43 protein-coding genes (2 of these 43 running past the window's edge) are annotated in these 57,671 nt (G+C 53.1%); 18 read left to right on the top strand and 25 right to left on the bottom strand.

The window, feature by feature from the left end; translation table 11 throughout:
- The 5 genes from J0A68_RS08915 to J0A68_RS08895 form a co-directional block, all read right to left on the bottom strand.
- Nucleotides 1–844 carry the 5' portion of a helix-turn-helix domain-containing protein gene (locus tag J0A68_RS08915; RefSeq protein WP_206577860.1) on the bottom strand. The gene continues 47 nt to the left of window position 1, outside the view, so the window shows 844 of its 891 coding nt (coding positions 1–844); its start codon is at nucleotides 842–844; its stop codon lies off the left edge, out of view.
- 58 nt (nucleotides 845–902) lie between these two features.
- Nucleotides 903–2,024, bottom strand: coding sequence for an FG-GAP repeat domain-containing protein (locus tag J0A68_RS08910; protein ID WP_206577859.1), 1,122 nt, complete (start codon nucleotides 2,022–2,024; stop codon nucleotides 903–905).
- Nucleotides 2,025–2,308: 284 nt separating this feature from the next.
- Nucleotides 2,309–5,461, bottom strand: a complete 3,153-nt coding sequence (locus J0A68_RS08905) for a PVC-type heme-binding CxxCH protein (protein ID WP_206577858.1) — start codon at nucleotides 5,459–5,461, stop codon at nucleotides 2,309–2,311.
- Nucleotides 5,462–5,717: 256 nt separating this feature from the next.
- Nucleotides 5,718–7,220 carry a RagB/SusD family nutrient uptake outer membrane protein gene (locus J0A68_RS08900; RefSeq protein WP_206577857.1) on the bottom strand — a complete coding sequence of 501 codons (1,503 nt, stop codon included), beginning with the start codon at nucleotides 7,218–7,220 and terminating at the stop codon, nucleotides 5,718–5,720.
- Between the two features lie 17 nt (nucleotides 7,221–7,237).
- Nucleotides 7,238–10,333 carry a SusC/RagA family TonB-linked outer membrane protein gene (locus J0A68_RS08895; RefSeq protein WP_206577856.1) on the bottom strand — a complete coding sequence of 1,032 codons (3,096 nt, stop codon included), beginning with the start codon at nucleotides 10,331–10,333 and terminating at the stop codon, nucleotides 7,238–7,240.
- 688 nt (nucleotides 10,334–11,021) lie between these two features.
- On the opposite strand from J0A68_RS08895, the gene J0A68_RS08890 reads away from it, so the two are divergent.
- The 4 genes from J0A68_RS08890 (at nucleotide 11,022) to J0A68_RS08875 (ending at nucleotide 19,300) form a co-directional block, all read left to right on the top strand.
- Nucleotides 11,022–14,060, top strand: coding sequence for a SusC/RagA family TonB-linked outer membrane protein (locus tag J0A68_RS08890; protein WP_438839570.1), 3,039 nt, complete (start codon nucleotides 11,022–11,024; stop codon nucleotides 14,058–14,060).
- A 44-nt stretch (nucleotides 14,061–14,104) separates the two neighbouring features.
- Nucleotides 14,105–15,610: a RagB/SusD family nutrient uptake outer membrane protein gene (locus tag J0A68_RS08885; protein WP_438839568.1), complete on the top strand. Its 1,506-nt coding sequence runs from the start codon at nucleotides 14,105–14,107 to the stop codon at nucleotides 15,608–15,610.
- Between the two features lie 214 nt (nucleotides 15,611–15,824).
- Entirely contained in the window at nucleotides 15,825–18,512 is a 2,688-nt protein-coding gene (locus tag J0A68_RS08880; RefSeq protein ID WP_206577853.1) for a c-type cytochrome, read from the top strand.
- The gene (locus tag J0A68_RS08875) at nucleotides 18,509–19,300 is read left to right on the top strand and encodes a 3-keto-disaccharide hydrolase (protein ID WP_236021429.1); all 792 of its coding nucleotides are present in this window, start codon (nucleotides 18,509–18,511) and stop codon (nucleotides 19,298–19,300) included. The genes J0A68_RS08880 and J0A68_RS08875 overlap by 4 nt, the downstream gene beginning before the upstream one ends.
- A 105-nt stretch (nucleotides 19,301–19,405) precedes the next feature.
- Here the strand turns inward: J0A68_RS08875 and J0A68_RS08870 are convergent, their stop codons facing one another.
- From J0A68_RS08870 to J0A68_RS08825, 10 genes are all read right to left on the bottom strand, one after another.
- A complete protein-coding gene (locus J0A68_RS08870) occupies nucleotides 19,406–20,548 on the bottom strand; it encodes an AEC family transporter (protein ID WP_206577852.1) in 1,143 nt (380 codons plus the stop codon).
- Between the two features lie 15 nt (nucleotides 20,549–20,563).
- Nucleotides 20,564–21,733 carry a pyridoxal phosphate-dependent aminotransferase gene (locus J0A68_RS08865; RefSeq protein WP_206577851.1) on the bottom strand — a complete coding sequence of 390 codons (1,170 nt, stop codon included), beginning with the start codon at nucleotides 21,731–21,733 and terminating at the stop codon, nucleotides 20,564–20,566.
- A 33-nt stretch (nucleotides 21,734–21,766) separates the two neighbouring features.
- Nucleotides 21,767–22,210, bottom strand: a complete 444-nt coding sequence (locus tag J0A68_RS08860; RefSeq protein ID WP_236021428.1) for a hypothetical protein — start codon at nucleotides 22,208–22,210, stop codon at nucleotides 21,767–21,769.
- 30 nt (nucleotides 22,211–22,240) lie between these two features.
- Complete coding sequence (locus tag J0A68_RS08855) at nucleotides 22,241–23,707, bottom strand: SusD/RagB family nutrient-binding outer membrane lipoprotein (protein WP_206577850.1); 1,467 nt, start codon at nucleotides 23,705–23,707, stop codon at nucleotides 22,241–22,243.
- Between the two features lie 25 nt (nucleotides 23,708–23,732).
- The gene (locus J0A68_RS08850; protein ID WP_206577849.1) at nucleotides 23,733–27,200 is read right to left on the bottom strand and encodes a SusC/RagA family TonB-linked outer membrane protein; all 3,468 of its coding nucleotides are present in this window, start codon (nucleotides 27,198–27,200) and stop codon (nucleotides 23,733–23,735) included.
- Between the two features lie 164 nt (nucleotides 27,201–27,364).
- Nucleotides 27,365–28,249 (bottom strand): FecR family protein, encoded by an 885-nt coding sequence (locus J0A68_RS08845; protein WP_206577848.1) that lies wholly within the window; start codon nucleotides 28,247–28,249, stop codon nucleotides 27,365–27,367.
- A gap of 162 nt (nucleotides 28,250–28,411) precedes the next feature.
- Nucleotides 28,412–29,011, bottom strand: coding sequence for an RNA polymerase sigma-70 factor (locus J0A68_RS08840; protein ID WP_206577847.1), 600 nt, complete (start codon nucleotides 29,009–29,011; stop codon nucleotides 28,412–28,414).
- A 156-nt stretch (nucleotides 29,012–29,167) separates the two neighbouring features.
- Nucleotides 29,168–29,437 (bottom strand): hypothetical protein, encoded by a 270-nt coding sequence (locus tag J0A68_RS08835; protein ID WP_206577846.1) that lies wholly within the window; start codon nucleotides 29,435–29,437, stop codon nucleotides 29,168–29,170.
- A gap of 12 nt (nucleotides 29,438–29,449) precedes the next feature.
- Complete coding sequence (locus tag J0A68_RS08830) at nucleotides 29,450–30,418, bottom strand: hypothetical protein (protein WP_206577845.1); 969 nt, start codon at nucleotides 30,416–30,418, stop codon at nucleotides 29,450–29,452.
- Between the two features lie 48 nt (nucleotides 30,419–30,466).
- Complete coding sequence (locus tag J0A68_RS08825) at nucleotides 30,467–31,819, bottom strand: sulfatase-like hydrolase/transferase (protein ID WP_206577844.1); 1,353 nt, start codon at nucleotides 31,817–31,819, stop codon at nucleotides 30,467–30,469.
- 577 nt (nucleotides 31,820–32,396) lie between these two features.
- On the opposite strand from J0A68_RS08825, the gene J0A68_RS08820 reads away from it, so the two are divergent.
- The 7 genes from J0A68_RS08820 (at nucleotide 32,397) to J0A68_RS08790 (ending at nucleotide 40,841) form a co-directional block, all read left to right on the top strand.
- Nucleotides 32,397–33,452 (top strand): aldose 1-epimerase family protein, encoded by a 1,056-nt coding sequence (locus tag J0A68_RS08820; protein WP_206577843.1) that lies wholly within the window; start codon nucleotides 32,397–32,399, stop codon nucleotides 33,450–33,452.
- A gap of 247 nt (nucleotides 33,453–33,699) precedes the next feature.
- Nucleotides 33,700–34,908 (top strand): cupin domain-containing protein, encoded by a 1,209-nt coding sequence (locus J0A68_RS08815; protein ID WP_206577842.1) that lies wholly within the window; start codon nucleotides 33,700–33,702, stop codon nucleotides 34,906–34,908.
- Nucleotides 34,909–35,064: 156 nt separating this feature from the next.
- On the top strand, nucleotides 35,065–36,084 hold the full coding sequence (locus J0A68_RS08810; protein ID WP_206577841.1) for a sugar phosphate isomerase/epimerase family protein: 1,020 nt from the start codon (nucleotides 35,065–35,067) through the stop codon (nucleotides 36,082–36,084).
- Between the two features lie 72 nt (nucleotides 36,085–36,156).
- Nucleotides 36,157–37,323, top strand: coding sequence for a Gfo/Idh/MocA family protein (locus tag J0A68_RS08805; RefSeq protein WP_206577840.1), 1,167 nt, complete (start codon nucleotides 36,157–36,159; stop codon nucleotides 37,321–37,323).
- A gap of 135 nt (nucleotides 37,324–37,458) precedes the next feature.
- On the top strand, nucleotides 37,459–38,904 hold the full coding sequence (locus J0A68_RS08800; RefSeq protein ID WP_206577839.1) for a DUF6973 domain-containing protein: 1,446 nt from the start codon (nucleotides 37,459–37,461) through the stop codon (nucleotides 38,902–38,904).
- Nucleotides 38,905–38,915: 11 nt separating this feature from the next.
- Nucleotides 38,916–39,233: a hypothetical protein gene (locus tag J0A68_RS08795; RefSeq protein ID WP_206577838.1), complete on the top strand. Its 318-nt coding sequence runs from the start codon at nucleotides 38,916–38,918 to the stop codon at nucleotides 39,231–39,233.
- A gap of 363 nt (nucleotides 39,234–39,596) precedes the next feature.
- Nucleotides 39,597–40,841, top strand: coding sequence for an ATP-binding protein (locus J0A68_RS08790; RefSeq protein ID WP_317195098.1), 1,245 nt, complete (start codon nucleotides 39,597–39,599; stop codon nucleotides 40,839–40,841).
- Between the two features lie 7 nt (nucleotides 40,842–40,848).
- Here the strand turns inward: J0A68_RS08790 and trhA are convergent, their stop codons facing one another.
- From trhA to J0A68_RS08765, 5 genes are all read right to left on the bottom strand, one after another.
- Nucleotides 40,849–41,481, bottom strand: coding sequence for a PAQR family membrane homeostasis protein TrhA (gene trhA, locus J0A68_RS08785; RefSeq protein WP_206577836.1), 633 nt, complete (start codon nucleotides 41,479–41,481; stop codon nucleotides 40,849–40,851).
- Between the two features lie 82 nt (nucleotides 41,482–41,563).
- Nucleotides 41,564–42,103 (bottom strand): lipocalin family protein, encoded by a 540-nt coding sequence (locus J0A68_RS08780; protein WP_206577835.1) that lies wholly within the window; start codon nucleotides 42,101–42,103, stop codon nucleotides 41,564–41,566.
- A 210-nt stretch (nucleotides 42,104–42,313) separates the two neighbouring features.
- A complete protein-coding gene (locus tag J0A68_RS08775; RefSeq protein ID WP_206577834.1) occupies nucleotides 42,314–44,797 on the bottom strand; it encodes a PAS domain-containing sensor histidine kinase in 2,484 nt (827 codons plus the stop codon).
- Between the two features lies 1 nt (nucleotide 44,798).
- The gene (locus J0A68_RS08770; RefSeq protein ID WP_206577833.1) at nucleotides 44,799–45,245 is read right to left on the bottom strand and encodes a response regulator; all 447 of its coding nucleotides are present in this window, start codon (nucleotides 45,243–45,245) and stop codon (nucleotides 44,799–44,801) included.
- A gap of 128 nt (nucleotides 45,246–45,373) precedes the next feature.
- Nucleotides 45,374–45,838, bottom strand: coding sequence for a DUF305 domain-containing protein (locus J0A68_RS08765; RefSeq protein ID WP_206577832.1), 465 nt, complete (start codon nucleotides 45,836–45,838; stop codon nucleotides 45,374–45,376).
- 242 nt (nucleotides 45,839–46,080) lie between these two features.
- Between J0A68_RS08765 and J0A68_RS08760 the strand changes: the two genes are divergently transcribed.
- Nucleotides 46,081–46,329 carry a Rho termination factor N-terminal domain-containing protein gene (locus J0A68_RS08760; RefSeq protein ID WP_206577831.1) on the top strand — a complete coding sequence of 83 codons (249 nt, stop codon included), beginning with the start codon at nucleotides 46,081–46,083 and terminating at the stop codon, nucleotides 46,327–46,329.
- A gap of 45 nt (nucleotides 46,330–46,374) precedes the next feature.
- Entirely contained in the window at nucleotides 46,375–47,223 is an 849-nt protein-coding gene (locus tag J0A68_RS08755) for an SDR family oxidoreductase (protein ID WP_206577830.1), read from the top strand.
- Nucleotides 47,224–47,307: 84 nt separating this feature from the next.
- On the opposite strand, the gene surE is transcribed toward J0A68_RS08755, so the two are convergent.
- Nucleotides 47,308–48,045, bottom strand: coding sequence for a 5'/3'-nucleotidase SurE (surE, locus tag J0A68_RS08750; RefSeq protein WP_206577829.1), 738 nt, complete (start codon nucleotides 48,043–48,045; stop codon nucleotides 47,308–47,310).
- A 63-nt stretch (nucleotides 48,046–48,108) separates the two neighbouring features.
- Here surE and J0A68_RS08745 point away from each other — a divergent pair, with 63 nt between their 5' ends.
- The 5 genes from J0A68_RS08745 to J0A68_RS08725 all read left to right on the top strand — a co-directional run bounded on the left by J0A68_RS08745 (nucleotide 48,109) and on the right by J0A68_RS08725 (nucleotide 53,480).
- The gene (locus J0A68_RS08745; protein ID WP_206577828.1) at nucleotides 48,109–49,017 is read left to right on the top strand and encodes a diacylglycerol/lipid kinase family protein; all 909 of its coding nucleotides are present in this window, start codon (nucleotides 48,109–48,111) and stop codon (nucleotides 49,015–49,017) included.
- A gap of 1 nt (nucleotide 49,018) precedes the next feature.
- Nucleotides 49,019–50,269, top strand: coding sequence for an AI-2E family transporter (locus J0A68_RS08740; protein WP_206577827.1), 1,251 nt, complete (start codon nucleotides 49,019–49,021; stop codon nucleotides 50,267–50,269).
- A gap of 608 nt (nucleotides 50,270–50,877) precedes the next feature.
- Nucleotides 50,878–51,234: a hypothetical protein gene (locus J0A68_RS08735; RefSeq protein ID WP_206577826.1), complete on the top strand. Its 357-nt coding sequence runs from the start codon at nucleotides 50,878–50,880 to the stop codon at nucleotides 51,232–51,234.
- Nucleotides 51,235–51,298: 64 nt separating this feature from the next.
- Nucleotides 51,299–51,835 (top strand): pyridoxamine 5'-phosphate oxidase family protein, encoded by a 537-nt coding sequence (locus J0A68_RS08730; RefSeq protein ID WP_206577825.1) that lies wholly within the window; start codon nucleotides 51,299–51,301, stop codon nucleotides 51,833–51,835.
- Between the two features lie 253 nt (nucleotides 51,836–52,088).
- A complete protein-coding gene (locus tag J0A68_RS08725; RefSeq protein ID WP_206577824.1) occupies nucleotides 52,089–53,480 on the top strand; it encodes a sulfatase-like hydrolase/transferase in 1,392 nt (463 codons plus the stop codon).
- Between the two features lie 259 nt (nucleotides 53,481–53,739).
- Here J0A68_RS08725 and J0A68_RS08720 read toward each other — a convergent pair whose 3' ends face one another.
- The 4 genes from J0A68_RS08720 to J0A68_RS08705 form a co-directional block, all read right to left on the bottom strand.
- Nucleotides 53,740–55,149: a TlpA family protein disulfide reductase gene (locus J0A68_RS08720; protein WP_206577823.1), complete on the bottom strand. Its 1,410-nt coding sequence runs from the start codon at nucleotides 55,147–55,149 to the stop codon at nucleotides 53,740–53,742.
- A 158-nt stretch (nucleotides 55,150–55,307) separates the two neighbouring features.
- Nucleotides 55,308–56,408, bottom strand: a complete 1,101-nt coding sequence (locus tag J0A68_RS08715) for an acyltransferase family protein (protein ID WP_206577822.1) — start codon at nucleotides 56,406–56,408, stop codon at nucleotides 55,308–55,310.
- A gap of 301 nt (nucleotides 56,409–56,709) precedes the next feature.
- Nucleotides 56,710–57,183 (bottom strand): hypothetical protein, encoded by a 474-nt coding sequence (locus tag J0A68_RS08710; protein WP_206577821.1) that lies wholly within the window; start codon nucleotides 57,181–57,183, stop codon nucleotides 56,710–56,712.
- Between the two features lie 209 nt (nucleotides 57,184–57,392).
- Nucleotides 57,393–57,671, bottom strand: the 3' portion of a protein-coding gene (locus J0A68_RS08705) for a DUF2911 domain-containing protein (protein WP_206577820.1). It continues 318 nt past the right edge of the window; the window shows 279 of its 597 coding nt (coding positions 319–597); the start codon falls outside the window, past its right edge; it ends in the stop codon at nucleotides 57,393–57,395.

Here is a 57,671-nt window from a genome sequence, read left to right as displayed (position 1 = left end):
TGCCGGTGTGTTTTTTGAAAAAATTGTTGAAATAGGTCGGGTACTCGAAGCCGAGCGCAAAGGCGATCTCGGAGATGTTCCAGTCCGTGTGCTGGAGCAGGGCCTTGGCTTCTGCCAGCGTCCGCTCGGCGATGTGCGCGGAGGTGGGTTTTCCGGTGGTTTCCTTGATGGCCCGATTGAGGGAGTTGACATGGACGGAGAGGGAAGACGCATAGTCTTGGGGCGTGCGCAGCTGCGGCGGAGCGCTGGGTGTCTCGATGGGGAACTGCCGCTCCAGGAGCTCCATGAAAACGGTCGTCAGTCGTGAAGCCCCGCTCTTGTGATGGATGAAGTTTTCAGAGGGCTTCATTTTCAGTGCCTCATGAAAGATCAGGTGGATGTAGTTGCGGATCAGGTCGTCCTTGAAAGCATAGTCGGAGTTTTGCTCGGCGATCATTTTTTCGAAAATATCATTCAGGTGTACGCGCTGCTGCTCGCTGATCTGCAGGATGGGTGTGCCGTCCAGCCTAAAAAGGGGAGACTGCAAGAGGCTCTCCGTGCGTTCGCCTCGGTGGAGGAAATCCTCGGAAAAAAGGCAGGTGTAGCCGAGGTATTCGGTAGAGAGCGTCTCCCAAGAGTAGGGGATGTGGGGATTGCCAAAGAAGAGGATGGTGCCTTCCTGTGCGTAGCTTTTGTCCGAATAGTTGATGATGCTCTTGCCGGTGGTGAGACAGATTTTGTAGAAATCCTTGCGGCTGTACACGCGGGTTTCCGCCCCGTCGCTTTCGATCTGGAAGGCGTTGAAGCCTTTCAGCTTGAGTTGGCTGTTGAAGTCGGAGAGGGTTCGTTCGGTCTTTTGAAGCATTTGCGAAGTTAAGAAAATCAATCTGGAAAATCGGAGTGTCCGGTTCAGATTGATTTTCCTACCTCTGCCAAAACACCGCCAGGCCGTCTTTGCCCGCCACGGCGATATCGACCTTTCCGTCTCCGTTGAGGTCAGTGACGGCGAAGTTTATCCCTGTGCCTTTGCCTACTCCCAGGGGCCCGTAGGCGATGATGTTTTTCACGAAAGCCTTTCCATCCCACTTGAAGTAGTAGAGGCCGATCTCATCCAGTTCTCCGGGATCTTTGCCGTTGTGGGCTCGGAATCGCTTGCCGGTCACGAGCTCGTTTTTGCCATCGCCGTCCAGATCCACCCATTCCATCGCGTGATATTGTGCGTGATAGGGATCGATGGGATGCTTCGCAAAGCTGATCTGCCCTTCGCCGTCGCGCTTTTGCTCCATCCAAAAGAGGCCATAGTTGTGGCCCATGCCAAAGATGAGGTCATTCAGCCCGTCGCCGGTCAGGTCGGTGACGATCACCGGGACGCTGATGTCGCCCAGATTGAAGCTGGGATGGAAATTCCACTGTCCTGTCCGTAGGTCTGCAGGAGCCTCGTACCAGCCGAAGGAGGAAATCAAGTCCCCAAAACCATCCCCGTTGATATCCCCAAACCCCAGTCCGTGGCCTTGGGTCTCGAATACCTCGTACTTCTCAAACTGGTTTGGACCGATCCACTTGTAGAAGGCCAAAGGCTTACGGGGCGTGTTGGGCACGATCTCCAGGGTGCCATCCCCATCGATATCCCAGGCTCGGGTGGACTCGATATTGCCGGTCTCGGCGATCAGGTGCTCTTTCCATTCCCCGTTGTTTCCAGGGTTTTCTTTCCAGACCAGCTTTCCTTCAAACCATCCTCCGGTGACAAAATCCATCTTGCCGTCCCCGTTGACATCCATGGGGATAGTCGAGAAGTCCTCGTAATACTCCCCGTAGCGCTTCACCTGGCCGATGAGTGCCCGATCACGAAACTCCGGCCCCTTGTACCAATAGCTCCCCGAGACCAGATCGATATGCCCGTCTTTGTCTACGTCAAAAGCCCCTACCGACTCGTTGCTTTCGAAGGCGATGAGCTGCTTTTCGAAGCGGAGGTTTTGGGTCTGGGAAAAGACCGGAAGGGAAAGTATGGAAAGCGAAAAAGCGAGCGATAGAAGAGGGTGTTTCATCGAATTTATGCGTTGCGATTGTTGATTTACGAAAGGACGGACTAGGGCAGTCCCACCTTCCAAGATCGTACCCGATTTTCAAATTCAAGGAAGTATGGAGCGCAGAACATCAAATTCAGGGTCAGTCGCCGAATATTTGCGAGTTTTGAGAAACGAGCTACGGCCTTCAAAAGCGCCCTAGCCCGCTCTGATCGTTCGGTGCTGCAACCTTACAACCTTACAACTTTACCACTTTCCAACTCAGCCGACATCCGACACCGGACATCGGTCATCCTGGCATCCCATCACTTTTCCAGCGGGTGCACCTTCAGCAGTTCGTCAGGGCTGTAGAAACCTTCTTTTGCTTTCACTTCCTCGCGGACTTTCTGTACCAGGTCGGGAGAAATGGCGGAGGCCTGATTGCCAAAGGAGTTTCTCACATAGGTCAGGACGGCGGCTACCTCGGAGTCGTTGAGCATGCCTTCGAAAGGCGTCATCGGTACCTGGCCTGGGTAATCTCTTCCTGCTACGTTGATAGGGCCCAAAAGGCCTTTGAGCACGACTTTGATCAGTCTCTCCGGACTTCCTGTCACCCAAGGCGTGCCCCGCAGCGGAGGAAAGCCGGAGGCATTGAGTCCGCCGCCGTCAGGCTGATGGCAGGTGGAGCAGAAGCCCTCTCTGGCGTAGATTTCTTTCCCCAGGATAAACAGCTCCCGATCCGAGCCGCTGAGGGAGGACTTGATGTCTTCCTCTTTTTTCGCAGCGACCGAGAGGCCGTTGAGGTGGGCGACGGCGGTTTCGAGGGTTTTAGGAATCCAGGTGTTGTCTTGGTCTTGGTTTTCCACCTCGGAGAGGATGGGCAGGCCTTCCGCTCTAGGCAGCCAAGACGCGGCAGCGATTACTTCCATTCGTACCCGACCGTTTGGGTCTTTGGCAGCGGCCATCAGGAGGTCTTTTTGGTCTTTGACCTGATGGCCCGTGTAGCGGAGGACACGAACGGAAGCCGCCCGCACGCGGTAGTCCTCGGACTGAAGCAGGGAGCGGAGCAGGTCTTGGTTGACCTGGTTGGCCCCCCAAGTCACCCAAAGTGCTTCCAGGCGATGGTGTTCGTAGCGGGGATCGTTTTTGTCCAGATCGGCAACCCATTTCTCTACCGCAGCGGTCACCTCCTTGGCATCACGGCCGCGCAGCTCACGACGGGTGCGGTAGCGGGTGCGGTATTCTGGCTGTTTTAGGTTTTCCAGCAATTCGGCAATGGTCGCTCCGTCGATTTTCGCAGGAGTGAGCAGCGGTCGGGAAGGGTAGGTGAGTCGGTAGATCCGGCCATGCACGTGGTCGCGAAGCGGATCGCGAGCATTGTGCTGCATGTGTCCGATCAGGATATTGTGCCAGTCCACGATGTACATGGAGCCGTCAGGCGCGATCTCCATGTCCACCGGGCGGAAATTGCGGTCGGTGGAGGTGATCAGATCCTGTCTCCATTTGGTCACAAAGCCTACAGTGTCCTCAAAGACCTGGTGCTGCTTGGTGCCGAGGAAGCCGATGGTGTTGTTGATGATGAGGTCGCCCTGGACGTCGTCTGGGAAGTGTCGGCTGGAGATGAATTCCAGACCGGAGGTCGGCCGTACCATGTGGTCTTTTTCGATCAGGTTTGGTCCCTTGTAGTTGGCGTTGCCATAGCGGGGAAGCACCGAGCCGGGGAGCATCCAGTTGACATTGGGGCCAGAGGTCTCGGCATAGAAGTTTTGTCCCCAGTCGTCAAAGGCGATACCCCAAGGGTTTGGAATGCTCACCTGGTTGACCCGCTCTAGCTTGTGGCGCTTGGGTTCGTAGCGGTAGAAGCCACCATTCGTCGCACGCACTGGCCCGTAGGAGGTTTCGATATTGGAGTGCAAAAAGACCCCCTCGGCCATGTAGATGGCACCGGATTCGTCGGTGGTGAAAGCTGAGATGGCGTGGTGGGTGTCGTGGTCGTCAAAGCCGCTGAGCAGGACTTCCTTTCGGTCGGCTTTGTCGTCGCCGTTTTCATCCACCAGCAGGACGAGGTTGTTGCCTTGGGAGACATAGACTCCCTCAGGAGCGATCTCGAAGCCCACGGGGATGTGGAGGTTGTCCGCGAAAGTCGTCTGCTTGTCGGCCTTGCCGTCTCCGTCGGTATCTTCGAGGATGATCAGCTTGTCCTGAGGTCGGGGATCGCCTGGCTTGTAGTGGGGGTAGCTCGGCATGGTCGCCACCCAGAGCCGACCCTTGTTGTCAAAGGAGAGCTGCACCGGATTGGCGAGGTCCTTGAATTCCGCCTCGGAGGCGAAAAGCTCGATTTTGTAGCCTTCCGGTACCTTGATGGTGCTGAGCGCATCGTCCCCGTACTTGTACTCCAAGCTGCCGTTTTTGTCGGGGTTGAAGTTGGTTTCGACCTCGGGCAGGGTTCTGGTTTTGGCATCAGCTGCCGCAAGGTCTTTGGTTCGGCCTTGGTTGGCTTCCCAGATTGCGGTGTCACGGATGGCGGTCATCTGGCGGATTTTTTCCAGCTCAAAGGGGTAGTTGTCCGGGCCGAAAGGATCGTAGCGACGCCCGAAGACGTGGACGCCGTTGGGGATTTTGTAGTCGTTGGTCCAGAGCCAGTTTTTCTCCATCACCGCCTCGTGGATCTGGTCACGGTTGGCGCTGGCCTTGGCCTTTTCCTTCCCAAAGAGCTCGTCGGCGAGGAAAACCGCAAATTTTTCATAGCCCTGCTCGTTGAGCTGGGAGCCGTCTATGGTCAGGGGCTCAGAGGAGCTGGCGTACCAGTCTTGGCTGGCGTCAAAGGCATCCACGAAGACCAGTCCATGCTTGGTCGCGACCTCCCTCATGGCCTCGGTGTAGAGCTGGAGGTTTTCGTTTTCGACAGTACCATCGGGCAGGTCTATGAGCTCGCTGAGGTCCTCAAAGGCGATGGGCGAGACCAGGGCCAGCTGAGGGGCGGACTTGCCGTTGTATTTTTGTGCTTTGGAGTGGATCACCCAAGCCTCCAGCTCTGCACGGAAGTTTTCCAGTTTGTCTTTCCCCTGAAAGGATTCATTGAAGCCAAAAAAGCCCACGACGATGTCGGCTTGAAGGCGGGTGAGCCATTGGTCGGGTTTTTCGAGGTGGCCAATGCTTCCGGACGGAGTCGCATACTCGTCCTGAAAGTCCTCCGCGCCGGGAAAGGCCCAGGGGTCGTTGGTGCCAGACCGGGGACGGAAGCCAGGCGTGTCGCCTGGATCGCCGAGGTTGCGGATGAAGAGCGTGCTGTCCGGGTAGCGGAGGTGCATCTCGGTCTCAAAGAGTCCGTACTCCTGCATGCGCGAGGCCAGGTTGTTGCCGACGAGGGTGATGTGGGAGTTTTTTCGGAGTTCGAGGGTTTGTTTTTGGGTGCAGCCGTAAAAAAATGAGAGGCAAACAAAAAGGAGGGGAACTAGCGATAGACGGTTGTATTTCATGGATTGGATTGCATTTCGGGTTAATAATAGGCAGAAAGCCCTGGATTTTCAACCTGATTATATGGGTGGTGTCGAGATTCTTGCTGCGGTGTTTGGGCAAATGAATAGCGTGTACTTTGCTTGATGGGGGTGACGCTCAGTCGGTTTTCGGGCTGGGTTTATCGGGTTTTGGGAATGAAAGGAGGGGAGGGATCTGCTCAGCGGCTTGCTCCTCCCCTCCCGGTTCATCCAGAAGTGCGATGTCAGCTATCTTTTCCTAGTAGCCGGGGTTCTGAACCAATTTGGGGTTGTTTCTGACTTCCGCGGTGGGGATGGGGAACAGCAGCTCCCGCTCAGTCACCGTGGGGCCATAGACAAACTTGTGGCCCACGTAGTCCTCAAACTGGCGGGTGGTGACGTTGAAGCCCTTTCTGATCCGGACCATGTCAAACCAGGTCTTGTTTTCGAAGGAAAGCTCGAAGAACTTTTCCCTCCAGATGGCTTCACGAAGCTGGTCTTTTCCCAGGTTTTGCAGGGGAGCTAGCTGGGCTCTGGAGCGGATCTGGTTGACTGCGGCGTAAGCCTCGGCATTTGGTCCGTTTGCCTCGTTGGACGCTTCTGCAAAAATCAGCAGCACCTCGGCGTAGCGCAGGATGGGCCAGTTCATCGAGCTGCTGGTGGTGCTGGTTTGGGCGACTTCGTCAAAATGCTTGAAGATGTAGTAGTCTCCCAGCTCGAGGGTTTTGGTGCGGTCATTTCGCAGGGTATAGCTCGTGTAGTAAAACTCCTTTTCAGCGGCTCTTTTGTCACCCGGTTCGTAGGATTTCACAAAGGCTTCCTGGGCGAAAATCCCGCCTGTTTCCGCGCTGTAGTTGGAGATGCCCCGGTTGTAGGGGATGATGGATACCTGCCAGCTGGAGGGGAGGGTATAGGCGACATACTGGGCCATGAAGATATTCTCCCCCAGGTTTTTCATGCTCGGAGTGTGCAGAGCGGCGTAGGAGTCAAACAGTGAGAAGGTTTTGGAGTCCATTACTTCCTTGGCTTTGGCTGCGGCCAGGGCGTAGTAGTCGTTTCCTTTTTGCAGCGGGTAGCCTGCCATGGTGAGGTACACCGAGGAGAGCAGGGATTTGACAGCGCCCATGGATACCCTCCCGGTAGCGTCTCTCCAGGCCAATCCGGACTTTTCGGCCTCTTGGAGATCGGCCACGATCTGGTCATAGACCGCGGCGGGATCCGCCTGCTCGGGGTAGAGGTTTTCGGAAGACAGGTCGATGGGGTCGGTGATGAGCGGAATGTTTCCAAAAATCCTGACCAGGTTGTAGTAGTAGTAGGCTCTCAGGAAGCGTGCTTCGCCCAGCAGTTTGTTTTTGGCGGTCTCGTCCATGTTCATATCCGGGATTTCGGCCAGGGCCACGTTTGCGTTGGCGATGCCCAGATAGAAGCTCGTCCAATAGGTCTGGCCGTAGCCATTGTCCGAGGTGTTGTCCAGGTTCATGACAAAGAGGCTGTTTTGGGCCTGGCCCAGCTCGGTGTCTGCCAAGCCGGTGGCAAACTCGGTCATCATCCAGGGACCACCGCCAAAGCCGCTGGACATGATGGGCTGCAAACTCTGATAGATCGAGTTCACTGCGCTGGTCGCGTGTTCCGGTTTGGTGAAATAGTTGTCCAGCGTGAAGTTGGACTGGTCTGACTCATCCAGAAAGCCCGAGCAGGAGGTGATCCCGATCAGGGAGGATAGCAAGACGAATTTGGCTATATGGGATTTGGTACGTTTCATAATTGTCGGATTTTTTATTAGAGGCTGACGCTGACACCCAGCATGAACACACGTGGTTTGGGATAGGCATAGAGGTCTACGCCCTGGTCAAACGCCGCTCCGGAGGTGGATACCTCAGGATCGTAGCCGGAGTAGTCTGTGGACAGGAAGAAGTTTTGGACGGAGAAGAAGGTTCTCATCGTTCTCAGCTTCAGTTTTTCCAGTGTTTGCGGGGTAAAGTTGTAGGAGAGCATGATGTTTCTCCCTCTGACAAAAGACCCGTCTTCCACTCTTCTGGAGTCGTTGTTGGTGTTGTAGCCAGCGGTGAGCGGACGGATTTGGGCGTAGTAGGTGTCCTGGTTTTCCGGAGTCCAGCCCTGCAGTACGGTCTTGAAGCTGTTGGCGATGCCTGTCCGGTCTTCGGCAGAGTGCTTGCTTCGGAAGAGCACGTCGTTGCCGTAGGTGAACTGGATGTCCACGAGCAGTTCGAAGTTTTTCAGCCGGAAGGTGTTGGCAAACGTGCCAAATCCGTCGGGAATGCCTTTGCCGATGATCACCCGGTCGGAGTCGTTGATGACACCATCTTCGTTGACGTCCTTGTACTTGATGTCGCCGGGGCGCTTGTTGTAGGACGCAGCGACGGTTTCCTCCTCGGTGTTCCAGGTGCCTTCGTGGACAAAGCCGAAGAAAGAACCCACGGGCTCACCCTCCCTCACGATGGTGGATCCGAGGAAGATATCCGATCCGCCGGTCAGTGCTTTGACCTTGTTTTTGTTGATCGACAGGTTGAAGTTGGTACTCCAAGAAAAGTCCGTCTTTTCGACGTTGACCGTGTTCAGTCCGAATTCGACCCCTTTGTTTTCCATGCTGCCCACGTTTTTGCTCACGACGGTATAGCCACTGCTGGAGGGAACCGGCGCACTCAGGAGCATGTCGTCGGTGATTTTGCGGTAGAGGTCCAGTTCAAACATCAATCGGTTTTGAAGAAATCCGATTTCGGCTCCGAAGTCCACCTGGGAGGTGACTTCCCATTTCAGGTCGGGATTGGCAAGACGGCTCACGCCAATGCCTATCTGGCGCTGGTCGTTGAAGATCACGGTGTAGTTGCCCATCCCGGCTAGGGCTTGGTAGGCCGTCACTTCGGAGTTTCCGGTTTGGCCGACGCTGGCGCGTAGTTTCAGGTTGGAGATGACATTGCTGGAGCTGAGGAAGTTTTCGTCAGAGGCTCTCCAGGCAAAGGCGGCGGAGGGGAAAAAGGCATAGCGGTTGGACTCGCCAAATTTGGAGGAGCCGTCCACACGACCGGTGAAGGTGAAGAGGTACTTGTCACGCAGGGTGTAGTTGATCCTTGAAAAGTAGGAGTTCAGTCCATAGGCCACCGTGCCCGAGTTAGGCTGGACGGCTACGGCGCCGGCTCCGAGGTTGTTGAAGGCAAAATAGTCATCCTGGAAGTTCTGTGCCCTGGCTGTAGAGTTGAACCGATCGACATGCTGCCAAGCGATACCGGCCATGGCATTGATCGCGTGGTTTTGGTTAAACTCCTTGATGTAAGTAAGGTAGTTTTCAAACTGCCAAGAGTTGAGCCGGTCGTTGAAGATAGAGGCGTCGCCACCCTGGTTTTTGGAGATGTAGTTCAGATCTCTGCCGCCGTAGTAGTCCACTCGCTGGTTTACGATGTTGACGGATAGGTTTGACCTGAACTCCAGCCCTTTGGCCAAGTAGAGGTTGGCGTAGACGTTGCCAAGTACGGTTTGGGTGTTTACCAAGTAGATTCTGTCCTCCGATACGTGGATGGGGTTGTTGCCCCCTTCCATGCCGGGGTAGTCGGCATTTCCAGCCCAGCTTCCATCGGGGTATTTCACGGGAATGATAGGGAGCGCTTCCAGCACTTGGCGCATGGCGATGATCCCCCCGTTGCCGAGCGGGTCTACCTGGCTTTCCTTTTGGTCGTTGTAGCTGAGTACCCCGCCTACTTTGATCCAGTCTTTGATCTTGCTGTCAAATACAAACCTCGAGGAATAGCGCTTCATCCAGGAATTGGCCATGAGTCCGTCCTCATCCCTGTAGCCGAGGAACACGCCGAAGTTGTCATCGACATTGCCCGAGGTGAAGTTCAGCTGATGGCTTTGGGTAAAGGCCGGTTTGAAGGATTCGTCCTGCCAGTCGGTGTCGTAGAGCGGCTTGCCGTTGGCATCGAAGAGTCTGGGATCGGTGCGCTTTAGCGCGGGATCTTTGTAGATGCCGTTTCTCCATCCATTCGGATCGTACTTTTGTGCGTTTTGGTAGGCGAGATCCTCGGTGGCGAGAAACTCCTCCGAGTTCAATAGCGGTATTTTTTTGGGGAGGACGCCGATGCTGTAGTTTCCTTCATAGGCGATCATTCCGCCGGATTGGCTGCCTCGCTTGGTAGACACGAGGATCACGCCGTTTGCGCCCCGGGCACCGTAGATGGCCGTGGCGGAGGCATCTTTGAGAATCTCCACAGAGGCGATGTCGTTGGGATTGATGTAGTCTATAGGGGTGCTGCCGTTGGCAAGGCCAGTAGCATGCATGATGACCCCGTCGATCACGTATAGGGGATCGTTTGCGATGCTGACCGAGGTATTGCCACGGATACGGATATTGGCGCGGCCTCCCGGACGTCCGGAGTTGATCGAGACGTTTACCCCCTGCACTTTGCCCGAAAGGGCGTTGGACAGGTTGGCGGACGGTCGGTCCTTGAGGCTTTCCTCGCTGACTGAGCCCACGGCCCCGGTGAGATCGGATTTCTTTTGGGTACCATAGCCGACGACCACAATCTCGTCGAGTTCAGCCTCGTCTACCGCCAGGCTTATGGTTATTGGGCCTGATGCGCTGGTGATGAGGTGCTCGGTGGTGGTGTATCCAATGAAGCTGACGACAAGTGTTTCGTTTGGGCTGGCCTCTATGCTGAAGGATCCGTCGTTTTCTGTGACTGTCCCGCGCTGGGTACCTTTGACGATCACCAAGGCTCCGGGAATCGGAGTCTGCGATCCGGCCTCTTCCACGGTTCCTTTGACCGTGGGGCTTTGCCCATAGGCAATTCCCCCTATGGAGAATAAGGCTAAAAGAATACTAGTCACTAGTCTTCTTTTATAGTGATGATATTTTGACATGTAAATTAGGTTTATTGTATCAATAAGTTAGGTGTCGTCAAACAGCGAATGTATCCTGTGGTATCCTGTGGAAATAGTTGATGTTTTGCAGGATGCGGCAGGATAGGAAAAAATGCTTTTTTGCATTGTTTACCTAGTTGATATAGATGTCATAAATAAAAGAAGGGGTGTTTGAATATTTCCTATGAGACGTTGGTTTATTTCTATGTGTCTCTGAGGTAAAAAAAATCTACTTTTTTAAAAAATTTATTAAACAAGGCTCTTTGGTTTCCTTGGTGTCGATTGGTTCTCAGTGAGGTTTCTGGATTTTTTGTCCCGCGATGTTCTATCGTTTGACTTTTTTTCAGGGGGGCTCACTTGGCCTTTTTGTCCGTCTGTTTGGGTTTGCCTTATGGCGCTTTATCCTTGATCTCGGGATTAGATAGCTTGTTGTTGGTCCTTGAACGGCTGCTGGACACTTATATATAAAGAGAAAAGACTGCTCTTCTATTTTATTGTCTTGTTACTCGGTTTTGCACCGGGTAAAATGGATTTAATATTTTTTTCGTTTAAAACAATTCAGCATAGCGCAGGATGGGAACCTAAGCGGGGTGCGCTACTTTTTGCTATCTATTAACAAAAACCCGTCTTTATGAATAACGACTATCTATCTATGATAAAAATCCGGTTTATCGGATTTTTATTGCTCATGCTATGTATGGGCGTATCGAGTTTTGGGCAGTCCCAGTCCGTCCGGGGTGTAGTGTCATCCGAAGGAGAGCCAGTGCCGGGGGCATTGGTTTTGGTCAAAGGGACCCAAAGAGGCACCGTCACCGACATCGACGGTAACTACAGCATCGACGCCGCTCCCGGCGAGATCCTTGTAGTGAGTTTCGTGGGCTACACCACCAAAGAAGTAGCCGTGGTAGGAGGACAGACGGAGATCAACGTCACGCTGGACCTTTCCACCTCCGACCTCTCCGAGGTCGTGGTCGTGGGCTACGGTAGCCAGATCAAGAAGGAAGTGACCGGGGCAATCCAGTCGGTTTCGGGCAAGGATCTTCAGGATATGCCCGTTTCCTCAGTAGCCCAGAAGCTCCAAGGCCGTCTTGCCGGAGTGCAGATCAACCAGACTACCGGTAAGCCGGGACAGGGGATGAACGTCCGCATCAGAGGGCAACTTTCCGTTTCAGGTGGTAGCCAGCCACTCTATGTGGTGGACGGATTTCCGATCTCAGGCGATGTGAACTCCATCAACCCTGACGAGATCCAGGACATCACCGTACTCAAGGATGCCGCTTCCACTTCGCTCTACGGTTCGAGGGCTGCGAATGGGGTGGTCATGATCACGACCAAAAAAGGCGTCAAAGGACAAACCAACGTCAATCTGAACGTATTCACCGGTTTCCAGCAGGTACCGGAGCAGGGCCGTCTGGAAATGATGAACGCCGAGGAGTTTGCCCAGTTTAAGAAAGAGTACTATACCGATGCCGGACAGCCAGTGCCGGAAGCATTCCAAAATCCGGCAGAATACCGCGACAAAAACAACGACTGGTACGATGCGATGCTGCAGACTGCGCCCATCACCAGCTACAACCTGACCGTGACTTCCAACAAGGAGCGTGTCAATACCGCGGTGATCGCGGGGATTTTTGACCAAAAAGGCGTCGTGGTCAACTCTGATTACAAGCGGTATTCGATGAGAATGAATACCGACTATGCGATTTCCGACAAGGTCAATATCGGTATCAATCTGGCTCCCAACTATGTGGTGGACAATACTCCCCGCACTGACGGTACCCGCGGCACTGGTATACTTTTCAACGCGCTTCATACTTGGCCAGTCATGCCGATCTACGATGAGTCGGGGGAACTGACCTACTTCAACCGATTCCCTGCCAACACAGGTAATATCTTTGCCTATCCCAACTGGGTGAGATCCGCAGAGGAAATCACCAACGAAACCAAGGTCTTCAACATCCTGGGTAATACCTATGCGGAATGGAAGCCGATCAAAGGCTTGTCTTTTAAAACTACCTTCAATACAGAGATCAGAAACTCCAACTACTTTTGGTTTAATCCATCCACGGCTACTGCCAACATCAATGTGGCGATTCCTACGGTGGCCGTGTCTATCAGAGACCAAGAGCAGGAGCTGACTTGGCTGAACGAGAATACAGTGACCTACGGCAAAACAGTGGGTGATCACAGTTTCCAGCTTTTGGCGGGTTTTTCTAACCAACAATTCAGACGCGACCGTACCAGAATCCAGGCCGATACCTACGCGGATGACCGACTCCCGACCATCCAGGGTGCGCTGAATATCAACCGCGGCGGAACGTTTAGCGGAGTGGACGAGTGGACTTTGACTTCCATCTTTTCCAGAGCTACTTACAACTACAAGGGTAAATATCTCTTGACTGGCTCTATCCGGAGTGATGGATCGTCCCGATTCGGCTCGGACAACAGATGGGGTGTCTTCCCCTCCGTGTCAGCCGGATGGGTGCTTTCTGACGAGGAGTTTTTGAAGACCAATTCCTCCATCTCCTTTGCCAAACTGAGAGGTAGCTACGGTATCACCGGTAACAACAACATCGGTAACTACACCCAATATGCGCTGGTAAACAATACCATCAACGTGGCCTTTGGCAATAACGTGGCTCCCGGTGCCGCGGTGACTTCCCTCAACAACAGCAATCTGGGATGGGAGACCACCGCACAGTTTGACCTGGGATTGGATCTGGGACTGTGGGATGACAGACTTTCTTTCGTCTATGACTTCTACACCAAAAACACCACCAACCTGCTTTACGCCGTACAGATCCCTCAGGAATCCGGCTTCACCAACTTCAACGACAACATCGGTGAAATCAAGTTTTGGGGCCATGAGTTTGCGGTGAACGCGATCGCAGTCAACACCAGCAACTTCCGCTGGAATGTGAACGCCAACATTTCCTTCAACAGAAACGAAGTGATTTCCTTGGCCGACGGAATTGACCGTGTGTACGGAACCTACCACATCACGCAGGTGGGACAGCCTTTTGGGCAGTTTTATGGCATGGTGAAGGAAGGCAACTACATGAATGCCGAAGACCTGGCCAACTCCCCAATCATCCCAGGCCGATCTACCGTGGGTAGCATCAAGCTGAAGGATGTCAACGGGGACGGCGTGATCACCTATGGTGGGGACAACGACGACCGTGCGATCATCGGCAATCCCTTCCCGGATTTCGTCTATGGCTTTGTCAACAACTTTACCTTCAAAAACTGGGATGCCAGCATCACTGCTTCCGGATCCCAGGGCAACCAGCTCTACATGAGACACCTGTATAGCACTGCAAACCTGGATGGGGTGTTCAACATGGTGAGAAAGGCCATTGATCGCTTCAGATCACCGGAAGATCCGGGAGAAGGGATCTTCGGTACTACTGTCGGTGGCGGTAACGTGACCGGTGTCGAGCGTGACTGGAACAACAGCAATTTCGTGTGGGATGCTTCTTATTTCACCATCAGAAACATCACCGTGGGCTATACTTTCAGAAACCTGCCTAAGACCATCCAGTCCGCGCGTCTGTATGCTTCGGGACAAAACATGTGGGTGTTCACCAAGTATTGGGGTGGATCAAACCCTGAAGTGAGTATGCAAAACGACGGTAATGGCGACGGTGGTAACCTGAGCCCAGGGGTCGATCTGTCAGCCTATCCCGTTCCGCGTACGATCACATTCGGAGCCAACATCACTTTTTAAGCGGCTAAGCCAGACAGTATAATTCACCTTCAAACGAAATGAAAATGAAAAAATATATCATAGGATTAATGGCAGCCAGTTTGTTTCTGACGGGCTGTGAGGACTTTCTGACGGTGGTGCCTGAGACCCAGCTGAGCTCGGCCACTTTCTTCAAAACCCAGACGGACTTCGAGCAGGCGGTCAACGCCGCCTACGCCCCGCTCCGGACGATCACCAACGACCGGGCATGGCTCCTCGGGGAAATGCACTCCGACAACACCTACTACGCTCGAAACCCGCTGTTTGGAGCGGTGGATCCCCAGGAAGATCTGGCGGACTTCTCCATCCTGGTATCCAACGGAACGGCGCCAAATACCCATATCCTCAACCAGTGGCGTCAGGACTACCTGATCATTGCCCGCGCCAACCAGGTGCTTGCCCTGATCGATGACGTTGAGTTTGACGCCACGGCGAAGGGAAACATCAAAGGACAGGCGCTGTTTCTGAGAGCCTATGCCTACTTCGAGTTGGCGCGCTACTTTGGAAGTGTGCCGCTGCACCTGACCCCGGTGGCGGTGCGATCCGAGTCGGCTTTGCCCCTGTCTCCAGAGGCGGACGTGTATGCGCAGATCATCAGCGACCTGACTGCGGCCATCCCGATTTTGCTTGACAAATCTGCCCAGCAGCCCGGTCGGGCCACTTCTGGCTCTGCCCGCACCCTTTTGGCCAATGTGTACATCAACCAGAAGAAATGGTCTGAGGCCGAGCAGGTCTTGAGCCCGGTGGTGACTGGAGGCAAGTACATGCTGATGCCGACTTACGACTTGGCTTTTTCTGAAAATGCCACCAACAAAAACAACGTCGAGTCAGTATTCGAAGTGCAGTTTTTGGAGGGTGCCGCCGGACTGCAGGGTAACTTCATGTACCAGTTTATGCCGCGTCCTATCTCCGCGACTGAGCTGCAGCCGATCATGGGTACCAGCAATCCCCAGAATATCGACGGAGAGGGCAACAACATCCCAACCCCGGACATCATCGCGGCCTATGAGCCGGGCGACCTGAGAAAGGATGTGTCCATCGGCAATGTGTTTCTGTCAGGCAGCGCCCGCTCCAACAAGAACTATCCTTACATCAAAAAGTTTCAGAGCAACCACTCCCAGCACAACAACCACGGCATCAACTGGCCGGTATACCGCTATGCCGAGGTGCTGCTCTTCATGGCTGAGGTCCTCAACGAGCAGGGCAAGACCACAGAGGCGGCGACCTATCTCAATCAGGTGCGTTCCCGAGCAGGCTTGGCTGCGACCACCGCAACGGGCCAAGCAGGTCTGAGAGAGGCGATCTTCAAGGAGAGAAGGGTAGAGCTGGCCTTCGAAAACAAGCGCTGGTTTGACATCCAGAGAACAGGCCGGATCGACGAGATCATCATCCCTTACGGTCAGCGTATAGTCGCAAATCCAGTTGCCTATTATTATCCGGAGGGGGCTGTTCCGAGACCAAACGTCTTCACCAACCTGAGCAAATTTTACCCCTATCCTGCTGACGAATCGAATTTGAGTCCTTATTTCTAAGTTGGTTTTCTTCAATTCAAATAGCCCGACATCGGCTCTTCGGAGTAAGAGTGTAGATGTTGGGTTATTTTCTTCCACACCCCGAGATAGCGGGATGGTGGATTAATTGACAGGAAGTAAATAGCTTGCTTGAATGGCTTTTGGCCTTTTTAAATAATTCCCAACTTGAACTCTATGAAAAATCAAATACCCGCAATCAATAATCCCAAAAAATATGCTCAACAAAAGATCCATTAAGAGTCTATTCTTCCTGGCGGGGATGGTGGCGATTTCCTTTGCCTGCTCCAAGAAAGAAGAAAGCGGCCGGCAGCTCACCGGCAACCCCAAGATAGACAAACTCAAGCTCCCCGACGGATTTGTGGCGGAGCTGCTGTACAGCCCGGGAGAGAATGACCAGGGATCTTGGGTGGCGATGACCTTTGACGACAAGGGTCGCATGATCACCTCTGACCAGTACGGTTTTCTATACCGCCTGGAGCTGCCTCCGATCGGGTCTGACTCCACGGTGAAGCCCAAGGTGGAAAAGCTCATCGTCGGAAACGTCGCCGAGCCACAAGTGGGAATGGGCTATGCACAGGGCTTGCTCTATGCGTTCAATTCCCTCTACGTGATGGTGAACCACAATCCCAACGAAACGTTTAGCCAGCCTACCGGACTCTACCGCATCCAGGACCTGGATGGGGACGACCAGTATGAGACCGTCACCCAGATCCGTGAGCTGAAAGGACAGCAGGGCGAGCACGGCCCCCACAGCATGAAAGTAACTCCGGACGGACAGGGCATCTACCTCATCGCGGGTAACCACGTCGATGTGCCGGACATGAATGCCTACCGACTGCCAAGAGTATGGGATGAAGACAATCTTTTTCCCCTGATCAAGGATCCCCGAGGCCACGCCAACAGCCGTATGGCCCCAGGAGGGTGGCTAGCTCGCATCAATCCTGACGGAAGCGAGTGGGAATTGATCGGCGCAGGCTTTCGAAACGCCTTTGACTTTGACTTCAACGAGGTCGGCGACATCTTCGCCTACGATGCGGACATGGAGTGGGACTTTGGTATGCCTTGGTATCGCCCCACCCGCATCAACCACGTGACCAGCGGCTCTGAGTTTGGCTGGAGAACAGGTAACTCCAAGTGGTCTCCGGTCTATCCAGACAACCTGCCTGCTTTGGTCAACCTCGGCCAAGGATCGCCTACGAACGCGATGTTTGCCTTCGACGCGAAATTCCCCAGCAAGTACAAAAAAGCGCTCTACACCTTTGACTGGAGCTTTGGTATCATCTACGCGACGCACTTTACGCCTTCCGGTGCATCTTATGAAGCTACTTCGGAGGAGTTTATCTCCGGGTCACCGCTTCCTTTGACAGACGGAGCTATCGGCCCCGACGGTGCGATGTATTTTGCCACCGGTGGTCGTAGGCTGGAGTCGGATCTCTATCGGGTATATTACACCGGGGACTTGGATACCCACACGCCGCTCAAGGAAAGCGACCTTCCCAAGGAAGCGATCACCAGAAGAGAACTGGAAAAATACCACTACGACGGTGCTCCCGCAGAGGGCATCGACAAAGCTTGGGCTGAGCTGGGCAACGCAGATCGCTACGTGCAGTATGCCGCCCGCATTGTGCTCGAGCATCAGCCTGTGGCAAGCTGGAAAGCCCGCGCCATCGCCGAGACTGATCCTGTCAAAAAGATCCACGCCAACTTGGCCCTCGCACACCATGCCAGCGATGCCGATGCGGCCGCCATGCTCAACAGCCTGATGCAGATCGACTACAAGGCGCTTTCTGCCAAAGACCAGCAGGACCTGCTGCGCACGCTGGAAGTGATCCTGTATCGCTACGACAAGGGTGCAGAGCCGGTCAAGGCGCAATTGGCCAGCTACCTGGATCCCCACTATCCTGCCAACGAGAACATGCTGAATCGTTCCCTGAGCATTCTTTTGGTTCATCTTGATGCGCCGTCAGCGGTGGAAAAAACCCTCGCGCTGCTCAAGGATGCGAAGGACGACGAAAACTACCAGAAGACCTTTACCGCCTCTTCCGACCTCGTATTCAGAAATCCCCAGTACGGAATGGACATTGCCAACATGCTGGCCAATATTCCTCCGGCGCAGGCGACCTTCTACGCGACCGTCCTCGGCGGAGCGGACAAAGGCTGGACTCCAGCACAGCGTGAGGAGTATTTCAAGTGGATAAACAATGCGCTGACTGCCTACAAAGGCGGTAGAAGCTATGTGGGCTTCATCGATCGAGCGAGAAAAATGGCCTTGAGCCATGTCGCCGAGGCGGAATTTGCCAAATACGATGAGATGTCCGGAGGAAAACTCTTGACCTCCAGTGGCAACGATATAGTCAATACAGGCATACAGCCGGAAGGTCCCGGCAGAAGATGGACGGTAGATCAAGCCGACTCCGTGGTGCAAAACCTGGCGGGAAGAGACCTGGCCAAGGGAAAGGCGATGTTTGCGGCGGTGATGTGCCAGTCTTGCCACACGGTCCAAGGTGAGGGTGGTTTCATCGGCCCGGATCTGACCCAGTTGGGTACCAGATTTTCTCCTAGGGACATCTTGGTGGCTACCATCGATCCCAGCGCGACCGTCTCAGACCAGTATCAAGCGACTGTGCTCGAGCTGAAAGCGGGAGGCTCCATCGTCGGCAAGCTGAATGACGAGGACGGCCAGAACTATTACATTTCCCAAAATCCATTTGCGCCGGACGTCATCCGCACTGTGCCGAAAACGGATGTGGTGCTGAAGAAAAGCGCGGAAGTATCCATCATGATGCCGGGATTGATCAACAGGCTGAATCCTGAAGAACTGAAGGATCTCATGGCCTACCTGATCTCAGGTGGCAATGCTGACCATGCCGTGTACAAAAACCAAACCGCAGGACAAGAATGATCTGGGCTGTAAAAACCAAAACCTTGCTCGCCGTGGCCGCTCTGGCTACGGTGGCAATGGTCAACGAGACCTGCCAAAATCCCGACTCAAAGAACGGGAAGGCGGCAGATGGACAAGCTGAGTTTGTGTCGATCTTCGATGGCAAAAGCCTGGAAGGCTGGGACTACAATCCCGACTACTGGTCTGCAAAGGATGGTGTGATCCACGGAGAGACCACTGCCGAAAATCCCCTCAAAGCCAATACCTTCATCATATGGAAGGGCGGGGAGTTGGGAGACTTTGAGCTGAAAATGGACTACTGGATCTCCGGGACTGGCAACTCTGGCGTGCAGTACCGAAGTGACCTTTTCACCGAAGTGCCTTATGCCCTGAGAGGCTATCAGGCGGATATCGACGGGGGAAACCGCTACACCGGCCAAAACTACGAGGAAAGAAAGCGGACCACCTTGGCCTATCGGGGCCAAAAGACCCGCATCACTTCACAGCCCGACTCCATTACCGAGCTGAGGGGCTTTGTGGAGCGCAACGCCTGGAAAGGCCTGAACCTAGTCGAAGACCTCGGCGACCGCGCCGAACTGGGCAAGCTGATCAAAAGCGGGGATTGGAACTCCATCCATATCGTGGCCAAGGGTAATGTGCTGAAGCACTATGTCAACGGGACGCTCATGAGCGAGGTCACCGATGACGATGCCAAAAACAGGATGATGAAAGGCCTGATGGGAATGCAGATGCACGTCGGCCCGCCGATGAAGGTCATGTTCAAAAACGTGGAGCTGAAAAAGATGTAGGCTACACTGCCAGCCAATGCAAAGAGGCCGTTTCCAAGGGAGACGGCCTCTTTTTTGTTCTGGACTTTCCAGCCCAGCTAACCTATAAAATAATGTGTTGACTAACTACTTTTCCATTTTTTTGAACTCCAGATCCCGGTAGCTGCCCTCTTCTTCCGAGATCATGGTTTTTCGGTTTGCTGCCAAAAGCTTCACAGCCGTGGGCGCCAGCGAAAGGCCTACCAAAGATGCGCCGAGGATCAGAACGTTGGTCGGCACGACCCAAAGATTTCCCGAAGTGAATACGCCCAGGATCATCAGCGTGCTCAGCGGCATGGATACCGCCAGCACATTGATGCCGAGGTCCAGGTCAAAGGTTGCCTTCGAGCTGCCGGAGTTGATCTCCATCTTCCGGATCGCGGACATGTGGGCGAAGGGCCAAAAACTCACGGCACTCTGAGGAAACACCACCACGAGCAGGGCAGAGGCGAAGGGCAGTCCCGGTATCAGCCAGAGAAACAGGCCGCTCAGCAGAAAAGTAAAGCCCGCCCGGAAGACCAAAAGCGCAAAGATGGTTTTGATCTGACTCCATTTGAACATCACCGCTATCCCGATGAAGAGCAGTACCAGTGGTGTCATCACGTCCTTTAGCATCAGGATGGAAGCGGAGAGAAAGCCGGGAAGGTCGTCCATGTGAAGCCCAAAGCTGAGCAGGATGATGGCCGCCAAGATGACCACATTGATGGGTTCGCTGAGCATGGCCAGCAGGAGCTCCTTGATCTTCTGGCGATTGGATCGGGCCGGGAGCTGCTGGGTCTTGTAGTACCAGGACATGGCGAGCATATAGGCCAAGATGAGCACGAAAATCTTGTTTCCTATGTCTGCCAAGGCAGACCAGGCGAGCAGGTCGTCTCCGAGGTACTGGGCGACAAAGGGGAAGCAGGTCAGCCCCGGTGCCAGCGAAGGCACCAAGAGGGCTAGGGTACGCATCTCCGCGGAATCCTTTTTTATCCCAAAAGCCGGCATGGAAAACCGGGTGAGGTACATCATCACCAGGTTGAATCCCAAAGCCAAAACCGGAAGAAAGAGCAGATCCGGATTGATTTCGATTTTCATCAGGGCGACAAAAATCATTGCCGGTAAGGCAAGGGTCAGAATCAGGGTTTTCAGGCCCTTTTTCTGGTCTTCCGACTGGAATTTTTGCTGGAGTAGGACTCCGATTCCAATCAGAAGAATAAGCGAAAGGGTTTTTTCCAAAGCTATACTCATGGGGAAAACAGGATGTTAGGCGGTGATTTTTTTGAATGTTTCGACGAATTGGTGCATTTCGTCCATGGTGCCCATACTCACGCGGCACCAAGGCTTGTCGTCGATCTTGAAGACCCGGATGCCCACGCCTCCATCGTACATGCCCTTCATGAAGGGCTGGCCCTCCATGTCGATGGGGAAAATCATGAAGGAGGTGCTGGACGGGATGATGTAGTAGCCCAAGGAGCCGATCTCGGAGGCGGTGTACTCCCGGCACTCGGTGTTGAGCTTTCTGCAGTTGGCGAGGAATTCCTGCTCGTTCATGCTCGCAATGGCGCCCTTTAGGGAGGTGACGCAAAGCCCCATGGTGCTGCGGACTAGGGAGGTGATGGTCTCGATCCGCTCGGGCTGGGCTACGATGTAGCCGATTCTGAGGCCTGCCATTCCGTGGATTTTGGAAAACGTGCGGGCGACGATGACGTCCTTGCCCTCGGCTACCAGACCGACCATGGTGTTGGCTTCGGGATTGTCCAAAAACTCCAGGTAGGCCTCGTCCACAAAGACCGGCACTTTCTCGGAAGTCTTGGCACAAAACGCCTTGAGTTTCGCTGCATCGGTGATAGAGCCGGTAGGGTTGTTGGGGTTGCAGACATATACCAGCTTGGTCTCGGAGTCCACTTCCTTGGCCATGGCATCCAGGTCATGCTGGTAGTCCGCGGTCAGCGGGGTGGGTTTCCAGGAAGCTCCCATGGACTGGGCGGTGTTCATGATGGACATGTAGGCCGGGTCGGCCGACACGATGTTTCCCCCGTTGCGGAACTGCACAAAGGCGGTTTTTTCCAGCAGATCGGAGGAGCCAGGTCCCATCATAATGTGGTCTGGGGTGACGCCTTCCTTCTCGGCGATCATTTTGATCAGGGTGGCGGCGTCCCCGTGTCCGTAGCGGTTGCCCATGGACACGGAGTTGGAGATGGCCTGGACGACTTTTGGAGAGGGGCCGTAAGGGTTTTCGTTGGCGTTCAGCTTGGCGATGATCCTCGCCTCATCGTATCTGAAAGCCGGCAGGTATTCCTTCAGTCGGCTCTCAGGCTGGTAGGCGTGGAGGTTTTCTTTCCCTGCGAAAGCGAGGGAGGGAGCAAGGGCCATCGATCCCATGGCCATCAGGCCCGATTTAAGCCAGTTTCTTCTGCTAATTGATTGTTTCATGATGATTGAAATTTGAGTGGTGTATGGATGTGATTATTGGACTCGGATGGTGTGGTATTTTCTGAATGCGATGGACTTGTGCGTCCCGGCAAACTCCAGCCTGACCTGCGTGCCGCTTTTCGGGGCTTCGACGCCGAGGTCGGCCCAGCTGATGAGCAGGTTTGCGCTGCCCTCGGCATTGGTGGTGAGGGAGGCGACTTTGCGGGTGCTGGCCACATAGACGTCCAGCGCCAGATTGGCCACGGGAATGGAGTCGATTCCCAGGTTGTGGTCCAGGATGTTGGTTTTGTCCAACTCAAAAGTCTTCGAGTTGACGGAAACCGAAGAAGTGGCGGAGAAAGTCGTGCCTTCCAGCAGGATGAGTACCGGAGCGGCGACATTGGGGGTGACCAGGTCGTCGGTCTCCACGCATGCCTGCGTGAGCAGCATCAGGGCTAATGCCAGGAACAGGGATGTTTTTTTTAAGGATGTTTTCATGGTGTTTCTAGATGAGCGTTGGAGATTGGATTATTCTACCCACCACAGTGGGGTTCTCATGTTGTCAGGTCCGCCGAGCTTGCTGACACCTTCGGTCAGGTTGGTCTCGTTGAGGGAATACTCCGAGGTGGGGTACTCGATGCGGGTGGGGAGTATGCCGTCATTGGAAAATACCGCGCTGGGGTGGGGTGGAGGCATGACCGGGTAGCCTGTTCTGCGGTATTCCACCCAGGCTTCGACGCCCTGGCCAAACAGTGCCAGCCACTTTTGGGTCATGATGGCTTCCTTGGTCACGGCACCTACGCGACTCATGTAGTCTGCCGGCATGGTCAAGCCATGCTGCGCAAAGCTGGCGGCAATGGCCTCCTTCAGCAGGGCTGCGGCATCGCCTTGGATGTCTCCGTCAAAGGCGGCCTCAGCCTTGATGAAGAGCAGCTCGGGATAGGTCAGCAGCAGGCTGGGAGCCACGGGGCTCAGGTATTTGGTGCCGATGCGGGAGGCGTTGAAAGTACCAGCTGCCGCATCGGTAAGTCCGTTGGGAAGGCCCACGTAGCTGCCGTCTGCCAATGGCTGTGCATAGACGGTGATGCGCTGGTCGTCCAGCGCCAGTAGCTTGTCTATCAGTGTGGAGCTCACGTTCCAGTCAGAGCGTGTCGAAAACACGTCAAACATCTTGTTGCGGCTTCCGATCACGTCGAAGTGCTGGAGATAGGCTGCTTCCGCTTGGCTGGTGAAAACGGGGTATTTGGCTGGGTCTCCCAGTATTTTCGCCATGATAGCGCGAGACTCGCTGGGCTTTTTTGAAGCCTGTCGGTTTGCGATCCGGAGCGCCAGGGAATTGGCGAATTTTTTCCATCTCAGGATATTTCCGTTGAAGAGAATGTCTCCGCTGATGGCAGGGCCACCGACTACCAAATTGGTGTTTGCTTCCTCTAGGTCAGCGAGCAATCCGGCGTAGATCTCCTCCATAGAGTCGTATTTTGGAGAGTTGACCATGGTCTCCGCGGTGCCCTTCAGCGCCTCGGAGTAGGGGATGGGGCCAAAGACGTCTGTGAGATAGGAGAAGGCGAAAGCTTTCATGACCAAGGCGACGCCCACGTAGTTGCTGTTGGCGTAGTCTGCGTCCGGAGCGGCAAGGCTGTGGATTCTTTCGAAGTTCACCAGAGACTCGGTGTAGATCCTGTTCCAGGTGCCGGAGGCGATCGTCAGCGGGATTTCGTAGCTGTCTCCCTCGGCATTGATGTAGATGTTTCGGGAGAGGTGCTGTATCCAGCACATGGCTGCGTCTATGTTTAGCCGCTCGTATCGGGTGCTATGTCCCCAGTATCGATCCGCGATGGTCTGGATGGCATTAGGCAGAAGCAGCGCAGGTGCGATCTCTACCGGGTTGTTGGGATCGGTATTCAAGTCCTCAAACTCGCCGGTGCAGGACTGGGTCGTCCAGGAAGTCCACAGGATAAGCAGTGCGGAAAGTGGCTTTATGTAAGTTTTTTTCATGGCTTTGTCGTTTAGGGTTGGGCGCTCAAAAAGTGATGTTCAGGTTGAATCCCATGTTTCGGGTGCTGGGCATTTCCCCGTAGGCAAAGCCCTGGGCATTGCCGCCTTTGTTGTCCACCTCAGGGTCCATATGGGGGTGGTTTTTGTAGAGGATGGCCAGGTTTCTGGCGACGAAGGTTAGGTTCATCGCTTGGATGAAGTTGTTTCGGAGGAAATTTTCAGGGAAGCGATAGCCAAAGGTCAGCTCGCGCAGCTTCACGTAGGTGCCGTCAAAGATCCCCGCCTCATGGTAGGTTCTGGGGTTTTGGGAGTTCCAGAAAGTGGTCGCGTTGACGATGACGTCATTGGGGACATAGACCGGCTCGCCCTCGGTGCCGATGTTCATCACGCCCTGTCCGATGATCCCTTCTTCCCGGCCTGCTGCGGTTTCTGCATACTGACCGGTTTTTCTTGCCAAGCCTGTACCCACGTCAAAGATGTCTCCGCCCATCTTCATGTCCACGAGGGTGGAGAGCGTGAAGCCTTTGAAGCTAAAGGAGTTCGATAGGCCACCGATCCAGTCGGGCTGGATGTTGCCCAGAGCGTGCGTACCCTCTTCCAGAATTGGCAGGCCGTTGTTGTAGATCAGCTCGCCTTCTGGGCTGCGGAGGTAGCGGCGGCCATAGAGTGTCCCGTAGGGCTGGCCTACACGCGCCTCGGAGGTCAAGCTGTTTTGGGTGCCCAGAATGTAGTTTTCCAAGCCCTCTGCGAGCTCGACCACCTTGTTTCTGTTTCTGGCAAAGTTCAAAGACAAATCCCAGGTGAAGCCGGAGGGCAGTACCAAAGGCCTGGCGGAGAGCATCAACTCGATCCCTTGGTTGGTGATCTCACCGGCGTTGAGGATCTGGCTGCTGTAGCCGGAGGCCGTGGAGATGGATACCGCCAAGATCTGGTTGACCGTGGACTGGTGGTAGTAGGTCATGTCCAGTCCCAGTCTGCCCTGGAAGAAGCGAACATCCAAGCCCAGTTCTTTTCCGGTGGTAATTTCCGGTTTCAGGTTGCGGTTGGCGATTTCCTTGGACTCGGTGTAGGTGGGAGTAGTCCCCGCCCAGAGTCCCATGGAGGAGTACACCTGGTTTAGCATGTAGGGATCGGCATCGTTGCCGACTTGTGCGAGGCTTGCCCGTATTTTTGCAAAGGAGAGCACGCTGGACGAGACGTCAAACATGTCGGTCAGCACCGCACTCAGCGCCACCGAGGGGTAGAAGAAGGAGTTGTTGTCCGTCGGCAGGGTGCTGGACCAGTCGTTTCTCCCCGTCAGGTCGAGAAACAGCAGGTTTTTGTATCCCAGTTGGGCCGAGCCAAAGACGCTGTTGACCACCTGCTCGCTGGTTTCGCTGGATGGCGTGGTAGGGCTGGCGTAGTTGCCGAGGTTGTAGAGCCCGTCGATGGTGAGTTCACCCACGTTGACCTGCGTTCTCTTGTATTCGTTGGTGCGGTTGATGGCACCGGCCTGAATCTTCATGGAGAACGTCTTCGAGATGTCTTTGTCGAAGGTCAGGATGAGGTCGTTGTTGGTCTCTTGGCTTCTGAGGGCGATTTCCTGGTACGAGCCCAGCCTTCTCACATTGTTTTTGGTGAACTCCACGCCGGTCACGTTTTCACGTAGGTCTGACCAGAAGTCGGTTCCACTGCGGAGCATCACGCTGAAGTGCTCGTTGATCTCGTAGCTTAGCGCGATGTTGCCCACCAGCCGGTCCTTTTCATTGGCGTTGGTGTAGTTTTCCTGATAGAAGAAGGGGTTGGAAAAGTACTCGTGCTGCCAGTTGGCGTAGGGATAGAAGTCCCCGCTGCGGAACGTAGCCGACTGAGTGGCGTAGTAGTCCCGCCAGTTTTTCAGTTTGGTGTAGTCGGTGTGGCGATGCGCCCAGATGAAGTCTTGGCTGCTGGAGAAATTCCGGTTGTCCGATCCTGCCTTGATGTATTCGGCGTTCACCATCACTTGCAGCGCCGGGGTGAACTTGTAGGAGGTGTTGAGCTTGAAGTTGTTTCTCCAGTAGTCGTTGTTCAGCATGATGCTGGTCTGGTCCATCTTTCCCACCGAGAGTCGGAAGCTTCCCTGCTCATTTCCCCCGGAGAGGGCGATGTTGTAAGATTGGGTGCTGCCGGTCTCCCAAAAGTCCTCCCAGTTGTTGGGCTGGGGAAGGAGGGCGACTTTTTCCGGTGCAGAGTACCAAAGCGGAACCATGCGTCCATCCATGGGCGATCCCCAGCTTTCATCCACCCCTGCCGTACCCCGGATCCCGTCTGCTCCAAAGCCATTTCTGCCGTCCACATACCAGGTGCTATATCCTGCACCACCTCCGTAGATATTCTGGAAGTTGGGTTTCACCAGCGGGTTGTCCCAGGTCATGTTGGTATTGATCTCCAGGCCTATGCCTTTGGTTCCTTCGCCGTTTTTGGTGGTGACCATGATCACGCCGTTGGCTGCGCGGGAGCCGTAGAGCGCGGCAGCGGTAGCGCCCTTCAGTACGTTGATTTCCTTGATGTTGTCAGCGTTTAGTTCGGACAGGCCACTGCCGTATTTTTTGGAAGAGGTCTGCTCCAGGGGCACGCCGTCCACCACGACCAGGGGTTCGTTGTTGCCAGCCACGGAGGAGGAGCCCCGGATCACGATGTGCGATCCGCTGCCCGGGCTGGAGTTGCCGGTGATCTGCACGCCTGCCACCCGTCCGGAGAGGGAGTTGGCCACGTTTGCGGCGCGGGCTTGGGTGAGGGCGTCACCGTTTACGCTTTGGGTTGTGTAGCCCAAAGCTTTTTTGTCCCTGGCCAAGCCAAAGGCGGTGATGACCACCTCACTCAGCGCCAGGTCTGAGGGAGCGAGGATGACACTGTATTCAGACTGGGAGCCTACGGGGATTTCTTGGGTGGAAAAGCCGATAAAGGAAACCACCAGCACCGGGTTGGGGATGTTTTCGTCAAAAGTCAGGGAAAACCTTCCGTCCAGATCCGTGACCACGCCTATTTTCGTGTTTTTGATCAATACGCTCGCGCCGGGGATGGCCATTTCTGTATCGTCAAAGACGATTCCCTCGACGGTCCGTTCAGCTTGCGCCACCACTTTGGGAGTGTCGGAAATGGGGTTGCGCTGGGGGCTGGGGGCCGGTTCGGGATTGTTCTCTTTGACCAGCATGTAAAAATTTCCCGAGCCTTTTTTGTATTGGAGTTGGCTGCCTTTGAGGATTCGGTTCAGGTTTTCTTCTGCCGAAAGCTGGGAGTTGATGGGGGCAGGCGTGGAGCTGCCCGTCACCAAGGTCGATGGATAGGCGATGGATATCGCGTAGATCTCTTCCAGATCTCTGAGTGCGGACTCCAGCGTTTTGGAGTCAAGTGCCACACTGGGGCTGGGCCCCTTGGCGAGTTGTTGAGGGGTTTGACCGTAGACGGATGGTGGGAGCGCAATCGCTCCGGCCATCCCCGCTACCAGCAAACAACGGGTAAATTTTGAGAACATAGATTAAACGGTTAGTGGTTAGAATGATAGATTGAGGAGTTTTGGGTTTATTGTTAATCATCCTTCCAGGCCCTTTCGGGCTTTTTTACTCTATGTCTTTTGCTGGGTCCTTGTGATCCGGACGCTGTTTTTACTGATTTACTGTTGGTCTATTATCTCTTTTATTATCGTTTTGTGGTGATGTCGTTGGTTAGGGTGACTGTTTGGTCTTTTAGCCGAATGGAAGTGTTGAAGAGGATTCCCAGGTTTTCGAGGACTTCTTCTGGACTATCTGAGAGCGGCAGGCTGCCAGACACGGCGGTTTCGCTTGCGGGCAGGTCGAGCGTGGAGAGCCTGAGGTCATAGAGCTCTGCCAATGTCCCCAGGACTTCCGGCAGGCGCTCGTTGTCCATTTTCAGCCTTCGGTCTTTCCATGAGATCAGCTTTTCGGGATGTGTGAGGCGCCTGGACTGGAGTTCGCCTGCATCAGGATTTACCTTGACGGATTCCCCGGGAGTCATGAGGTGCTCGGCGTTCCCGTTTTTTCCCTCGTAGCCCAGCATCACGCTTCCTTCGATCAGCGTGACCTTGTCCACCGCTCCGGTATTTTTCACGCTAAACTGCGTGCCCAGCACGGTGATGCCCAGATTGCTGCCTCCGTTCACCTCAAATGTCCTCCCCTCAGGATCCTTCTCTATGGAGAAAAAAGCCTCTCCTTCCAGCGTCACTTTTCTGTCAAATCCCGACATCCTCCCGATGCTGTAGCTGAGAGTGGAATGGGAGTTGAGCGTGACTGAGGAGCTATCGGGGAGTCGCAGCTCCAGGATCTCGTCAGCTCCGGTCTGATAGAGGACTTCCTTCCTGCCTGTCCCTAGCCAAACCGAAAATGCCGAGATCAGCAAGACGGCGAAGGAGGCGGCTATTTTGGCTTTTCGCCAGGCTGCCATCCGCCGGATGTCCTGCGCATCCCTTACCTCGATTTCCTTTCGGATCGCTTCAAACATCTTGTTTTTCAAAGCGACTTTTTCGCTTTCTTCTAGTCTGTCCAAATAGTCCTGGTCGTTCTGCATGCCGTTCAAGTTTCTCAGGCGCTATCCGGTCTTTTTTGGATAGTTGGGTTGGTTTTCGTTCTATTAGTCATCTGAGATTGTTTTTTCCTCCATGGGAGGGTTGGAAAAAGTGCGATTTTTTTTGAATTGGTGTAAAATGTGCGAATGGTGGGTGTTTTTGCCCTAGTGTAGCCAGATCAAGGTGTCTTGGGCGAGGGCTAGCACTCCTGTCAGCGTCAGCTCACGAAGGCTGACCCGGAGGTCTTTGATCGCACGGATAAGGTGTTTTTCGACCGTGCTGACCGAGATTTCCATGACTTCGGCGATCTCTCGGTAGCTGAGTCCTTTGTTGTAGCGAAGTTTGTATGCTTTTTTTCGCTGGCTGGGGAAGTGTCGGATGATTCCCTTGATGGTGAGTCTGAGGTCTTTGAACTGGATCATCTCTTCCACCGTGAGCCCCAGTTCGCTGTCTTGGCTCTTGAGCGTTTCCAGGTATTTCACGCGTACCGCACGGGACTTGTATTGGTTGATGATCCGAAAGTGCACGCAGGAGTGCAGGTAGGTGGAGAGGGATTGCTGGACATCGATGGCCTTGCGCCGCACCCAAATGTCGATGAACACTTCCTGCACGATGCCTTCCACCACCTCCCGCTGGTTGAGTTTCCTCATGCCAAAGTTGAACAGCATGGGCCAATAGCGGTTGTAGATCTCCTCAAACGCCGAATCGGAGTCGTCCTTGATCCTTTCAAGCAACCTTTTTTCATAGAGCTCTTTCTCGGACATAGGAGTGCAGGGAAAAAGTGTGTATTAATCCATTGGTATTTTTTAAACAGGGTTAGATATTGGTTTCAATTGAGTAAAAAAATGTTTGAATGTCAAATAATGGTTTGCAAAAATTACAAATACTGACAAAATGTTGTAAAAAGTGATAAATATGGTTTATTCAATCGTTTTCCTGAAATCGTGTTTTTTTGTGCCCGATACACTAACCTTTTTTGTGGGAAACGCCGATTCTTTGTGTGGGAAAAAAGGGAAATTACCGCGCTTTTGTGCGAGAAAGCCATTGGAAAGCGAGGTTTGGCCAGTTTTTTCCAGAGGACCAGCGGAATTTCCGGTTCTGGTTTTTTGAAGAAGATGAATTTGATAGGGCTTCTGCCCTATTTCCGAGTGCCCGCAAGCTGGAAATAGGGCCAAAGCCTTTCTGGCCAAGAAGTGGTGGGTTTATTTTTCCGGATACCAGATTTTGGAAACCCCCAGTGTGCCATTGAACTCGAATGGGGCTTGCTCGTAATACTCCAGCGACACAGGAGAGCCCAAGTCGCTTCCGAAATCAAGGCAGTCGTTGGCGGTGAAGGTCAGCGGTGCAGTCATCGGCACCTGTCCTTTGGCTACTTCCTTGCCGTTGACTTTCATGACCACATCCATTGGTGAGCCGTGTTTCTCCGAGGTCAGTCGGGATTCTATTTCTATCGTGACCTTGCCGGTAGGGAGCTTTTCGGAGGATTTGATGTGGGTTCTGGTGATTTCAAAAAGGTTGTACTCGTAAGAGAGGTAGCCATCCTTGACATAGCAGGCCAAGCCGCCGGAGAACCCGCCGAGGGCGTATAGCACGCCGTTGGCATTTTCTGGCACGGTGACTTCCATGCTTACGTTGTTGTCAAATTTGCCAAGCTTGGGAGCGGTGAATTCCGGCATGCGGGTGATCGGCCCGCTGAAAGTCCAGTCGGTATAGGACGTGGCCGGGGCATCTTCTGGATGGTAGACCACCGACCAGAGCCCGCCTCCTATCGGCAGGTTTTTGTTTTTGGCGGATTCCACCAAAAACATCTGCTTCATTTCTTCCAGCTTTTTCGGATTTGAGGAGGATAGGTCATTGGCTTGGCTCCAGTCCTCTTCGAGATTATAGAGTTCCCAGGTGTCGTCCATCGGATTCCAGGTGGCTGCGCCAGGAGGCAGGCCCGGCTTCCAGGGGATCCTCAGGCCAAAAGCGCTGGCAAACCAGCCGTCGTAGTACAGTCCCCGACTGCCCATGATGTCAAAAAATTGGGTTTTTCGGGTTCCTTCGGCTTTTGCGTCTGCAAAGGTGTAGTTCATCGGTACGCCGTTGATCTCATCTTGGGGGAAGCCGTTGACCACCTTAGGATCTTGTATGTCCACAGCATCGTAGATCGTCGGTACGATGTCGATCACGTGGTGGAATTGGGGTCTGGGGGTATTGTCATGTTTGATTTTGGTGGGTCAGGAGATCGCCATGGGCTGACGGGTACCGCCAAAATGTGCCGCGACCAGTTTGGTGGATTTGTATGGGGTAGCTCCAGCCCAGGCCCAGCCGGCGTGATACATGTTGTCTGTCTTTGGGGAGCCGAGCGCGTCTAGGCCTCCGAGCTCGTCCAGTGCGTCGATGTGCTGCTGGATGGTAGTGGGGATGCCGTTTTGGGCCAAGAGCTCACTGATGCTCCCGTTTTGCCCCTCTGCAGAGGAGCCATTGTCACCCCAGATGTAGAAGACCAGGGTGTTGTCCATCCTTCCCTGGTTTTCCAGCTCATCGAGAAGCAGGCCTACATTGTGGTCGGCGTGCTCGGCATAGCCAGCGAACACCTCCATGAGTCGGCTTTGGAACGCCCGCTCGGACTCTGGGATATTCTCCCAGCCGTCCATTGTCTTATCCCGTTCGGTGAGTTGGGCATCTTGGGGAATCCAGCCCAGTTCTTTTTGGCGCTTAAACGCCCGCTCACGATAGGCGTCCCAACCGCTGTCAAACTTGCCCTTGTACTTGTCTGCCCATTCTTTGGTCACGTGATGAGGGCCATGTACGGCTCCAGGAGCCCAATACATGAAAAAAGGCTTGTCCGGGGCAAAAGCCTGCTGCTCCCTCAGCCAGCGGATGGCGTCCTCGGCAATGTCCTCGGTGAGGTGGTAGTAGTCGTGGCCTTGGGTGGTCTCGGGATGCTCTACCACGGTGGTGTTTCGCACGAGGTGCGGCTCATACTGGGAAGCTTCTCCGGCCAGGAAGCCGTAGAAATACTCAAAGCCGTAGCCGGTCGGCCAATAGTCAAAGGGGCCCTTGGACGTGGTCTGCTCGGCTGGGGTGTTGTGCCATTTGCCGAAAGCGCTGGTGTTGTAGCCATAGGCTTTGAGCACTTCGGCCACCGTGGCGGAGGTTTTTGGGATCGTACCGCTAAAGCCGTCCCAGTCATTGGCGAGCTCCGCGATCTGCCCGTTGCCGACCACGGTGTGGTTTCGGCCGGTGAGGATAGAGGCCCGGGTAGGGGAGCACATGGCCGTGGAGTGGAAGCGGTTGTATGAAATGCCCAGGTCTGCAATCCTGCTCAGATTTGGGGTGTTGATCCCTCCTCCATAGGTCGAGGGCGTACCCGGACCTGCATCGTCTATGAGGATGATCAGGATATTGGGCGCATCCTTGGACAGACGCTGAGGGTCGGTCCGCTTCTGATAGGTGGAGGTCTGCATGGTCAGCCCTGCCTGGCTAGCCGAGGGTGTCGGCGGGAAGGGAAGGACGTCTTGGGCCTGTAGAGCCATAGGGAAAATTCCTGACGCGATCAGGAATAGTGCTTTTCTTAAAATCTTCATGGAAAGGGGGCAAAAAAACTGTTGAAAGAACATCCAGAACAGCCGTCTGCTGTATTCGGACTATGTAGATACGCGATTCAAAAACTTACATCAAAAGCTCTTTTAGACGCTTTGGCTGCCGCAAAGATTTGCTCTTGATAATGTGAAGTAAACTTCTTGGCCATTCTTAAGTGGCTTTGGCATTGAAAATAGGATGAACGCAAGTATAAAAAAAGCAGCTTAGTCCTAAAAACATCATTTAGTCGATGCAGTCCCGGTTGAAACTCTATGTTTTGGCGTGGAATTCGGGCTCGGGCAGAATTTTAGTCTGTTTGATGCTGTTAGCTATCCTTGATCTTCGTGTTTAGGTGTCATCGGAGATTTTTAGCTATCCAAACAACCATCCGATTCGATCCATTGGTTTTATAGGGGGTGTATGAACAGCCAGCCAATATTCTTCCGAAATTTTGACCAGCGGCATCATCTCCGAAGGCATTTTCTTTAAATTACCTCCGCGCTTTTCTGGGCCACCCATATACAGCAGGATAGTCTCAGAAGGCCTTTTTTATAGGTTTAGACCTAGTCCACAGCCCCCAAAATGAACCTGTCAGACCACGCTAGCTGGAAATATAAACTGTCCAATTCCCACCAACTCGGTGGCATCGAAACCTCCGTCATCGACAACGGCCCCGGGCGCGGCGTCCGCATCGCTTGGGTCAACACCGGCACGGGACTGCGCTACAAGCTCGTGCTGGACAGGGGCATGGATATCCTGGATGCTTTTCACAGCCAGCACAGCCTCGCCTGGATCTCCCATGCGGGCATGATGGCGCCCCAGCTTTTTGGCAACAAGGGCATCGAGTGGCTGAGGACTTTCGGCGGGGGACTGCTGACTACCTGCGGACTTTCCAATGCCGGGCCTCCCAACGAGGACGAAGGCGGTGCCAAGGGCTTGCACGGCAACTATTCCAATTCCGCCGCCGAGCTCATCTCGATCAAGCAGCCCGATATTTTCACGGGAGACTTGGATTTTGAGATCGTGGCCAAAGTACGGGAGACGAGCACCTTTGGGCCGAGCCTGGAGATGCTTCGGACGATCTCCGGAACCATCGGCTCCGCAGAGATCCGCATCCAAGACCGGGTCACCAACCGAGGCAACACGCCCGCTCCCCACATGCTGCTCTACCATATCAACTGCGGCTGGCCGCTGATCGACGAGGGCACGAGGATCATTTGGCTGGGGGAGAAAAAGCCCAAGGCGACGGATGCCAACAACACCGATTTCAATCGCAAACACGAGTTTACCCGCTGTGCGCCGCCCATGGATGCCCATGCGGGCTTTGGCGAAGACGTCGCTTTCATCGATCCGAAGGCGGGCGAAAATGGCCAAGTGGTCTGCGGCTACGCCAATGACAGCTTGGCGCTGGCGCTGAAGATCAGCTTTTCCAAAGCCCAGATGCCTTGGCTGATCAACTGGCAGCATTGGGGGAAAAACGAGTATGTAACCGCCCTGGAGCCTGCTACCCATCCGCCGATAGGACAAGCCGCGGCGAGGGAAAATGGGACGCTGATCCTGCTCGAGCCCGGGGAAAGCAGAACCTACGACCTAAGGCTGGAGGTGCTGACGGGGAAGGAAGTGGGGGAGTTTAAGTAGCTAGAGTCAAGAGCCTAGAACCGAGAATGCAGTAGCAAGTAGCTAGTATCAAGTGTCATGACGCAAGGCGCTTAGCAAGTATCAAAGACATAAGACCCTAGACATAAGACACTCGATTTAGAAAGTACGATATACGAGAGCAAGAAGAGTCCTTGTAAGAGCTGTCGAGTGGTTTCTTCAAATATCGAATCTCAAATTTCAAATCATTAAATCTCAAATAACAACTAACGAATAACCCGACATTACCATGAGTTTAGCCAAAAAGGCCCTAGAGCAGGGCGAAGGAATACTGAGACTGACGCCTACCTGGGTGCCGAGATCTTTTTGCGTACCGGGAAGAAGAATCAAACTTCACCCGGACGACTACTATGCGCTTGGGGGCGAGCGTGGAGGCATTGACGAGCGTTGGTTTTCTTCCACCACTCCGGCCGAAAACGGCCCACTGACTTCCAAAAACGAAGGCCTTTCCCATATCGCCTACGAGGAAGGCGGCAAGACCGAGCTTTTCCTTCTGAAGGACGCCATTGCCGAGTTGGGCGCCGAGATTATCGGTTCCAGGCTTTGGGACAAATACAAGTCCTGGCCGATGTACTCCAAGTTTTTTGACAACATGGGCCCGCTGCCGCACCACATCCACCCCAGCGATGAGTTTGGCAAGCTGAGCGGCCAAAATGGAAAGCCTGAGGCCTATTACTTTCCGCCTCAGGTCAATAACCACGGCGGGGATTTTCCCTACACCTTCTTCGGCATCGCGCCGGGCACGAGCAAGGAGACCATTCTCCAGTGCCTGAAGGATTTCAAAAAAGGCGACAACAAGATCACCAACTATTCCCAGGCCTTCCGTCTGCAGCCGGGCACGGGTTGGGATGTGCCTCCGGGGATGCTTCACGCGCCGGGATCGCTCTGTACCTACGAGCCGCAAAAGGCTTCCGACATCTTTGCGATGTACCAGTCTCTGGTCAACGAGGCGATCATTCCTGAGGAATTGCTTTGGAACGCCACCCCGAAAGACCGATGGGGAGACTACGACCTGCTCGTGGAGATGATCGATTGGGATCTGAACGTGAATCCAAACCTCATGGACAACCACTTCATGGCGCCAAAGCCCGTGGAGGATGAGGAAATAATGCACGCTGCGGGCTACCACGATGCCTGGATCTGCTACCGCGCCCGTGACTATTCTGCCAAGGAACTGACCATCTTCCCAGGCCAAACCGTCACCATCACCGACAGCGCCGCCTACGGCATGATCATGATGCAGGGACACGGCACCATGGGCGTGTGGGATATCGAGACGCCTTCCTTGATCCGCTTTGGACAGCTGACGCACGACGAGTATTTCGTCAGCGAAAAGGCCGCCAAGGCCGGTGTGAAAATCACCAACCTGTCCAAAACCGATCCCATCGTGATGCTGAAGCACTTCGGTCCGGATAATCCGGATTTGAAAGTGATTTAAGATTTAAGAAGTACGATTTACGAGGTTTTTACAAGCTAGATCGTCCCTTCAGAAATAAGCATTTTGAAAAAAGAGAGAAGGTGGCGATTCATGAAAAAGGCAGAGACGCTTGATTGTGAAAACTTTCCAACTTTACAACCTTTCAACTAAATAACAATGAACAATTTCCCAAAACTCCATAACGCCACTTGGCCGGGACTGGTCGGCAAAGGCCCCGACTCCGAGCCGGTGATCCCTTTTGACTCGCTTCTTGAGATGACCGCCGCCGCCGAGGTGGACGGGGTCAAGTTTGACGGTATCGACGTGGGGCTCTTGGAGCCGCATTTTGACCTGAACAATCCCGACGAAGCCAAGAAGCTGGCGGATAAAGTCTCCAAATACAACCTCAAAGTCGGCTCTCTGGTCGCTCCGATCTGGGCTGGTTCCGCGATGGGGACTGCCGATCAGCGCAAGACCTTCGTGGAGATGGTACGTAAGTCCTGCGAGTTTGGACAAAAACTCAAAGAGCTCGGCGTGAGAAGCTACGGTGTGGTCCGCATCGACTCCGCCGCAGGCGTCTCAGACTGGGCCAAAGACCCTGAAGCCAACACCAAACTGATTGCACAGACTTTCCAAGAAGCGGCGGAAGTGGCCGATGGCTTTGGCGAAAAGCTGGCCGCCGAGGGCGAAATCTGCTGGGGAGCCATGCACAGCTGGAAGCACATGGTGCAGTTGCTGGAGATGGTGGATCGCAAAAATGTTGGTTTCCAAGCCGACATGTCCCATACCTTCCTCTACACCATGGGCTACAATGCCCCCGAGCATCGCATCCTACCCGAAGGAGCCGACCTGAAGGACCGTGAGGCGGTCAAAGCCGCCCTGAAAACGGTGACGGACGCCCTTCGCCCTTGGACGATTGACTTCCACGTGGCGCAAAACGACGGCTCGGTTTTCGGTTCGGGATCGCATGACAAGACCGGCCGCCACTGCCAGGCTACCGATCCAAACGGCGTGCTCGACATCGCGCACGACGCGGGCTACTGGCTGCGGGACGAGAAAGGCAATTTGACCAAGGCTTTCCAGCACATCTGCTGGGATGGCTGCATGTTCCCAAACCAGGTGATGAACGACCAGCAAACCTGGAACGACATCCTTGCCGCAATGGCCAAAGTGCGCGAAGCGCATGGATGGAAGTGATTCGAGATTACCACCATCTGTCGGCTTTGCAATTTCAAATTTCAAACCCTTCAAATTTCAAATTCAATTAACATGAGCAATAAGAAACTAATCCGCATCGGACTCATCGGCACTGGACTGATGGGCCGCATCCATACCAATGGCTACAAGCGTTTGGCCGACTTTTTCCCAGAATACGAATACAACCCCGTACTACAGGCCTGCTGCTCCCGTCGGGAGGAAAAAGCCAAGGCCTTTGCCGAGCAGTGGGGCTATGCCTCCTATGAGACTGACTGGCGCAAGGTCATCGAGCGGTACGACATCGACGCGGTGGACATCTGTACGCCAAACGACAAGCATGCGGAGATCGCCATTGCGGCTGCGAAAGCAGGCAAGATGATCCTCTGCGAAAAGCCTCTCGCACGCACCGTGGCCGAAGCAGAAGGTATGCTGAAGGCAGTCGAAGAAGCGGGTGTGAAAAATACCGTTTGGTACAACTACCGTCGTATTCCTGCCGTGACCTTGGCCAAAAACATTGTGGCTTCAGGCAAGCTGGGCAAGATTTTCCACTACCGCGCCAACTTCCTCCAAGACTGGACGATCAATCCCGATCTGCCCCAGGGTGGTGATGCGCTTTGGAGATTGGATGCAGCTGCGGCGGGGTCTGGCGTGACCGGCGACTTGCTCGCACACTGCGTGGATACCGCGATGTGGATCAACGGCGGGATCAAAGACGTCTCAGCAGTCACCGAGACATTTATCAAAGAGCGCGTTCATACCGCTTCGGGAGAAAAGCAGAAAGTCGGTATCGACGACGCCTGTATCTTCCATTGCCACTTTGACAACGGTTCCTTGGGGCTCTTCGAAGCAACCCGATATGCGCGAGGCCACAAGGCTCTTTATACGCTGGAGATCAACGGGGAGCATGCATCCATTCGCTGGGATCTACATGATCTGACCCGCTTGGAGTACTTTGACCATAGCGATGAGGGCAAGGTGCGGGGCTGGAGGTCCATCCACGTGACGGACGGAGACCATCCGTATATGAACCGCTGGTGGATTCCGGGCACTTCGATTGGATACGAGCATTCCTTTATCCACCAAGTTTCGGATTTCTTCCTGAGCTTGCAGACTGGCGAACCTTGCCATCCTACCTTCCGGGATGCTTTTGAGACCCAAAAAGTTTGCGAAGCGGTCATCGAATCGGCAAACTCCAGAGCCTGGAAAGATACTGGTGTCGAGTGGGTGGAGAAAGTGTGAAAGCTGAAGTATGAAATATGAAGGAGTCCAAGTCGAAAGGCTTGGATTTTTTTATGGTCAAATACCCGTGATTTGTAGTTTAAAAAGTGCAATTAGTTTTTTGTCTAAAATATTCTTCAATTTTCTATTGGAATATTGGGTTCAAAATATTTTCTTGGGAGTGATAAATTTTTAATCATATGTCTTACAAACCAAACCAAACCAAACCAAACCAAACCAAACTTTGCTTTAGGTAGAATTTTCGTTGCGGTCATTCTCGGACTGCTGGTGGCTTCCTGCATAGAGGAAGAAAGTGATCAAATTTCTGATTCCCTTAACCCTGAGATCCAATCTGCCAAGGTTTGGTATGAGCAGGTGGAGACCTTGGGTGAGGGAAGTGAAAATGCCCGCAAGTTCAAAAATGGAAAGGGTAAACCAAATTGGGCCAATTCCAAAGTATATCGTCAATCGGACGGGAAAAAGGTCATAGAAGTCCAGTTTGACTACGAAGAAATAGCAATTCCTGAATATTTAGAGACTGAGGAGTTAGATGAGAAATCGGTACTTCAGACCTTAATTCTATTTCCAAAGCCGGACGGAAGCTATGTGCCATATTTTTTAAATGTTTATCCAGACGATCCAGAGCAAAAATTTGAGAGGAGAGACTTTGTGGAAGGTGGCTACCAGAAAATTCCAGGCGAGTTTAATGGTGTGTATTGGTTCTATAGGTGGAATGGCGAGTTCATAAGCGGCTGGCGTATCAAAGACGGTGTGAAGACCCATCGAATCAAAGAGGCGAAAGAGGGTGAACTGTCCGGGAAGTCATCTCGGATGTCCAGTTATTCTGTTTATTGTTATCAATTGGTGACTACTTGGTACCAATATACTTGTATGGAAGGGTTTGGGTGTACTCAGCCAGTTCAAGTCGGCGAAACAGCGGTATATCAATGCGAACTAGTATTGGCCCCGCCATCAACTGATCCAGGGTCTAACGGAGGAGGCGGGGGAGGTACGCCGCCCAATACCGACGGGGAATGTGAAGAACCCGAAGGGAATTTGGAAGGAGTGACTGTGGACTGCTATGAAGAACATGAGTTGGATTCGGAAGAAGTAATTGACTATATAGAAAACGATCTGTATAAAATGCTAAACCCGTGCGAAAAAGAGTTGATTAGATCGGATCCAAAGTATGCGGCAGATGCAATAGTAATTTATCTTAACATGATAGAAGCGGAAAGCAAGACAATTGAAACTTTTGGAATTAATGGCTGGAATGATTGCTCTGATGCTTTTCGGCATGCCTATTGGAATGCTCTGATGACTAGATCCAATGGCGTTGCAAGTGCTGCGTTGTTTGGCACTGCTCATGAATGTGTTGTATCTAATCCAAACTTGGAGAATCAGATGGATTTGCACAATAACAACATTGGAAGAACTATTGCCTCGAACAATCCTAGTCTTAGTAATTCAGATATTGTGGGCCAAATTTTGAATTCGATAACAAATGGAGAATTGAGGATAATAAGTAATCTTGCTCCAAGTGGTCGTATTACTTTAAATTCAACTCTTGTTTCCTCTTTGTCATGCCAAATTCCAAATTGATTTTAGTTTTTATGTCGTTGCTTGCTTCTTCCTGCCTGTCCAGCACGGATGACAAGTGTCAAGAAATAAAAGGCGACAAGCTCCTTTTCCAAGATTCCATTTCAAGCGGTCTGGAGGGTGATAGAGGTATCTACAAGGTTTCCATCCAGCTGCGTGGAATGGTGGAAAATGAAGTCCAGTTCAACGGTTTGAATCTTCCTGCCGGAAAGATCGATACGGTAATGGACCACGTGGACCAATATGCTCCCTATTTCTACTATGATTTGGAAAATGGTTCCGCTGGTGAAGTGGACTTGGAAGTTTGTGTCAATTTCTACTATTCGCGTTAGGCAGATGCCGGGAAATTCTGAGGTATGAAATTAAAAAGTCCAAGTCGAAAGGCTTGGACTTTTTTAGTTAGGCTCTTCGACGTAGCTCCTAGTCCTGGAGAATACTGTGGCTTGGGAAAGTGAGCGGAGGAGTTTCCTGTGTCAGAATACCCCTGGCGGTCAGGAAACGCCGTTCGTTTGACATCTTTTCGTGTGAAAAAGTGTGTTTATGTACATTTATTCATTTGAAAAAGTGTTGACATTGACGTATTTTCGTTTGAAAAAATGTCATAGGGCTTAGTCCTTTCTTTCTGTCTATAGATGAATCGATACTTGTTGAAGGAATTAGAGCGTTGGAGAAGCGCTCCTGGAAGAAAACCATTGGTGATTCGCGGAGCGAGGCAGGTCGGCAAAACCTGGCTGATGAGGGAGTTTGGCAGCCTGCATTTTCCCAACCAGCTTTATGTGAATTTTGAGACAAACCGCACTGCGAAATTGCTTTTCGAGCAAGGGCTCGACCTGTCTAGGATCATCCAGGGATTGGAGATCCAAGCAGGCAAGCCCATCGATGCGAGCCAGACTCTTTTGGTGTTTGATGAAATTCAAGAATGCCCCGAGGCATTGACATCTCTTAAGTATTTTCAAGAGCAGGCCCCCGAGTATGCAATTTTGGCTGCTGGCTCGCTGTTGGGCGTGGCATTGCATGGGCATAGGTCCTTTCCTGTGGGGAAAGTCGAGTTTTTGGATCTTTTCCCGCTGTCGTTTTCCGAATTTCTGGAGGCGATAGGAGAAAAGCCCCTCGCGGAGCTCTTAGGGCAGCTGGATTGGGACTTGCTTTCTCCTTTTCGTGAAAAGCTGGTTCAGTGCCTGAGAACCTACTATTTCGTGGGGGGAATGCCGGAGGCGGTAAAAACCTACGCCGAGCATAAGGACTTCTTTGCGGCCAGGAAGGTCCAAAAGCGCATTTTGGATGCCTATGAACAGGATTTTTCCAAGCACGCCCCCGTTGAGGTGGTTCCCAGAATCCGTATGGTGTGGAATTCCATTCCGGCACAGCTTGCGAAGGAAAACAAGAAGTTTATTTTCAGTCAATTGCGGCAGGGAGCTAGAGCTAAGGACTTTGAGTTGGCGCTGCAGTGGCTGGCGGATTGTGGCTTGATCCACAGGGTCTCAAGAGTGTCCAAGCCGGGCTATCCATTAAAAGCCTATGAGGATTTTGCTGCTTTCAAGGTGTATTTGATGGATCTCGGGATCTTGGGAGCGATGGTAGACATGGATCCCAAGTCGATTTTGGAAGGAAACAGGCTTTTTACTGAATTCAAAGGAGCAATGTCCGAGCAGTTTGTGCTACAGGAGCTGGTCGCTCACGGGCAAACGCTTTTTTACTGGTCGGCCGACAGGGGTGTTGCGGAGTTGGATTTCGTCCTTCAGCATGGTGGAAAAGTAGTTCCGGTCGAAGTGAAGGCAGAGGAAAACCTGAAGGCAAAAAGCCTGAGGCTGGTTTCGGATAATTTTCCGGAGAGCTTGCCGGTAAGGACATCGATGTCGGATTTTCGGGAGGAATCTTGGATGACGAATTTTCCGCTTTTTGCCATCGGCAAGCTGATGTACTATCTGGATAGAAAATAAGGCGCTACTACACCATCCCATACACCGCCATAAAATGGCATGCCGTGCCAGCCAACACAAAAATATGCCAAACTGTGTGGTAGAAAGGCTTGTCGCTTTGGACATAGAAAAATACCCCAGCGGTGTAGGCAAGGCCTCCGGCTCCTACCCAAGCCAAGGTTTCGAAGCTGATTTTCGCTGCGATATCTTCCAGAAAGAAAACCGCCAACCAGCCCATCAGCAGGTAGATCGCCACGGACAGCACTTTGAATCTGCCGGTAAAAAACAGCTTGAGTACGCTGCCAGCCAACACCGAGCCCCAAAGAATCCCCAGAAAGATCATCGCCTGTCTAGGAGCTAGCACCGTGAGCATCATCGGTGTGTAGGATCCGGCGATCAGAAAGTAGATCGAGATATGATCCAAGACTTGGAGCCTGGCTTTATTCCTAGGGCTGCGGGCGGAATGATAAAGCGTAGAAAAGGTATAAACCATCACCACCCCTAGGCTGAAGACCGCAGCTCCCACCAGGGCGGAAGGTTCCTGGTTTTCCATCGCCTTCCGGATTAAAAAAGGAATCGCAACCAAAGCTGCCAGCAGCCCGATCCCATGGGAAAGGGCGTTGGCTAGTTCTTCTCGGGGGCTTTGGGGACGCTTGGGCATGGGCGGACTTTCTGCCCGAAGCTAAGCAAAAATGGAAAACCTTGACAAACTGTGGGAGCGAGTCCGCCTGTCCGGGGCAATTTCACTCTCGGCCATCATGCGCTACCCAGAGTAGCCGATCCGTGTCGTAGCCCGCATTTTGGGCGATTTTGAGATATTCTTCCTTGATGCTTTGTGGGATACTGGTGTCACGGGAGAGGATCCAAAGATAGTCCAGGCTCTCTCCGGCGACCAGCGCGTAGCGGTAGTCGGCATCCAAGGCGATGACGTTGTACCCCGAATAAAAGGGCCCGAAAAAAGAAACCTTCAGCCTGGCCACACTGTCCGCACCGGCGAATTTGGCCTTGCCTTTCGCCTCTTCCCATTCCTGCTTTTTGGTATTGTAGCCCCGATTTAGGACTTGGATGGCGCCGTCGTCCCGGAGTGAGTATTCTGCCGTGGTGTTGTTGAGGTCCTCCTCGTATTTGAAGTCGATGCGGGCGATCTCATACCACTTGCCCAGGTACTTGTTGGCGTCGAATGGACTGACTGCAGTCGCACCATCTGGGATGCCCGGTGAGCAGGAGACAAGTGCGACTAGGATTGAAAAAAAGGAAACAAAGGGAAGAATAGGTCTTTTCATAGTCTGGTCTCAGGTTGGTTATTAAAACGTGATGCAATCTCGAGACCAAAGTCCGAACGTTTTGGTTTTGTTCCGTTTTTGGGCTTTTTCCATACCAAAGATCAGAAAGAGCCTGCCAAGTCAGGGTAGTCAAGACCTCAGGCTGGGTAGCCATTTCTACGGGAAAAGAAGGCAAAAGGAGCAGTGGCTTTTAGGTGAAGAAACAAGTCCCTACACCCGCTCCACCGGCAGGTAGATGTCAAACGTAGCCCCCTGCCCGAGCTGTCCCGAGGCGCCGATGCTGCCGCCGTGGTTTTCGGCGATTTTCTTTACGATGGATAGGCCTATGCCGGTGCCTTTGTACTCGCTCTTGCCATGTAGGCGCTGGAAAAGCTCAAAAATGCGGTCCTTGTACTCCTGCTCGAAGCCAATGCCGTTGTCGCTGAGCTGGATGTGCCAGTAGTGTCGGTCTTGGGGCAGGTGCTTCACCGGTACTGCCGTGCCAGGAATGCGCTCGGCCGAAATGGTGATCCGAAGCGGGGTGTCGGGCCTGGAAAACTTGATCGAGTTGCTGATCAGGTTGTAAAACATCTGCTGAAACTGGAAATGGATCACGTTCACTTCCACAAAGTCTTTCAGGACGATCTCTCCCTGTTTTTCGTCGAGCTCTTCCCTGAGGTCCTGCTTGATGCGCTCGAGGATGGAGGCCAAGGACACTTTTTGGTAGACGTGCTCGGCGGTGTTGGTGCGGGAGTAGGCGAGGAGGTCATTGATGAGGGCTTGCATCTGCTCGGCGGAGCGCTGCATCCGGGCAAAGAGCTCCCTGCCCTTGTCGGAGAGGTTGGCCTGTTCCTTTTCGAGGATGCGCGAGGCAAAGGTCTGGATCTTGCGCAGCGGCTCCTGTAGGTCGTGGCTGGAGATGTAGGCAAAGGACTGCAGCTCCTTGTTCATGCGCTGCAGCTCGGCGTTTTTCTCCTCCAATTCGGTCTTTTTAGCTTCGAGGGCGTCGGCGGCTTCCTTTTTGTCGGAGAGGTCGTGCGTCACTTTCGAGAAGCCGATGACTTCCCCTTGGTTGTTGTGCACCGCGGTGATGACTACACTCGCCCAAAAGAGGGAGCCATCCTTTTTGACCCGCCAGCCTTCCTGGGTGGATCTGCCTTGGCTTGCGGCCGTGGCCAGCAGCTGCTGGGGAAGTCCTCGCACTTGGTCTTCCGCCGTGTAAAAGCTGGAAAAGCTCCTGCCCACGATCTCATGGGCTTTGTAGTATTTGATCTTTTCGGCGCCGGCATTCCAGTTTTCCACGATACCGTCGCGGTTGAGATAGAAGATGGCGTAGTCCTGCACCTCGGCTACGATATGGTGAAACCGCTCCTCGCTTTTCTTGAGGGAGTCGTTGAGCAGCAGGAGCTCGGCGGTGCGCTCGTTGACCTGACGTTCGAGCTCGTCCCGGAAGTCCTTCTGTTCCTGGATGTCGGTATTGCTGCCAAACCATTGGGAAATGGCGCCTTTTTCGTCATAGACCGGCATGACCCGAGTGAGGAACTGCCGGAAGTTCCCGTCTTTTCCCTTGATCGGGAAAGTCATCTCAAAGATCTCTCCCTGCTCCAAGGAATGCTTCCAGCGAGCCAAGACGGTGTCCAGTACTTCGGGATCGTGGACGGATTGCCAGCCCCAGCCCTCCATTTCCTCGGGGGTCTTTCCTGTGTACTCGTACCATTTTTTGTTGTACCAGTAGATCCATCCGTCGGCGTTGGCCATCCAGGCGAGATTGGGGATGTTGTCCGCCATGGCCCGAAATAAGGCCTCGCTTTCGGAGATTTTCTGGCGGGCGACCACCTGGTCCGTGACGTCTATCCCCACGGCCATGGTACGGTCTATCTCTCCCGAAGAGTTGAACAAGGGCTCAAAGCTGAAGTTGACATAGGTGGTTTCCAGCTTGCCCTGGCGTCGGAGCTCCACCGGGAACTCAGAGGCGCTGAAAATCTCCCCGGTCTGGTAAACTTGGTCCAAAATACCCTGGATCTCCTGGGAGAGCAGCTCGGGCATGGCTTCGAAGATAGGACGGTGGAGTACCTCTTCCGCCGTTCTTCCCCAGAGTTGCAGGGATCGGTTGTTGGCAATCTCCGTGATGAACTGCGGCCCTTGAAAGATGGCGATGGAGACCGGAGCCTGATGGATCATGGATCGGAGCCTACGCTCGCTTTCCTCCAGCTTCCTTTTCGTCAGGACGGTGTCGGTCGTCTCCGTACAGGTGACCACTACGCCGTTTACCCTGCCGCTGTCGTCGTAGGCGGCACTGTAGCAAAAGGTCCAATAGATGTCCTCCGTGCGCCCGTTGCGATAGAAGGCCACGAGCTGATCCTGAAAAGACACCGGCTCGGCGCTGTTCATCACCTGCTCGATCAGCGGGCCGATGAAGTCCCAGATGTCGGCCCAGACTTCCTTGCCCTTTTTTCCTATCGCCGGATGCTTGCCGTTGTTGCCAAGGCTGGGGCGGTAGGCGTCGTTGTAGAAACACAACAGCTCTTCACCCCAAAAGAGAAACATGGGGAAGGGGGAGCTCAGTATCACGCCGAGCGTGGAGCGGAGGCTGATTTCCCAGGACTCAATTGGCCCCAGCGAGGTCTTGCTCCAGTCGTTTTGCAAAATGAGTTTGCCCATTTCGCCGCCTTTGGCGAGGAATGGAAAATCGGATGGGTTGGGTGCGTATTCCATGTCAGAGCAGTACCAAAAAGTTGCTTCGGTGAGGCTGCCTACTGCTATTTTGCTGCCAAAGTGAAAGCGCTTTGCCGATGACTGATTTTAGGTTGGAAAAATCCCCTTCCTTTCGGACATAATACAGGGCTCCCAGGTTGTAGAGCGACTCCATCACCTCGGGATTGGCTGACGTGGAGTAGATGATGATGGGGATTGCGTTCAGCTTTTCGTGCTTCTTGATTTCGGCCAGACACTCTGCTCCGGACTTGCTGGGCATGTTGAGGTCGAGGAAGATCACGTGGGGCAGCTGGTGCATGTTTTCCTCCAAGAATCCCATCAGCTCCAGGCCGTTGTTGACCACGTGCAGGGTGGCGCTGACTAGCAGCTCGTCCAGGGCATCTTGGAAAAACATGCGGTCGTCTTCGTCGTCGTCGGCGAGCAGGATGGAGAAATTTTCGTCTGTCATTTTAGGGCGCTGATCAGCTCCACGCGCTCAGGCGTGGCGATGCAAAGCATCAATATAAGACGAAAGCCCCGTTGTTTTAAAGAATTTTTACAAACATCCCCCTTTTGCCGCCCGGAAAACCAATGTAATTAGTTCTCGATTCGATCCAGAATCGCTTCCATCTGGGCGATCTCTTCCTGCTGGGATTGGATGATCTGGTCAGCCAAATCCTTCACTTCCGGATCGCTGAGCTGGGCATGCTTACTGGTCAGAATAGCAGAGGAGTGGTGGGGGATCATGGCCTTCATGTACTGCCGGTCGCCGATGGGAGTTTGGGTGCGGAGAAGCACGAGCGCAATGGCAAACACCGCTACACTTGCAAGTGAGATTGCCCAGTTGATTTTTTTACTGGGGTACATGTGCGGCATCATCCAGAGCATGGTCAGTGCCATGGGCGAGACCATGAGTAGAGTCATGTAGAATCGGGTAGCACTGAGGTGGATATGCCCCAGGCTGTCCACATTGAGAAACATTGCCGCATACATGGTCACGCAGGAGATGCCCAGCATGATGGTGTATTTTCCGTACGAGCCTCTTTTTTCTTGATGTTCCATCTTTCTTTGGTTTTGGGTGTGAGTGGCTGGAGGAGGGTTTTTGGCTTCGGAAAGTCACGAAAGCCCTTCCTTCAGCTCCTTTTTCGTTTCATGACAGGTGTCGCAATACTCAGGCCTCTTTGTGTTCCCAAAAGGTGAGGGCGGATCGGTCTCAAATTTGAACCGCATAGGTCCGCAGCCGAAAGCCTATCCAAGCGACTGCATTGAAAACCAGATCTGTTTAATCCCAAAACGGCATAACGATGACAAAGAACCACGGGCCCAGCATCAAGGACGATGCAAAATACGAAGCGCTCAGAAAGGAGGGCATGAGCAAGCAGAAGGCGGCGCGTATCGCCAATACCCCAGACGCTGGCGAGCGGGGTGGAAGTGCAAAAGACTACGAGGATAGAACCAGGCAAGAGCTCTATGAAAAAGCGAAGCAGGTGGGCATCCCCGGTCGCAGCAAAATGAACAAGGCACAATTGATCTACGCACTCAGACACAATTAAACTACCGTCCGGCCGGATTCGCTCAGGCCGCAACGCCATCATGCTATGGGGAAGCCAAAGAAATTCAAAGCGCAGTCGCAGGAACTGCCGGGACAGCAGCACAAAATGGTGCCCGAACCGGAAGTGATCCGAAAGGGATATGAGGGGGCCGACAAGCTCAGGGGAAAGGTGGCTCTCATCACCGGCGGAGACAGCGGGATCGGGAGAAGCGTAGCCGTACATTTTGCCCGTGAGGGCGCGGACGTGGCCATCAGCTACCTCAGCGAGGTCCAGGACGCCAAGCAGACTAAAAAACTGGTTGAGGCTGAAGGGGGGAAATGCATCTTGATCAAGGGCGATATCCGATCCGAAAGAGTCTGCAAGAAAGTCGTGGACACCACGCTCAAAAAGCTGGGCGGACTCAATATACTCGTGAACAACGCCGCAGTGCAGTTCCCGAAAGATTCCCTGCAGGAAATTAGTTCCAAGCAACTTTTGGAGACTTTCGAGACCAATATTTTTTCGTTTTTCTACTTGGCCAAGCTCGCCTTGTCGCATCTCAAAACGGGCGACAGCATCATCAACACCAGCTCGGTCACCACCTACCGGGGGAGCGAGCATCTGGTGGACTACGCCAGCACTAAGGGAGCGATCGTGGGGTTCACCCGCTCGCTGGCCAAGATGTTGGCGCCAGACGGGATTCGTGTAAACGGCGTCGCGCCGGGCCCGATCTGGACCCCGCTCATTCCGGCGACTTTCGATGATGTGGAGAAGTTTGGTACGGATACGCCCATGGGACGGGCGGGGCAGCCCAGCGAGGTAGCTCCAGCCTATGTGTTTTTGGCGTCAGCGGACAGCTCCTACATGACCGGGCAGTTTATCCACGTCAACGGAGGAGAGATCGTAGGAGGGTAGGGCAGGTGGCAGTGGGCAGTGTTCAGTAGGCAGTCTGCAGCCTACTGCCTACCGCTTACTGCAAACAGCTCCCTGCCTACTGTTTCATTCCTGGTCAAAGATCTTTCTGCCTGAAAGCTTTACCAGCTGGGATTCGTTGGTGAGATCGAGGCGCAGCGGGGTCATCGATACGAGGTTGTGCTCTATGGCGTAGCGGTCGGTGCCTTCGTCGGCTGGCTCCAAGGGGACTACCGTGATCCAATAGAGCGGGCGGCCCATGGGATCTTCGACGGGTTTGACCAGTCCGTCGTACTGCCGTATGGATTGGCGTGTCCAGACGATTCCTTCGGGCGCAAAGGGGAAGTTGACGTTGACCAGCATGGGGACGTCCTCTCCGATCAGGTAGGCGATGACCTGCCGGATGTAAGGACTCATTTGCTCAAAATCGTATTCATCCGTCTGTGTTGGAGTACTCAGGGCGACTCCTTTTACCCCAAGCAGCGCCGCCTGCTTTGCGCCAGCCAAGGTGCCCGAATGCCACATAGAGTTCCCGAGGTTTGGGCCCAGGTTGATTCCCGACAGGACGATGTCCACTTTTTCCCAGTGGAAGCAGCCCAGGGAGACGCAGTCCGCTGGGGTTCCGTTTACTCGATATGCGTCGAAATTCCCCACTTTCGTTTTGCGGTAGGAAAGCGGCCTGCTTGCCGTGATGGCGTGGCCCATGGAAGATTGCTCCACGTGGGGTGCGACGATTCGCACTTTGCCAAATTCTGAGGCGATTTCCGCCAGTTTGAGGATTCCAGGGCTGTAGATGCCGTCGTCGTTTGTGATCAGGATATTCATAGCAAGTAGGTTTAGTCATGTTTTTGTATGCAAATAGCAAGCAAGGCTTACTGTAACATCCCTATGAAAATCATTCTCCTGTATAATCCCAACGCCGGAACCGAGGATTTTGACCTCGCGGAGGTCATCGGCTCCCTGGAGCGCCAAGGAGCCAGAGTCGTCGCCCAAAACACCAAGGAAGAGGGCTTCGAAGACATTTTTAAACTCAACTATGACCTGGTCCTCATCGCCGGCGGAGACGGGACGGTCGAGAAGATCCTCCTGGAGCTGCACGACTCCAAGGTGCCCATCTCACTTTTGCCGGCTGGCAACGCCAACAACATCGCCGGAAGCCTCGGGATCGCAGGCTTCTACCCCGACACGGTCAAAAACTTCCAGCAGGAAAATTTCCAGAAGCTGAGCGTGGGCGTTTTTGAGACGGAGGGGGAAAAGGGCCGCTTCATCGAGGGCGTAGGCTGGGGGCTTTTCACCGCGCTGTTGCAGCAGATCGAGCGGGGAGAAAAGGAAGAGTCACCCAATGGCGACAAGGTCGACTTCGGCAGCAAGCATCTCCGCAAGCTGCCCAAGGAACTTCCAGCCCAAGACTACGAGATCGAGATAGATGGCAAGGACTACTCCGGAAGCTACCTCTGGATCGAGGTGATGAACACCCGTCAGCTGGGGCCCCAGCTGGTATTGGCGAAGGAAGCCGACCACAGCGACGAGTACCTGGACGTGATGCTGGTCAAGGAGGAGCAGCTGAAGGAGCTGCAGGATTTCCTCAAGGCCCATGAAAAAGAGGAGGTCGCTAGCCCTTTTGAGACCATCAAAGCCAAAAAGGTCAAAGTCAAAACACACTTGCCCTTTCATGTGGACGACTCGGTAGTGGAACACAAGTCTCTTTATGAAGGTACTCCCCAGGTCAAGATCAAGCTGCAAAAGCACCAACTGACGCTACTGAACACCGATCCAAAAAGCTTCAAAAAGAACTAACATGAAATCCAACAGTATAGTGCTCCGCTTTGCGCTGCTGGTGCTAGGCGTATTTTTCCTTGTGAATGGAATGGTCCTGGCCGAGGTGTTTTTGGTTCCGCTGGTTTTTGGGGTGATGCTGACCTTGGTCTGCATCCCCTTGGCGCGGAAGTTTGAGAAAAAGGGAGTTTCCCGCGGCCTCGCGTCGTTTGCCAGCGTCGTTTTGTGTATTCTGGTTTACGTGGCCTTTTTTGCCGTGATCGCCATCCAAGTGGGGAGCGTCTCGGAGCGTTGGCCGGAGATAGAGGAGAAGCTCAGCCCACGGCTCAACGAGGCCGTGGAGATGATAGAGGGGAAAACGGGGCTCAACGTGCGGGAGCAGATGCCCCAATGGCTCGACAGTCCAAGTGGCAATGCTTCTGAAGAAGACCAAGCCCAGGCCGAGCAGGAAAACGAAACCAGCGATGAAGAAGCCTTATCCGAACTGCAAGCCGAAGGCAAGTTTGAAAATGGGCAGTCCCAATCCCCCAAAACCGGAAGCCAAGCCATCTCCGACGGCGTGAAGAAGCAGCTCGGGCAAGTCGCGGTAAACCTCTTTGGGTTCCTCGGCAATTCCTTTTTGACCTTTGTGTATCTCTTTTTCCTCCTCAACTACCGCAATAAAGTCAAGCTGTCCATCCTTCGGTTTTTCTCGGGAGAAAAGCGAAAGCGTGTCAAGGAAGTACTGGAAGAGTCCGTGCAGCTGGCGCTCAATTTCCTCGGCGGGCGCTTTTTGCTCATCTTTTTTCTCGCGGTGATCTACACCGCGGGCATGCTGATCGCCGGGGTGGAAAATGCCATCTTGATCAGCGTTATTGCGGCCATTTTGTCCCTGATCCCCTACCTGGGTGTGATCATCGGCTATGTTTTGGCCATCGTCATGGCGCTGGTGGGTGGCGCGGAGACCTGGTCCTTGATCGTCGTTTCGGTGACCTACGGCGCTGCCCAGTTTATCGAAAGCTACATCCTGGAGCCCTTTGTGGTGGGGGACAAGGTGAACCTGAATCCCCTTTCCACCATTATCGTGGTGGTCTTGGGGAGTGCGGTCTGGGGCGTGGCGGGGATGATCCTCAGCATTCCCCTTGCCGGGATCTGCAAGATCGTCTTTGACTCGGTGGACAAGCTGGAGCCGCTCGGCTATATGCTGGGCGAGGAGGACGTGGGAGACGAGGATCAAGAGGGTTTCTTGAGCCGCTGGGGCGAAAAGCTCCGGGGAAAGCTGGGGAAAAATTGAATGGGAGTATCCTCAATGTTGAAAGTTTCACATTCCAAAAAGAGGTCTGTTGCGGATTCTCGTCCACGGTCCACAGACGACAGTCCACGGCTAGAGGAAATGCAAGTCTAAGATGAATCTATTTGTCTACTTGTATGATTGAGGAGAGTTGTTGATTTAAAAGCGTTGTGCTTTTCTCGGTTTGCTGCTTTAGTCGGCAAGCCGATTTTTTTTTTTTGCCTGGTCGTCCTCCTTCTTTCGCCTTCGTTTTACTTTCTCCCGCCTCGTTTTAGCATGCTAAACCAGGTCTCTTGGCATACGGCTTCTGAGTCAACGATTCCACAAGATGGGGAAGGGGGAGGATTTACTGGAGGTTAGCAAACCGGAAAGCGGACCGATTTCGATTCTGTTTTTCAATAAGCTGATTCGAAATCATCGTTTGAAATGGTCTCTATTTTTGACAAAACCTTTTGAATCTGATGGGTTTTGAGGGTTTTGTGAAATATGGTTTTGTTTTTCTGGAGAGAAGGCTTACGGCGAATAGCATCAAAAAGCTTTTTGGAAAAGCTTTTGAAATAAAGAGTTAGACAGCCCGCCATTGAACTGGGCTGGATATAACCAAGAAAACCATGAAAACGCAATTGATCATATATCCCGCACTGGTCGGGATGCTCTTCGTCGCTTGCGGAGAGAAAGAAAAAAATTCCTACACCGAAGCTATGCAGGAAGAGGTAGCGATGGAACCGGCCGCGCCAATAGAACCGCTTGGCCAGCATGCGCTGGTGGATACCCTGCTGCTGCCGGATCCCCTGAAAATCATCCTGCAAAAGGACGAGGCGACTTCGCTGGAAAACATCAAAAGCCTCCGGAAATACAACGAGGAGGGCACGGACTATTACGAAATCGTCTTTGTACAGCCTATCAACGGCAAGGATACCATCACCTATGACAACCTGGGCAAAATCAAAAGCCCGGATCTGAACTAGGTGTTGAAGGTGAATCGAGCGTGATCCTTTTTTGAAAGCTATACTAAACTAAACCAACTTAACCATGAATTCAATCGATCAGCAGTCTCCTGAGATCCACAAAAAGGATTTGCAGGGAAAGGAAGCCGTGGACAAAATCCGCGCCTTGATAGACAAGGCAGGCTCCTGCTTCTTTGTCACGCAGGCCAATTTCAACGCGTCACATCAGTCTAGGCCCATGGCGGTACAGAAGACCGATGAGCTGGGGCACGTGTGGTTTCTCAGTGCCAAAGACAGCGTCAAAAACATGGAGCTGGCGCAGGACAAGACCGTGACGCTGTATTTTCAGGGAAGCTCCTATTCGGACTTTCTCGAACTTAATGGGCATGCGATCGTCAGCGACGACCGCGAGAAAATCAAGGAGCTTTGGGATCCGACCGTCAAGGCTTGGTTTACCGAAGGGGTGGACGATCCTCGGATCTCTGTAATCGAATTTATCCCGGATACTGGCTACTATTGGGACAACAAGCACGGCAATGCCGTCGCAGGAATCAAGGTCTTGATCAGTGCCGTGACGGGTACGACGATGGATGATTCCATCGAGGGAAATCTGATCGTTTGACGGGTGACGGATTTCCGGGAGTAAAAGTGTAGTTCCGAATGGAGCTGCACTTTTTTTTTGTCGAATAGCTGTGTTGAGACGTTCTGATCAGATACTCTGGTGAGAGGCTAGCTGCGGATGCTTGGGTTTTAGAGGCTGTTTCTGCCGATTGTCAAATAAATTCCGTGAAATGTATGTAGCGGGAAGTTTTTTAGGGCAAATGTCTAAATTCGCGGAACCTGCTTTTTTGAAGCTTTTAAACTTACCCATTGCTATGAGAATTTTCCCCCTGCTCCTCGGTGTGCTGCTTGCAGCCGGGAGTTTTGCGCAGCAGCGTCCCGCCCAGGACCGACCCAACGTCATCATCATCCTCACCGACGACCAAGGCTACAAGGATGTGGGCTTCAACGGCAGCACGGACATCCCTACGCCGGGGATAGACCGGATCGCCGACAGCGGCGTGGTCTTCACCTCCGGCTACGTGTCCTATGCGGTCTGCGGCCCAAGCCGCGCGGGCCTGCTTACGGGCAGGTATCAGGACAGGTTTGGTTTTTCGAAAAACCCGCTTTTTGCTCCGAATGATCCGCAGATGGGCCTGCCCCTCAGCGAAGAGACCATGGCAGATCTGCTGAAAAAGGCGGGCTACGCCACGGCTGCTTTTGGCAAGTGGCACATGGGAGCGCATCCCGACCTCTATCCCAACAAGCGCGGTTTCGACGAGTTTTATGGCTTTCTCTCCGGCGGGCACAATTATTTCCCCGAGGACTATACCGTCGCGGACATTACCCAGGCCAAATCCCAGATGGACGGCTATCGTACCCGCCTGCTGCGCAACACCGAGCGGGTAGACGAGACGGAGTACCTGACGGATGCGCTGTCCCGCGAAGCGGTAGACTTCGTCGAAAGGCACCATGAGGAGCCCTTTTTCATCTATTTGGCCTACAATGCGCCACATACTCCCTTGCAGGCGACCGAGAAATACCTAAGCCGCTTCGCCCACATCGAAGATCCCAAGCGACGAACTTATGCGGCGATGGTGAGCGCCGTGGACGACGGGGTGGACGCCCTGCTGGACAAGCTGGACGAGCTGGGCATCACTGACAATACGTTGGTGTTTTTCCTTTCCGACAATGGCGGCCCTTCGCCCCACAATGCCTCGGACAATTCCCCGCTGCGGGGATTCAAGGGGGACTTCTTCGAGGGAGGTATCCGCGTGCCTTTTGCCGTTCAGTGGAAGGGCGTGATTCCTGCCGGTATCCGATATGACGCTCCAGTGATCTCCTTGGATATCTTTGCCACGGCCGCCGCTACCTCCCAGGCTAGTCCCAAAAACGAACTGGACGGGGTCAACCTCGTTCCCTACCTGACTGGGGAAAACCAAGGCTTGCCGCATGAGCAGCTGTTTTGGAGAAACTATCAGGCGGGCAAGTTTGCCGTACGCACGCCAGAGAGCAAGCAGATCACCACGGCCAAGGAAACGCTTCTTTTCGACATCCAGAATGATATTTCCGAATCCAGAAACTTGGCAGCAGACGAGGCCAAGCGCGCTGCGCAGCTGAGCCAGCGGGTGGAAGAGTGGAAAAAGACCCTGATGGATCCCATCTTTATGGGCCTATCCGAAGACAAAAAATACTCCGAGCTCCACCCGGATAGGTTTGGGAAGTAGGGGTTGAATGAAGTATATGTGTAGGGAATTTCTTGCTCTATCCTCTGGTACAGTCAGCACCTGGGGTGGGATTTATCTCTGCCATGCCGTGAGGGAGGAATATATCTCATGTTCAAAGAGATTTAATAAAAGATATTAGGCATGAACATTAGAAATTAGGACGGAAAAGGTTTATGCCCGGTGTAATAAAAAGTTAGTAATTCGAACTTCCAAAAGAGATTTTAAAAAGTAACTGACGAGATTTTCTATGTAATTGTTATTACAAATCATTTAGGTATTTTTCAATTAACTCAAAAGCGGTTGGTGAGTTTGGCGGCGGAGCGGAAACGGTTCTCAGCCTTCCTTTTTTATCGATGAGTGCGTATCTGGGGAATCCTTCGTTAACATTAAAAATATCGTTGAAATATTGCTCGTCGTGGTTTTCTGTTTTCAAATGAATTCCGGTAATGTTGTATTTCTCTATCGCATAAAGCCATTTCTCTTCTGAGTCAAAAAAGTCAATATACAGAAACACGACTTCTTTTTCTTTCAATTTTTCTTTGAGTTGTTCGGCATACGGCATGTTTAAAATGCAAGCTTTGCACCAGGCTCCCCAAAAGTCGATGTATACCACTTTTCCGATAAAGTCTTTAGATTCGACCCAGTTACCGTTGTTGTCTTTTAGTCGAAAAGAGGGTGTAATTGAACCCGAATTCACTTTTTTCTCCCACATTTCGCTTAGGAGCAAACTTGAGGGGTCAGCAGCAAATTGCTTACTGTAGTTTTTTAGTTCTCTAGAAGTAACTTCTGGGAAATCGAAGAACTTGACCAGAAATAGCAAATACATCGCTTTTTGTTTTTGTAAACTATAGGGGTGCTCAGTGAGTAAGCTATCGGCTGTATAGAACATTTCAACCCAGTCCTGTTCGGTGGTGAATTCCAGAGTTCCCGTTCTTTCCAAGGTCTTGAATTCGATGAATTTTCTTAGCGCAACTTGATAGGAATGAGATGATGTGCTGTCCTCTTGTACTTCAAATTCATCCCAAAAGGAAAAGTAGTCCTTTGGGATATCTTGGTCAATTAGTTTGCCTGCGGCTTTTAAAAGGCCGATGTATTGGCTTTTGTTAGAATAGCTAAAACTTGTTGCTTCAGTATTCAGAAACGAGAAAAACTTGCTGGATACAACCCCTTGGTTCGCTTCGAGTATGAGAAGTCGTTTTTTCTCTAGGCTGTCTAGATAATTGGTCTGTTCCTTTGGTTTAAAACTATCAAGGTCTACATAGGTTGGAACCGTGAGTGGCTGCATTATTCCAGAGGATGATAGGACATTGTTTTCATGAGCGGATGGACCCGAGAAAGTGTAGGCGCGGTCTTGACTTTGGTTGACAGTTAGAGATGTGTTTGGTTTCATCCATAGGTTTAGAAGTGTGTTTCCGAAGGTAAGAATTACCAACTGCTCGGAATCCAGATTAACTTCAGTATTGAATCGGCCGTTTTCATCAGTTTTTCCCTCGCCGACTATTGTTCCCACATAGTCGTTTAGCGGTGAAATTCCAACTATGATTGAAAAACGGGTATTCGGGAACGAGGGTAATTGCCCTTCCAAAATAGTCTGGCTAATGACGGTTTGAGATACCAGAAATAGAAAAAATGTCAGTCGTTTCAACCAGGGGAATGCATTCTGTTTCATCGGGTAGGGCAATTTTGATTGACAATAGATCTAGCGCATTCTGATAGTTGTGATAAACTAGCTTTAATTTTAACTATAATTTATGAAAAATCTTCTTGTTTCAAAGTGTTGTAAACAGCTGATAGTCTGTTGGTGAATTTTGCTTTTTCGTTTCTTATCTAAATCCTAAAGAAAATCCCCTTCCGATAGAGAAAATAGCACAGCCCCCACATGGCCGCCAAGGTAGCCAGGGCGGAGACCAGCGCCAGTCCATGCTCTCCCAGGCCTGTCCAAGCGAGGAAGCCACTGGTGAAGATCCCCAAGGTTCGGTTGAGCCAGCGGCCGAGGATCTCGGCAAAGAGGTAGATAAAGATCGAGTTCATCCCCACGACCAGGAAAGGGAAGATGCCCGTGCGTCGGTTTTTCACATCCACCAGCCAATAGCTGAATGCCAAGGCTAGGAGCGCCCATCCCCCGGAGGCGAAGGCAAAAGCCGTGGTGCTGATCCGCTTGATGATGGGCGTGATTCCTGTCCAGTCCAGTCCGTAGCCAATCGCCAGTCCAATGACTCCGGCGATGACAAAAATCTTGATCTTTTCCACAGCGGGTTTGGCGGAAAGCAGCAGGTTGCCGCAGATCGCTCCCCAAATCGTGTGCGCGGCCGTCGGGATGCAGTTGATCGCCACCCAGCCCCCGTTGTTGATCTTGCCCATCAGAAGCTGGTCGGTGTAGTTGCCAAAGTTGCTGCCATGGACGAAGGGCGCCTCGGGATTGTACACTCGATAAAGGATCTCGGTCAACGCGAGCAATGCCAGGGAAGTACCCAGTTGGACTTTCCAGCCCTTGTCGATGAGAAGGTAGGTGACCAACACCGTGAAGGAGAGCTGGGTGAGTACGTTCCAAAGTTCAAAAACCAATTTTCCAGCGTAGATGCAATGCAGCCCGGTGCCGAAGAGAAAGAGCAGCAGGCAACGCTTCAGGATATGGCGGGTGACGGCACTACGGTTTTCGGACAGCGCCAGGCGTTTGTTGAGCGAAAAAGGCATGGCCACGCCCACGATAAACATGAAGAAGGGCTGGATCAAGTCCCAAAACCGCAGTCCGTTCCACTCGTGGTGGGTAAACTGGAGGAAAAAAGGGTGTAGGCTGCTGCCCTCGGGATGGAGCTCCAGCAGGGCGTCGTAAACATGGGCGGCCTCGGCGACCAGCAAAAACATGGTGAGTCCGCGGAATAGATCCAGGGACACCAGTCTTTGGGTTGGCAGTGGGTTGGCGGTCATGGTGTGGTTTTTTGGGTAAGGATGAAGATAGGGAAAGTCCAGGACTATCGACTGGGAATTTTGATCGACGGAGCACCGGCTTTCGCCTGGACTTCCCACCTGTTTTGCGGTGGATTCGGGAGATAAGAGAAAAGCCAACCCTTGGGGAGCTGGCGTTTGCAAGCTGAAAACTGATTGGTTTGATACATCGGTCAGTAGAAAAGGAGCTCCTTGGAGGAGGTTGGCCGGCTGTAGTTGGTCTCCGGCTGCAGGTTTCCTTCGCTAGGAGTGATCGGCCAGGTCTGGGCTGTCAATCGGAGATCTAGTCAACCTCCAATAGATTCCCCCTTTCATAAATGGTCAGCTTCAGCCGTTGTTCTTTTAGATAGACAAAGACATCCCTAAACTCCTGATTGTGCGGAAACTCCCAGTACCTGACCTCCCACTGATCCAGCCGGATGTCTTCTTCCTCGTCCTCGTCCAGCCATAGACGCCGATGCTCGTCCGCACCGTAGATTTCGACCAAGTCGGCTACGAGAGCGGAGAGTTTTGGAAGTTGGGAAAGATCGAACTTCTCGACTATGAGGGAAATACGACGGTTTGTTACATAGTTTTCGGTCACTACTTCTATCTTTTCAAAAAGCCCATAAAGCGGTTTTTCGGGATAGCGGTAGGAGTAATATTCCGGAAAGCTAGAGCGCTTTACCGATCGCTCTTCGATCAAAGAATAGGCAGAACTTGGATAGTCCTCGAGGCTGAAGTCGAGAAGCTGCTCTAGCTTTTGGTTGTAGTCCATATGAAGAGTAGTTTCGGTTGAAAAAATAATTTCTCTTTGAATTTATTCTTTATTCTATCGGAAATCAACTGCATCTATGGGTTGAATATTTGGGATTAGAAAAAAAAACTCCCGCCAGCTGAGCTAGACGGGAGTTGGAATGGTTTGCGAGGGAATCGTCCAGCAGAGATCGGATACCCGTCTCTGGTCATCGGACACCCGACATCCTCCTAGAACTGTCCTTTGAACTGTTCCAGTTTTTGGTCCACCTGCGTGTCCACTTGGAAGGAGACGGCGACTTTTTCCCAAGCCATGGTTACCGTCGCTACTTTGTTGTCGCCAGCGGAGATGGTATAGCTCAAGCGCTCGGTGTTTTCGCCCATCTTGGGACTGGCTTTCACCGCTACTGCATCGTCAGCGGCGACTGCCGCTTCGTCGATCTTGCCGTCTTTGGTGTAGGCATAGACGCTTTCCGCCTTCTTGTTGAGGTGGATGGTCCAGTCGCCGGA

It is taken from the genome of Algoriphagus oliviformis, assembly GCF_017254915.1.
In the GTDB taxonomy this organism is placed as follows: domain Bacteria; phylum Bacteroidota; class Bacteroidia; order Cytophagales; family Cyclobacteriaceae; genus Algoriphagus; species Algoriphagus oliviformis.
This window is presented reverse-complemented; position numbering and strand designations above follow the sequence as displayed.

Bases quoted from the DNA above. Each gene is read 5' to 3' on its own strand.
- J0A68_RS08910 (WP_206577859.1), bottom strand. From the start codon at position 2,024: ATGAAACACCCTCTTCTATCGCTCGCTTTTTCGCTTTCCATACTTTCC.
- J0A68_RS08905 (WP_206577858.1), bottom strand. From the start codon at position 5,461: ATGAAATACAACCGTCTATCGCTAGTTCCCCTCCTTTTTGTTTGCCTC.
- J0A68_RS08900 (WP_206577857.1), bottom strand. From the start codon at position 7,220: ATGAAACGTACCAAATCCCATATAGCCAAATTCGTCTTGCTATCCTCC.
- J0A68_RS08895 (WP_206577856.1), bottom strand. From the start codon at position 10,333: ATGTCAAAATATCATCACTATAAAAGAAGACTAGTGACTAGTATTCTT.
- J0A68_RS08890 (WP_438839570.1), top strand. From the start codon at position 11,022: ATGCTATGTATGGGCGTATCGAGTTTTGGGCAGTCCCAGTCCGTCCGG.
- J0A68_RS08885 (WP_438839568.1), top strand. From the start codon at position 14,105: ATGAAAAAATATATCATAGGATTAATGGCAGCCAGTTTGTTTCTGACG.
- J0A68_RS08880 (WP_206577853.1), top strand. From the start codon at position 15,825: ATGCTCAACAAAAGATCCATTAAGAGTCTATTCTTCCTGGCGGGGATG.
- J0A68_RS08875 (WP_236021429.1), top strand. From the start codon at position 18,509: ATGATCTGGGCTGTAAAAACCAAAACCTTGCTCGCCGTGGCCGCTCTG.
- J0A68_RS08870 (WP_206577852.1), bottom strand. From the start codon at position 20,548: ATGAGTATAGCTTTGGAAAAAACCCTTTCGCTTATTCTTCTGATTGGA.
- J0A68_RS08865 (WP_206577851.1), bottom strand. From the start codon at position 21,733: ATGAAACAATCAATTAGCAGAAGAAACTGGCTTAAATCGGGCCTGATG.
- J0A68_RS08860 (WP_236021428.1), bottom strand. From the start codon at position 22,210: ATGAAAACATCCTTAAAAAAAACATCCCTGTTCCTGGCATTAGCCCTG.
- J0A68_RS08855 (WP_206577850.1), bottom strand. From the start codon at position 23,707: ATGAAAAAAACTTACATAAAGCCACTTTCCGCACTGCTTATCCTGTGG.
- J0A68_RS08850 (WP_206577849.1), bottom strand. From the start codon at position 27,200: ATGTTCTCAAAATTTACCCGTTGTTTGCTGGTAGCGGGGATGGCCGGA.
- J0A68_RS08845 (WP_206577848.1), bottom strand. From the start codon at position 28,249: ATGCAGAACGACCAGGACTATTTGGACAGACTAGAAGAAAGCGAAAAA.
- J0A68_RS08840 (WP_206577847.1), bottom strand. From the start codon at position 29,011: ATGTCCGAGAAAGAGCTCTATGAAAAAAGGTTGCTTGAAAGGATCAAG.
- J0A68_RS08825 (WP_206577844.1), bottom strand. From the start codon at position 31,819: ATGAAGATTTTAAGAAAAGCACTATTCCTGATCGCGTCAGGAATTTTC.
- J0A68_RS08820 (WP_206577843.1), top strand. From the start codon at position 32,397: ATGAACCTGTCAGACCACGCTAGCTGGAAATATAAACTGTCCAATTCC.
- J0A68_RS08815 (WP_206577842.1), top strand. From the start codon at position 33,700: ATGAGTTTAGCCAAAAAGGCCCTAGAGCAGGGCGAAGGAATACTGAGA.
- J0A68_RS08810 (WP_206577841.1), top strand. From the start codon at position 35,065: ATGAACAATTTCCCAAAACTCCATAACGCCACTTGGCCGGGACTGGTC.
- J0A68_RS08805 (WP_206577840.1), top strand. From the start codon at position 36,157: ATGAGCAATAAGAAACTAATCCGCATCGGACTCATCGGCACTGGACTG.
- J0A68_RS08795 (WP_206577838.1), top strand. From the start codon at position 38,916: ATGTCGTTGCTTGCTTCTTCCTGCCTGTCCAGCACGGATGACAAGTGT.
- trhA (WP_206577836.1), bottom strand. From the start codon at position 41,481: ATGCCCAAGCGTCCCCAAAGCCCCCGAGAAGAACTAGCCAACGCCCTT.
- J0A68_RS08780 (WP_206577835.1), bottom strand. From the start codon at position 42,103: ATGAAAAGACCTATTCTTCCCTTTGTTTCCTTTTTTTCAATCCTAGTC.
- J0A68_RS08775 (WP_206577834.1), bottom strand. From the start codon at position 44,797: ATGGAATACGCACCCAACCCATCCGATTTTCCATTCCTCGCCAAAGGC.
- J0A68_RS08770 (WP_206577833.1), bottom strand. From the start codon at position 45,245: ATGACAGACGAAAATTTCTCCATCCTGCTCGCCGACGACGACGAAGAC.
- J0A68_RS08765 (WP_206577832.1), bottom strand. From the start codon at position 45,838: ATGGAACATCAAGAAAAAAGAGGCTCGTACGGAAAATACACCATCATG.
- J0A68_RS08760 (WP_206577831.1), top strand. From the start codon at position 46,081: ATGACAAAGAACCACGGGCCCAGCATCAAGGACGATGCAAAATACGAA.
- J0A68_RS08755 (WP_206577830.1), top strand. From the start codon at position 46,375: ATGGGGAAGCCAAAGAAATTCAAAGCGCAGTCGCAGGAACTGCCGGGA.
- surE (WP_206577829.1), bottom strand. From the start codon at position 48,045: ATGAATATCCTGATCACAAACGACGACGGCATCTACAGCCCTGGAATC.
- J0A68_RS08745 (WP_206577828.1), top strand. From the start codon at position 48,109: ATGAAAATCATTCTCCTGTATAATCCCAACGCCGGAACCGAGGATTTT.
- J0A68_RS08740 (WP_206577827.1), top strand. From the start codon at position 49,019: ATGAAATCCAACAGTATAGTGCTCCGCTTTGCGCTGCTGGTGCTAGGC.
- J0A68_RS08735 (WP_206577826.1), top strand. From the start codon at position 50,878: ATGAAAACGCAATTGATCATATATCCCGCACTGGTCGGGATGCTCTTC.
- J0A68_RS08730 (WP_206577825.1), top strand. From the start codon at position 51,299: ATGAATTCAATCGATCAGCAGTCTCCTGAGATCCACAAAAAGGATTTG.
- J0A68_RS08725 (WP_206577824.1), top strand. From the start codon at position 52,089: ATGAGAATTTTCCCCCTGCTCCTCGGTGTGCTGCTTGCAGCCGGGAGT.
- J0A68_RS08720 (WP_206577823.1), bottom strand. From the start codon at position 55,149: ATGAAACAGAATGCATTCCCCTGGTTGAAACGACTGACATTTTTTCTA.
- J0A68_RS08715 (WP_206577822.1), bottom strand. From the start codon at position 56,408: ATGACCGCCAACCCACTGCCAACCCAAAGACTGGTGTCCCTGGATCTA.
- J0A68_RS08710 (WP_206577821.1), bottom strand. From the start codon at position 57,183: ATGGACTACAACCAAAAGCTAGAGCAGCTTCTCGACTTCAGCCTCGAG.